Raw genomic sequence first — 56,431 nt, forward strand, 5'->3', positions numbered from 1 at the left:
GAGGACGTCGAACCATCCTCGGCCGGCTTGAGCGCGTCCCATTGCTATGGTCATATCAAATCCTCTTAATATGGCATCAAGTCCTGTTTAGCTCTGGATCTTTCCTTTCTAGAACGAAAGGGCTAAGAGAGCCAGAACGATCCATAAGCTCAGCGTGTAAAGCTGTGTGAAAATCTGGGTTTAACCCTAACCTTCAACAGGCTCATGAATCAACATTGGGTAGCTATGGGAAACTACCTGAAGGATTCAAGATTTCTACTTATGATAAGTAGAGATTCAAAATTTTACAATCTGACATGTGAATTCTCAGAAAGGAGTGAGGGCTTTCACTGCCTAAGCTGAAAGAATTTTGCCAGCCTCAAAGCTAACGCTCCCAAAAAGTCTTACTCAATCTTAAGCTTTTTCATAGCTGCTAATATGAGTTTCCTTGCAGCTTTGTGATTAACTCAGTTTGCGCGTCTGGTGCCTACACTGGAAAGAAGGCAAACCCGCTTGGCGATCGCTTCTAGCTTGAGGCAGATTTTAGCAATCCTCAGTTAGCTCAGTGGGCGATCGCGCTTGCCTGTCTTATTGCGATGGGTCAGGCTAGCCCTTTAAAAGGGGTCGTCAACTCAACCAAACTTTAGAAAACTCAAACACAATCATGTCTATGTCTACGGCTTCTGCTGAGGAAACTCGTCTCCGTCGGAGCGTTTTGGGCGCTAGACGGCTTAGCAACTATTGGTGGGCTACCGTCATTACCATTGGTGGGGTCGGCTTTTTTTTGGCGAGCGTGTCTAGTTATCTCAAAGTTAACCTGCTGCCTTTTGCCAACCCGACAGAGCTGGTTTTTGTGCCTCAGGGTCTGGTAATGGGCTTTTACGGCACAGCGGCCTTGCTACTAGCCACCTATCTTTGGCTGATCATTAGCTGGGATGTCGGCGGGGGCTATAACGAGTTCAACAAGCAAACGGGCCAGTTCACAATTTTTCGCTGGGGCTTTCCAGGAGAAAACCGCAAAATTGAGATGAAGCAGGCATTAGCAGACATTCAGGCTGTCAAGGTTGCCATCAAAGAAGGACTCAATCCTAAGCGGGCTTTGTATTTGCGGGTTAAAGGCAAAGGAGAAATTCCGCTCACACGGGTAGGTCAGCCTTTAGCCCTGTCCACGCTGGAAAATGAAGGGGCTGAACTCGCCCGCTTTTTACAGGTTCCTTTAGAAGGACTTTAGAAACCACAAATGGTTATTTGAATGACCGAAATCGTGGGAGAATTGTGCTCTTGAGCTGTTGGAAGGCAAATTTAGCAATGATCAAAACAGCGAAATTTGGGTGGATTACCCTTGTACTCGTCACTGTTCTGTTTTTAAGCAGTTGTACCGGAACCCAGACTGCTGACTCTGAAGTGGCTTCCTCACCGACTGAGTCAACCCCAGCAGACACAACTAGCCAAACAGAAAGCACCAACACCGATTTGCCGATTTTGGAGGGGAGAGCGACAGTTGAGCTAAGCGTCAATGGTTCTGCCGTTGTGATTGAAGTCAACGGTGAACAGGCTCCCATCACAGCCGGAAATTTTGTAGACCTGGTTCAGCGGGGGGTTTACGATGGCACAGTTTTTCATCGAGTTGTACGGCAGCCAGAACCCTTTGTCGTACAAGGTGGCGATCCCCTGAGCAAAGACCCCAATATTCCGACTCAGCAGTTAGGAACAGGGAGCTTTACCGATCCAGAAACGGGTGAAGCCCGGTATATTCCGTTAGAAATTAAGCCCGCCAACGCTGAGCAGCCTGTCTATAGTCAAACCTTTGAAGAAGCTGGCATTACGGATGCACCTGAGTTGACCCATACGCGAGGGGCAGTGGCGATGGCGCGATCGCAGTTTCCAGATTCTGCTTCGGCTCAGTTTTATATCGCTCTGGCAGATTTGCCTTTTCTAGACGGTAACTATGCTGTTTTTGGCCAGGTGATTGAAGGCATGGAAGTCGTAGACAGCATTCAACAAGGCGATGTGATTGAATCTGCCGAAGTAACTGAGGGATTAGACAATCTCAAGACAGGGAATTAAAGCCTTTACGCTGTGGACGTTGTCGTAACTGGCCTGGGGCTAACGACGGCTCTAGGTACAAGCAGCGAAATCACCTGGAAAAGGTTGTTAGCAGGTGATAGTGCGATCGCGCTGCGCCAGCCCTTCGTTGACTTGCCGCCTCGACCCATGGCTTTGATAGGGGCGATCCCAGGCTGCTTAAACTCTATTTTGGGGAAGACGGTGGCGGCAGCGATCGCCGATGCTAAGCTGCAGTTGCCTTTACCGGAGTGTGGGGTGGTCATTGGTTCGAGCAGAAGCCATCAAAGCCTTTGGGAACAGTTAGCCTGTCAGTCACTGCTAGCAGCACCTACCCAAGTAGCACCGCGCAACTGGTTAGAGACGCTGCCCAACAATCCCGCAGCCGCCGTTGCTCAGCAACTCGGCACTCAAGCACCTGTGCTAGCGCCGATGGCGGCCTGCGCCACCGGGTTGTGGAGTGTTATTCAAGGCGCTGGGTTGATTCAGAGCGGTCACTGCGATCGCGTCGTTGTCGGAGCCGTAGATACACCGATAACCCCCCTGACCCTAGCTGGCTTTGAGCAAATGGGTGCTTTGGCTAAAACAGGCTGTTACCCCTTCGACTGCCAGCGACAGGGTTTAGTGCTAGGCGAAGGAGCGGCGGTGCTAGTCCTTGAATCTTTACAAACGGCACAGCGGCGTCAAGCTAGAATTTACGGTCGAGTTTTAGGGTTTGGTGCAACAGCCGATGGCTATCACATCACCACCCCCGACCCTCAGCTTAAATTAGGGTTGGCTGCGGTTGAGGCTTGTTTTCAGCAGGCTCAGCTTCACCCACCCGCAATTGACTACATCCATGCCCACGGCACCAGCACGCGGCTGAACGACGCCAAGGAAGCTCAGCTAATTCAGGCTCTATTCCCCCCATCTGTCGCTATCAGTTCTACCAAAGGAGCCACAGGTCATACCTTAGGCGCTTCTGGCGCAATGGGCTTGGTCTTTAGCTTGCTGGCACTCCACTATCAAATCTTGCCGCCTTGTACAGGCTTAAAAACGGCTGACTTTGAACTTAATTTGGTGACTCAAGCCACGCCTCAAACACTCCATAACGCCCTCTGTTTTAGCTTCGGCTTTGGTGGTCAAAACGTTGCGATCGCCGTTGGCAGGTGTTGCTAAAGTAAAGGGCTGAGAGCTAAGGGCAGACGGAAAGCTTTTCTGCCAGAAGCTTACAGCTATTTGAATGTCTCAACTTTAGTGGCTACGCCTCTAACCCGTTAGATCTCGACGGATATCCCCTCAGCTATTGGTTTTCTCCGGTCTATTTCCTTAGCCTCTATGCTGGCCCAATCGCTTCAACCGCTGCTTCAAGAGCGATCGCGACATGAGTCCAATGCGTCCCCCCTTGGCAGTAAACAATATAGGGAGGTCGTAGCGGCCCATCTGCTGACAACTCTGAGGTGCTACCGTCAATAAACGTTCCCCCCGCCATAACTAACTCGCTTTCATATCCCGGCATAGCGGCAGGCACAGGGCTGAGGTAAGCGCCTATTGGAGAATGCTGCTGAATCGCCCGACAAAAGGCTATTAGCTTTTCAGGGGAACCCAGTTGAATCGCCTGAATCACCTCTCGCTGCCTCACCTCAGGCCCCGGATTCACCGGATAGCCCAACTGGTCAAAGGTTTGAGCCATCAAGTAATTACCCTTGAGCGCTTCGCCTACCATTTGCGGCGCTAAAAAAAGACCTTGAAAGAGCAAGCGATTTTGCTCAAGGGTAGCCCCACCGCTGCTGCCAATGCCGGGAGCCGTCAGACGACAGGCAGCCGCTTCAACCAAATCAGCCCGACCCGCTACGTATCCGCCAGTCGGGGCAATCGTCCCTCCCGGATTTTTAATTAGAGAGCCAGCCATTAAGTCAGCGCCAACGGCAGTTGGTTCGCGATCTTCGACAAACTCTCCGTAGCAGTTGTCAACGAAACAGATTGTTTCGGGGTTTTGCTGCTTCACAATCTGGACAATGCGGCTGATATCCGTAATTGACAAACTCGATCGCCAGCTATAACCACACGATCGCTGAATCAAGACGAGGCGAGTATGGGGTCTAACGGCGGTGGCTAGCGCTTTCCAGTCAATCGAACCCGTATCAGCTAGAGGCAAATATCTATAATCAACCTCGAATTCTTTCAATGATCCCTGGCCATTTCCACGCACGCCTAAGACTTCTTCCAAGGTGTCGTAAGGAGGCCCCACAACCGCTAAAAGCTCATCTCCAGGTCGCAAAACGCCAAACAGCGCACAGGCGATCGCGTGCGTTCCTGAAACGAATTGCACTCGCACAATTGCAGCTTCTGCGTCTACAATCGAGGCGAATGTCTGATCAAGCACCTGCCGCCCTAAATCGTCGTGCCCATAGCCAGAAACACTGGCAAAATGATGAGGCCCGACTCGATTTTCGCGAAAAGCTGTCAGCACTCGTGACAGATTTTTCTTGACCTGAGCGTCAATTCCATAAAAAATCTGAGATAGTGTTTGTTCTGACAGCTGCAGCTTTTCCAAGCTTTTCATTAATCCTATATTCTTTGCGATTTAGAGTGACGTGGACTCTATTGTCGCCTGCAAGGGAAATAAATTGTTCGTAATCTGAGATTTTTCATGACTGTCGCTAAACCTATTCAACTTTCTCTCAATTGGCCCACCATCGTGTTTATGGTGTTGGTTCATATCGGTGCCCTCTTCGCCCTGCTGCCCAGTAACTTTAGCTGGGCTGCTGTGGGTATTGCCCTGTTTTTACACTGGTTTACAGGTTGCCTGGGAATTACACTGGGCTGGCACCGACTGATTGCGCATCGTAGTTTCCAGGTGCCTAAGTGGCTAGAGTATTTCTTTGTATTCTGTGGCAGCTTGGCTTGTCAACACGGGCCAATTGAGTGGATAGGTCTACATCGGCACCATCACGCTTATTCCGATCAAGAAGCTGACCACCACAATTCTGGACGGGGTTTTTGGTGGAGCCACATGGGCTGGATCTTCTATGAGGTTCCGGCGGAAAAGGATACCCCCCGTTTCACCCGTGACATTGTTAACGACCCGGTTTATCTCTTTTTTGAAAATTATTTTTTAGCCTTACAAATTGCTCTAGGCGCTTTGCTGTATGCGTTAGGCGGCTGGCCCTTTGTGGTTTGGGGTATTTGCGTTCGTCTTGTGGCTGTTTATCACTGTACCTGGCTGGTTAACAGTGCGACTCACAAGTTTGGCTATCGCACTTACGAAACAGAAGATTTTTCGACCAATTGCTGGTGGGTGGCGCTCTTGACCTACGGTGAAGGATGGCACAACAATCACCATGCTTTCCAATATTCAGCTCGCCACGGCCTGAAATGGTGGGAAATCGATATGACTTGGATGACCATTCGTTTTCTGCAAACGTTGGGTCTAGCCAGCAAAGTGAAACTGGTGGGCGATCGCAACTAGGTTGCTAGTTATTTGCCCCTGTCAATAGCGCTAGGTTTAGTTGCCCTGAACAATCTGTTTGATGGTTGTCAGGGCTTCTAGGCCGATAATGCCACCGCAGCGCCCTTCTTGACTGGACATTCCTAAGGCAATGCCCGTTCCTTGCTTGGGATTTCGAGAAAATCGGGACGACGCGTTGATGTACACAGACGTACTACTTACGTTCAGGGCAAACTGCCTGCCTTCAGCGTACGATTCAGTCACCAAACAATCGGCATGGCCGCTGCTGTAGCGATTAATCCAGGCGATCGCCGTCCCTAAGCTTTCCACACGCTTAAAGGCAATTTTGGGGCTGAGATAGGGTTGTTGCCAGTCTGGCGCATCCGCCAAAACCAGTTCTGGAAATTCGGCCACCATTGGCTCATCTCCCCGCAGTTCAAAGCCTTGCTCCCGAAGGCGTTGCCACAATCGCGTTAGCATTGAACTAGCATGGCTGGTATGGACGAGTACTTTTTCGATTGCATTTACCGCATCGGGTTCGCCGCGATGGCTATCCATAATCAGGTCGTAGACTAAATCTGAACTACTTGAAGTAGACCAGTAAAGATAACAGTTCCCCATCGTTGAAGCTAAGACAGGGACAGTGGCTTGTCGCTTAATTTGTTGAATCAGACTAGGCCGACCATAGGGAATCACCAGGCTAATATCGGGCAGTTGAACAAGCTGATTGCGCAGGGCATCCCCTTGTTCAGGCGAAAGAAATAACAAGCTGGTTTCAGGTAGTCCAGCGATCGCAATGGCTTCCTGTAGCACCTGAACAATTATCTGGTTTGTCTGGCTAGCTTCACTGCCGCCTTTTAGCACCAGACCATTACCCACTCGGCAGCAAAGTCCAGCCGCGATCGCACCTAGCTCAGGAAACGCCTCATAGACCAGCGCAATCACCCCTAAAGGTTGTAGCTGGTAATAAGCAGTCGCGGCATCATGGGCATAGGGCAGCCTAGACATCTGGGGCGAAGGCACCCCCAAAGCAGATAAGCGCCGCAAAATCTTGATGGCAACCTGTAGCCGTTCTGGGGTCAGCCTGAGCCAATCTAAGACCAGATCCGGCACCGCCATTTCCCGGCTGGCTTCAAGGTCGAGGGTATTGGCTTCTAAAATCTGATCTTGATTTCTTTCCAGCGCTTGCGCCATCAGCTCTAGCGCATGGCTTTTTGTTTCAGCGCCTAAAGAAGCCAACTTCTGAGCAGATTGGGCAACTTGACGAACCGTTGAGACTAGCGGAGAAGAAAGAGAAGCCGAGGTCATTGGTGCTAACGCCTGCAGGCTAACCAAAACATAAAAACTAGCAGCATTGAAATGAGTAAGGCTGCTACCACACGCACCGTCAGACCAGTCGTTGCTGGCGGTTGAAGCGTTGTCAACAGCAAAACAAAAATAGCAATACCAAAAACAAGAAAAAACAAAAAAGGGAGGTAGTTACGACCTAACCCAGCTCGATCAAGTGTCCACTGCTGGCCAACCCAGCGCCAAGCCCGTTTGTACGGATAATGGGTAGACAGTTGCTCAATCACATACCCGTCTTCGCGCAAAACGAAAATTTGCTGACAGCGATCGCAGCCAAACGCTTCAGTTAGCGCAATAGGAACAATACGCCCTCGACGACGGCAGGGACAAGGATAGTCTGCTGTCAGGTCAACCTTTTGACTTTTTTTAGAACGCACAGGCAGCAGCAGGCAAGTACAGAAAGATTGCTTCAGTCTACAAATCGGCTAAATTCACATTAGCTAAAGCCTAGCTAATAAAACAAGTCTGTTCAAAGAGGCTTTACGGACTTTCTGACATTTTAGGGGCAAACCTTCTTATTCGACCCCCATTCAAGCAAGTTAGATCCATACAAGCGGAAAAACTTCTATAGCTGTGGCTGCCCCCGTCAAGACACTTCAATGGCTGAAAGCCACTGACAGAAAAGCTTTTCTTCTGCCCTCAGCCTTCTACTTTTAGCTATACAACTACCCTTGAGCTTTACAAGCAACTGCAAAAGTTACGGCTCACCCCAAAAACCAGCAGTCAGCAACCAAATCACCGCTGTCCTCGGCCATAGCCAACCAAGTGTACCGAAAGCACAGGTCAACCAAATAGACTCAAAAGCATATTTGCTTTCGGCTGTAAATATTTTTTATAGAAAAAGCGGGTAACGCGATTCGAACGCGCGACATTCACCTTGGCAAGGTGACGCTCTACCACTGAGCTATACCCGCATTGTTTTTCAGACCTTAACTAGAATCTCAGATTAGTAGGGCTTTGTCAACTCCTTTGTCAAAATCTTTTTCCCTAACTTAGCTGTCTTCTTGAGCCAACCTTTGGGCAGGCCCTGCTGCCAGTTTTTGCGGCTCTCCGCCTGCCAACCCATTGAGCGAATCATTCGGTGGCAAAGCGCGAATTTGGCGCATCAAACTAGCCATCTCTAAAGCGCTCATGGCATAATTCCAGCCCAAATTGCTTTTGATGCCAGCCCGCTCAAGCGCTTGCTGCATAGAATCAGTAGTTAACACCCCAAAAACAATAGGTACGCCTGTTTGCAAACTAGTCGTAGCGATACCTTTAGACACTTCAGCCGCTACGTAGTCAAAATGGGGAGTTTGCCCACGAATGACGGCTCCTAAACAAATAATGGCATCGTAGCGACCCGTTAGCGCTAGCTGACGAGCCACCAATGGCACTTCAAAACTTCCAGGTACCCAGGCATAATCAACCTGAGTACCTTCAGGATGAACATCCACCCCATGGCGCTTGAGACAATCTTGACAGCCTTCCAAAAGCTTGCCGGTCACCAAATCGTTGAAGCGACCGATTACAAATGCGAATCGGAGCGAACTGCTATCTGTAAAACTACCTTCGAAAACTGTCATATTTCCCTAGCTGGCTAAACAACTAAATAATTCAGACCACCCACGACAACAACTAAGACTCCCCAAAGAATAGAGCCTAGGAGAATCAACCGTTTTGACTGATCCCAGTTTTGCGGCGAAGCATAGGCAACCGGAACACCAACTACCATGACAAAAGACCAAACGACCAAAGCCAAGAGGGCAATTTGAAACAGAATTGATACCATTTTTCTCTCCCAGTACAGCAAATGTTATGAAAATGCTCACAGCAGCGCAGTCTCCCTAACTTAGGGCACTGCTCTCTAGGCAGCCTTGTTAGTACGCTATCAGAAATTAGACCCCTTGCAAAAGTTCCTAATCGATCGCTGGCATAAATCTTTCGCTTCTTTTTCGCTATGGCTGTGGGATCCTCTATGGACTTAGTTCTCTGTCATACAACGGCTGATTTTGATGCGCTAGGTGCGGCTGTGGGGGTATCGCGTCTGCAAGCGGGTACTCGCATTGTTTTAGCGGGTGGTTGTCACCCAACCGTACAAAACTTTTTAGCGCTCCACCGAGACGAGTATCCCCTGCTTGAGCGACGAGCCGTTGACCCAGAAAAGATTCGATCGCTGGTTTTCGTCGATGCTCAGCAACGCCAGCGTTTTTTACCTGTCTTGGATTGGATTGAACTCGCAGAGCGGCAACACTTAGACATCACCATCTATGACCACCACCTCACAGCCGCAGCAGATATTGCCGCTCAAACGCTTGTCATTGAGCCAGTTGGGGCAACAACAACCCTCATCGCTGAAGTGCTACAGCAGCGAGGAATTCAGCTTTCTTTGGCGGAAGCGACGGTTATGGCTTTGGGGATCCATGTCGATACAGGCTCCCTGACGTATGAGCAATCTACCGCACGAGATGCCAAAGCGCTGGCTTGGCTGATGGAACAAGGGGCTAGCCTGAGTGCCATTGCCGAGTTTGTAGAGCCGGGGCTATCACCACGGCTGCAGGATCTATTGCCGCAAGCGCTGAAACAGCTTCAGAGCCAAAGCCTTCAGGGCTATCAGCTTGCTTGGGTACTCTTGCCGTTAGATGGTTATTTACCCGGTTTGTCAAGTCTGGCGAGTCGGCTCATTTCGGTCACCCACAGTGACGTTTTGCTATTAGGCGCTCATTATGGGCTAAAAGAAAGCAAAACCGAAAAGCTGATCGTCATTGGCCGATCGCGCGATCGCCATCAGTTCGATGACGGCGTCAATCTTGCCCAACTCTTAGAGCCAATAGGGGGGGGCGGCCATGCCGCCGCTGCTGCGGCTATTGTTCGTAGCCAAAATCCGCAACAGACCTTTGCACAGCTAGTTGAACAACTTCAGCAGCAATTGCCTCATCCGCCGACCGCGCGTGAATTAATGTCCTCGCCTGTACGCACTATTCGGCCACAAACCTCAATTGCCGAAGCCCAACGCATTTTGCTGCGTTATGGTCATTCAGGACTCTCTGTCGTCAATTCGGCAGGAGATTTGGTAGGTATTATCTCGCGTCGAGATATAGACTTAGCGCTCCATCATGGCTTTAGTCACGCTCCCGTCAAAGGGTACATGAGCACGCGCCTCAAAACCATCACCCCCGACACGTTGCTGCCAGAAATCGAAACGCTCATGGTGACTTACGATATTGGCCGCCTACCAGTTTTGAGTCAAAACCAACTGGTTGGAATTGTCACCCGCACTGACGTCCTCAGGCAAAGGCAGCAAGGTCGCCTAGGCAAACAGCTAGCGCCAGATTCTACAGCGTCTGTGGCTCCCACTGCTAAGACAGTGCAACAGAGGTTGACCCAGCGATTGCCGCTTCACCTCCAAGATATTTTGCAGATTATGGCCAACGCCGCTACCAAACGGGGATGGCATCTCTATCTGGTAGGGGGGGCTGTACGTGATTTTTTCCTTACTGAGGCCAAAACGTTAGCGCTGCAAGATGTTGATCTCGTTGTAGACGGGTTTTACCAAAATGCGCAAGCGGGAGCGGGGGTAGAACTGGCACAGCTCGTACAACAGCAGTATCCAGCCGTTGAGCTGCAAGTTTATGGCCGTTTTCAAACGGCTGCTTTGATTTGGCACAGCCAGGAAGATCAACAACCCCTGATGATTGACATTGCCACGGCTCGTACTGAGTTTTATCCTTATCCCGCCGCCAATCCTGAAGTGGAAGCCAGTTCGATTCGCCAAGATTTGTACCGTCGTGACTTTACAATCAACGCCATGGCAGTTTGCCTGACACCGCCTCAGCCAGGTGTCTTGCTTGATTACTTTGGTGGCCTGATTGATCTTCAAGAGCGGCAGGTACGGGTTCTACATGCCAACAGTTTTATCGAAGATCCGACGCGCATCTATCGGGCTGTCCGCTTTGCCGTGCGGCTAGAGTTTCGCATTGAGTCACAAACAGAAAGTTATATTCGCTATGCCCTTAGCAGCGGTATCTACAGCAAAATGCAGGAGCAAGTCGCTAAAGTACCTGCTCTACAAACTCGGCTCAAACGAGAGCTGCAGTACATTCTGGAGGCTCCCTACTGGCAATCGGCGCTTGGATTGCTCGATAAGCTAGGCGCGCTTAAGTGCCTGCACAGTTCTCTGGAGATGAGCGATCGCCTGTGGCACCAGTTAAGACGAGTCTCTCGTTGGTTAGAGCGCTTTCAGTTTCACTCAGCGATCGCCCCCTGGCAACTCCGTCTAGAAGTTCTTATCGCTCAGCTTCAGCCCCGCTTTCGCCACACAGTCGCCACCAACCTCCAGTTGCCCAGCGAGACAATTTACCGACTCAAACAGCTAGAAGCCGTTGAAGCTGAGCTAGCGCAAAATCTACCGACTGCTCAGCAGCCCAGTCAAATTGTGCGGCAGCTACGGCGCTACGACTTACCTTTGTTATTGTTAATCAGTGCTCGTCAACCTCGGCCAACGGGTCAAAAAATTTGGCAATATTTGACTCAGTGGTCTCAGGTTAAAGCCCCCTTAGACGGCAACGATCTCAAAGCGCTCGGTTACCAGCCAGGCCCCCAATTTAAAGCCATCTTGGATGATGTCTTGGCAGCAACCCTGGATCAGCAATTGCAAACTCGACAAGAGGCGATCGCCTTTGTCACCGAGCATTATGCTATAACCGGGGCTTCCCGCCAGCGATCATAGGGTGCTAGCATCAGCGGCGATCGCCATTTATCCCTCAAACCCCCAAATTGCTCTCCCAACCAAACTGCTGACGATGAAGCATTATCCTCGACTGCTCTTGAGTGTTTGTGCTGTTGCGGGCCTAGCAGGACTAGGAGCTGGCAGCTTCGTGCGTTTTTCCCATGTTGCCGGAGCTGATAAACTGCGCCTCGATCCAGACCAAGCTTTTCCAGCCCAGGCAGACTGGCCAGTTACGGCTTCTGAGGCTGAGTTTGATCAGCCTTTCCTGTCACCCGATCAAACCTATACGAACCGCGAGTCACGCGAAGCTCCGTTTGAATTTCAGCAAGAAGATAATTTCTCAGGAGAAACAGCCCCCTGGATTGAGCGATCGCCGACAGAAGAGGCGGTTGAGCCAGCAGCCACCTTTCGCCCCGCCGATCGTTCATTCTCCCCTTCTGACTCAGAAACTATTAACGAAACTTTTGATCAAGCTCCTGTTGATGACAGCACCATGGGCGATCCCCTGCAAAACACCTCACCAGAGCCTTGGCTAGAGCCAGCAATTCCTGAGCCGACTCGGCAAACGCCAGTGATTCCAAGCGAAAGCAATAACCGTACCAGCCTGCCTGAAAAGACGGCTCCCATGCCCCCTAGCTCAGATCTGCCAACTTCAGAGCTGCCAGCTTCAGCTGAAACCGACAGGTAACGAATGAAATGCAGACATCTCGCAGCAGCGAATGAGAGCAATTTAGTTATAATTTGTTGCAGATGTATAACTAAATTTTTTCATGAACAATCCTGTCGTTCATGCCTTTTTTATCGGTAGAGTTCTAGCAGAGACGCTCAGTGAACGGGCTGAGCAATTGGTTTCTGAAGGACTCAGTAATCTCGGTCGATTTGATGCCGAGCAGCGCGAAAATTTACGGAATTTCACAGAAGAAGTTTTAGTCAAAGCTCAGCAAGCCGAAGCCGAAGCCCTTAGCCAGCCACCAACCGCGGCTAGCGGGGGTAGCGAAGTTCCCACCCAAGATTTGCAAGCGACGATTGACAACCTCAGAGCAGAAATTGCTCAGGTCAGAGCGACTCTACAGCAGTATCGTACTACGGCCAATTAAAGCGGTTTCCGCTTGTATATCTTTCAATTCTTTCTCAACTAACCGCATTGACCTAGTCGCCAGGAGCCTGAGTGTCTGCCCTCTCTAGAGATCCAGAATCATCTTCAGCTGCCGCTGCCAAACCGGACGAATTGACTGCACTTGAAGCCACTGCCTCCTCCAACCCGGCAGCAGCCGCCAGCGCAGCCAATGCTCACGTATTGGATCATTCCGCTGCGTCAAATTTGGAAGTCAACCCCCTTTCTTCGTCTCTGTCTGGTGCTGGCTTATCGCCTCAGTCTTCAACTAGCAACAAACGCCCGCAGTACTACACTGAAAAAGCCTATCGGTGGAACCGTAGCCATTATTCTGCCACGCGTCGCTTTGTAGACATTTGGTCATTTGTGCTCAGGCTGATCTCAGCCCGCTGGCTTTATAACAAAGCCTGGAGCTATACCAGTCAAACCATCACCCCTGACAAGCAAGCCATTCGGCGACGACGGCAAGCTATTTGGGTGCGTGAAACGTTACTGGATTTAGGCCCTACTTTCATCAAGGTGGGTCAGTTCTTTTCGACTCGCGCTGACTTATTTCCAGTTGAGTACGTTGAGGAACTTTCCAAGCTGCAGGATCGTGTGCCTGCTTTTAGCTATGACCAAACCCGTCAGATTATCGAAGAGGATCTGGGTAAACCGATTCAATCGCTATACCGCAGCTTTGACCCCATTCCTCTAGCTGCAGCCAGTTTGGGGCAGGTTCACCGAGCCCAACTGCATTCTGCGGAAGAAGTGGTTGTCAAAGTGCAACGGCCTGGTTTAAAGAAGCTTTTTAGCATTGACCTAAAAATCTTAAAAGGCATTGCTCATTACTTTCAAAGCCATCCAGAGTGGGGACGAGGGCGAGACTGGTTAGGTATTTACGAAGAATGCTGCCGCATTTTGTGGGAAGAGATTGATTACTTAACCGAAGGTCGTAATGCGGATACCTTCCGTCGTAATTTTGCTGAGGAAAATTGGGTCAAGGTTCCTCGGGTTTACTGGCGATATGCCTCCCCTAGAGTCTTGACGCTGGAATATTTGCCAGGGATCAAGATCAGCCATTACGAAGCCTTGGAAGCGGCAGGCTTAGATCGCAAACGGCTTGCTTATTTAGGCGCTAGAGCTTATCTTCAGCAACTCTTAAACGATGGCTTTTTCCACGCCGATCCTCATCCTGGTAATATTGCGGTGAGTCCAGAAGGGGAACTGATCTTTTACGACTTCGGCATGATGGGCCAAGTTCAACCCCTGACTCGCGATCGCCTGATGCGTACCTTTCTGGGCATTGCTCAACGAGACGCGGATCGGGTAATGGCTTCTCTAATTGAGTTAGGGGCTTTAGCTGAGATCGACGATATGGGGCCAGTCCGACGATCTATCCAGTATATTCTGGATAACTTCATGGATCAGCCCTTTGAAGAGCAGTCTATCGGCGCGATTAGTGATGATCTCTATGCAGTCGCTTACGATCAACCTTTTCGTTTTCCAGCTACTTTTACTTTCGTCATGCGCGCCTTCTCAACCTTAGAAGGTGTTGGCAAAGGGCTAGACCCTGACTTTAACTTTATGGAAGCTGCTAAACCTTTTGCAACACAGCTTATGGCCAACGGCAACTCGACAGACCCCAATAACAGTTTACTCGGTGAGCTAGGCCGCCAAGCAGCTCAGGTTAGCAGTACCGCATTAGGTCTGCCTCGGCGAATTGAAGATACGCTAGAAAAGCTAGAGAGAGGCGATATCCGAGTTCGAGTTCGCTCTATTGAAACTGACCGCATTTTGCGGCGGGTAAGCGGTGTTAACATGGCCACTAACTACTGCTTGCTGATTGGGGCGTTTACGCTTTCAGCCACTATTCTGCTGGTCTATGATTTCTTTTGGTTAGCCGGAATAGCTGCTGCGATCGCCGCCTTAACGGGATTTGCCCTAGTGCGACTTTTAATGCGGCTTAGTCGTGCTGAACGCCTACCTTAACCCCGGAGGTGCCGAACTCGATGAAACTCTTCTTTGCAGGCTTAACCGATCCGGGTCTGCTGCGCGCCAACAATCAAGACGCTTACTATCTAGATCCAGAAGGCCGTTTTTTTATCGTGGCAGACGGTATGGGTGGGCATGCCGGGGGGCAAGAAGCGAGTCGGTTGGCCACCGATGTAATGAGCGCCTACCTCAATCAGCATTGGTGCTTAGCCCAGTCATCCAAAGAATTGCTTCATAGCGCCTTTCTAAGCGCTAACGAGGCCATTTTGAAAGACCAAAACCATCATCCGGAACGCTCCGATATGGGCACAACGGCCGTTGTCCTCATGTTTCGAGATGAAGAGGTTTGGAGTGCCCATGTAGGCGATTCTCGTCTCTACCGGCTTAGAGGTGCCAAGCTAGAACAGTTAACCGAGGATCACACCTGGGTAGCCCGTGCCATTCGTGAGGGTGAATTGACCCCAGAACAGTCTAAAAGCCATCCTTGGCGACATGTTCTCTCTCAGTGCCTTGGCCGTGAGGATTTATTGCAAATCAGCCTGCAAATGGTAACAGCTCAAGCAGGCGATCGCTTTTTGCTATGCAGTGACGGCCTGACAGAAGAATTATCCGACCAAGTCATTGCAGGCCAGCTCAAATCGATTCGAGCCTGTGAAGCTGCCGTTAGCACCCTTGTAGAAGCCGCTAAAGAGCGAGGTGGCCGCGACAACATTACGGTTGTTGTTCTCTATCTGCAGGGCGAACTCTCTTCAGCCAGCTAAATCTTTGCAGATCGCCACAGATCGCCAACTTTGCTCAAATTTAAAGGCGTAAAGGTTATTTTATGGTAGCCATTTATACCGCTACCACCGAATTGTTTGCGCTGAGCATTTTTACCTATGGGCAAATGTTAGATCTGCTGCGAGGAGTATTCCTCTATGTGACAAGGAAAAGTACTCCTCTGTGTAATGGCAGACCTTGAAGCAGTTATTAAAATTTGAACTTAAGTCTCTAGACCGATAGCCATTTTGTCAAACAGTTGTTATATTTTGTAAACAACTAGAGATTTAGGGAATTTCTCCCAGTTCCTACTCAGAATTTCTGGTTGCCGGGGGATAGATTCTCCCTAGCTAACGTTATCTCTCAGCCTATGGAGGTTGCTATGCACGAATCTAACAAGCTCTCTCTCGAACAAGAGTTCAGCCTGCGGTCTTTTGAAACTCAGGTACAACGCATGAGCCGTGAGCAAGCCCAGCAGTTTTTAGTCAAACTGTATGAGCAGATGATGATGCGTGAAACTTTGTACAAAAGTTTCTTAAAACAAGAGTGGGGCATTGAGCCTAGCCCTGAGTTTTAAGGCATCCGTCGTTAGTCAGGTATGGCGACCTCCCTCTCTTGCTCCAGTCCGGTGGAAGGGAGCCAGGGATAACGGGGCGTCTATTCTCTTCTACTCGACTCGTTTCGTTTCTAGCGTTCGAACTCCTCACATCTCTTTTTAATTTTTGTATTTTTACTCTCTAAAATCATCTCTATTCAGCTTCTGCGGTAGGGTATAAGCATTGTTCTTCACGGGATAGGTACGCCAGAGTGGTACCTTAAGCAAAGAAGCCCTTTATCGAGTCGCTGCTCCGTTCAATAGAGCCAAAATGTACCAGCGTATTCTTATTTGTACAGATTTTTCTGACGGTCTTTATCGCTTTGTCGACTTTGTTCCTGACCTAGTAGCGGGCGGGGCGCAGTATATTGTCTTTTTTCACAACGTCCCCTTAGAAACAGATCGAGAAATTCCGCGAGTTGACACAGACAAAATTGAAGCGGCAAAAGCGCGGCTTGCGATCGCCTTGAGTGCCGTCCCTGACGATGTAACAGTTAAGGTTGAAGTGCAGTCAGGCCGTGCAATTGACAACATCTTAAAGCAGGCAGAAGTCCACGACGCAGATGTGATTTTGCTGGGGATGCCAACGCGATCGCTGCTAAGTGAAAAGATTTTTGGTAGCACTACGGTTGAGCTATCTGAGCGAACATCTGTACCCTTACTAATTTTACGTCCTCAGCTAATCTCTGCTTATACGACAGAAGAATTAGCCTTGCGCTGTCAGCACTTGTTTCGCTACTTTTTAATTCCTTACGATGGCAGCGATGGAGCCGATTATCTGGTTGATCAAATTAAACAGCAGGCTCAAGCCAGGCCCAATCGGGCTTTAGAAACCTGTCGTCTCTGCTGGGTGGTTGACGATAGCACCCGTCGGGAGCTACAGGTGGAAGATCCCGTGGCGGCAGCAGAAGAAAAGCTAGCGTCGGTTAAAGCCAGTCTCGACAGTTTAGAGATGCAAGTTAAAACCGAAGTTCGCCAAGGTATTCCTATTGAGGAAATTCTCAAGGCCGCCGAAATTCACGACATCAGCGCGATCGCAGTTTGCCCAGGGAGCAAAGGACGATTTTTTAAGTGGTCAGTCCCCAGCATGACCCAAGACATTTTACGTCGCAGTTGGCATCCGGTTATTTACTTTCCACCCAAACAACGCTAATCACGACGCTGAGCAACCATTTAAGCTGGATATACAAGGGATAGAAAGCCTTAACTCAGGTGTACCCTTCACTTCGAGTTTTATACTGAGTAACCCTTAAGCTTAAAAGTAGGTACTAGATAGCGTCGTTTCTATCGTTTTTTGAATTTTGGGTTTGAGGGCGTTGTTTAGCTCGTTTCTCAGCAAGTCTTTGCTCTGTTGCGGACTACCAACCGACATTTGCACTCGGCCAAAAGTGACCCATTCTTTCAGCAGCTTACACTGGGGTAAAGTGATGCTAGCAGTTAGTATTTGCGCACACTTTTGAGGTTCATCCGAGCTAAACAGCAGTAGTTTATAACGTCCCGTTTGTCCCAGCAGACCAGTCAGTTCTTGTCCGGCTGATTGCTTTAAGTCTAAATAGCAGGGCAACCAGCGCAAACCTTGTTCTTTAGCGTAAAGCACCGTTAGCCAGAGTACCATCGGATGAGGACTCATGGTACAGATGCAGTTGTTGTAGGGAACGCGAAAGCCACCCGATTCAAACGCTGTCGGCGGTAGCATCATCCAGATGGAAGGAATCTGGCGATCGCTCATCCGCAAAACCTGAGGAAACACAATCTCGGCTATGGGCTTATCTTTCGGCCAAGATACCAGCCGACAAAACTGATCTTCAGAACCTTGGCGTTTCCCTTCTCGCTTTGTTTTGGTGACGGGAACCCGTGATAAAGCATGACCAATTTGCCGACTAATACGCAATCCGGCCCCAAAGCGCTCTTCTAAGGGGGCTAGCTCTTCCAGAATAGCCTTCACACTTTTGGGTCGATTGTCTGGATCTTTTTCCAGACAGCTCATAATTAAAGCTTCTAGCCGTTTTGGAACTTTGAGGGTGGGATCGACCAAGGCAAAAGACCGGGGCGTTTGATTATGGTGTGCCCGATACCACCCCCCGAAAGAATTGGTTTCAGCCCGAACTGGCAAACGCCCAGTCAGCATTTGAAACATCATAATGCCTAAGCTATAAATATCCGAGCGACTATCTAGCTCATGGCCTTCCATTTGCTCCGGTGAGGCATACGCCAGGGTGCCCATAAAACAATTTGTTTGATCAGCGCCCGATTGCATCAGCTTGGCAATTCCAAAATCTAGGATCTTGGCCAGTTCTCCCAAGGTAGGATCTTGAACTATCAAGATATTGCTGGGTTTGATATCTCGGTGAATAATGGGAAACTGCTGGCCTTTAATAACAATCCCTTCGTGGGCAGCCATTAAACCTAAGCAAATCTGCCGACAAATAGCCAGAAAACGAGGAATTGTCAGGGGCTGGGCACTCACAATTTCTCCCAGACTTTTGCCTTTGAGATACTCCATAACATAGAAGGGCACTTCATCTTCACTGACCCCGTAGTCCGTCACTCGAACCACATGGATACTTTTTTGCCCTAGCTGAGCACACGTAGTTGCTTCCTGTACAAACCGCTCCCGCAATCGCTCAGTTAACAAAGTTTGCGCCAGAAATTTAATAGCGACCTTAACATCCCCCAGCAGCATATCTTCCGCCAGGTAGACTCGGCCCATTGAACCTTGTCCAATTTGCTCAATTAGCCTGTAGCGATTGTCTAGCTTGCGTTGGTCGTTGGAATCTGACATCAGCACTGATATGCTTTAGCAAAGCAATTTGAAAAATAGCAAGAAATTATAGTTAGCTACTTGAGTTAACTGCTAGAATGCCCAATTTGTTGATGAATTGCAATTTTATGAAACAGTTGGAGGCATGAGCCAAACCGGAGACGAGGTTAACTCGTCTGTTTGAGCGCCTGCGAGTCAACAGGAGGTCAAGTTTCAAAACCAGCAATTCAAACAATGGGTTTGCAGTCAAACAATCCCTGGCAGTTAGAATCTGGAGCTTCTCCGGCGCAAAGGCCAGTGCCCCTAAAAGATTTTGGCAAAAAAGCGATCGCAGTTAAAGTTGACAGCCTTAAAAAGGCCGATCTTCAAACCCCAGTCAACGAATCCTGGCTATGACTGCGACTTCGGCTACACCCCAATGTTTTTGAGCATTTCTCCAGTTTGGTTCGCTCCTCTCAGTTACACCTGAGACGCTAATGTGGTTTATCTGCGTTGAGCTAACACCCTTGGGAACCTAGACTATGTTCCATAGGGTTGTCTAGGGTCTTTATCAACTTTACTCGATTACTCTAGGTAACGGGGTAAAGCGCTATCAGATTGAAAATTTAGCGCCGGAAATCAGGCTCCTCTTCAGAGCCTTCAATCCGCTTATCAAACTGAAATTCAATCAACCCTGTCGCTCTAGCGTTGCCTCCATGGCACTGGTTAAGTAATGGCCAGCCATGATGCCGCTAGAGAGATGGTACTTGTTGTCGCCCACACAATAGAGCGTTTCAAACCCTGTGCGTCGCTGGCGATCGCCTAATACCCAATAGCGTTGCACAATCGATTCAGGCGCGATCCAGCCTTCGCCTTCAACGCGACCTAACAAGCTATGCTGCAAAACAAAGGTATACTGCCGCTCACCCCCTGTCAGCCGCCCTCGATACTGTTGCGCAATTTCATCAAGGGCTGTGTTGGGGAAGCTCAGCTTGGTGACCATAGTGAACCAGTCATCATGCCCCCAAACTATCAGCGTTTTTCCTCTGACGCCGATGGGCATCGAATCTCGCTCTAGCCAGTTGCCCTGAATTGTCCAACGCCCCGGTTCGATTAAAAAGCTGTGCCCCACGAATTCACTACCCAAAAAGCTTGCGGTTTTCTCCCTCTAATACCAAGTCTATGTGCAGCGACTCACTCATCTCCTTTTTTGCTCAGGCAGACAAACCGTAACAGCAAAGAAAGCAAATGTGCTCACGCTTCAATTTGTTTGGTATTACCTTTCAGGATAAAGTCTAACTGCGGCAAGCGGACAAGACTTTACTTCAGGTTGCTAGGGGTTCACGATCTTTTTACTCAAAATTGGGGGGCTTCCTAAGCGCTAGGGCCTATACAACTCACCTAACACCAGCCGTCGTCTGGCTCCGGTGACGCTTGGTAAATTGCTGGGAACACCGTGATAGCGCCAGAAACCAAGCACTGCAAAAGCGATCGCTTCTTTCGCTTCAGCACACAAACCCACCTCATCGGTCGTCAACACCGAAATAGGAGCCAAACATTGCTGCAACTGTTGGCGCAGATAGTGGTTACGGCTGCCGCCGCCGCACAGTAAAACCTCATCAGGAAGCTGCGGCAAAAAGTCAGTATAGTTTTGTACGATGCTCATCACCGTTAGCTGGCTCAGCGTGGCCAAACTATCGGCAGGGGAAAGCGCGTAGGCTTGTAGGTCTATCAGGCATTGCTGCCAGTAGTCCCAGCCAAACAGTTCTCGCCCGGTTGATTTAGGCGGTGGCTGATGAAAGTAAGGGTGACGCAGCCACTGATGCAGTAAAGGCTGGCAGGGTGTTCCCTGCGCTGCCCAAAGGCCGTCACGATCATAATGCTGTTGCCCCTGAGAAAAATGGTGGACTGCTAAATCTATTAAGCTATTGGCTGGCCCTGTATCCCAACCAAAAACGCCCAACATTTCGCCTTCTACACCTTGAGACTGAAGGCTAGGCAAGTAGGTGACGTTGCCAATTCCGCCCAAATTTTGGACACAGCGGACGTGTTTGGGATGGCTCAATAAACACGCATCAATGGCTGAAACCAGGGGTGCCCCTTGCCCACCAGCCGCAATATCTGCAGATCGAAAGTTGCTCACAGTTGGCAGTTGAGTCAGGTGAGCGATCGCAGCGCCTCGTCCAAGCTGCACACTATAGGCTAAAGCTTGCACAGTCGCTTGCTCGCCTTGAGGGGGGCGGTGAAAAACAGTTTGCCCGTGGGAGGCAATCAAATCAGCCGACAATGTGTTGGCTTGAAGTGTCTGAGCAGCCTGAGCAAAGGCAGTAGCGATCGCATCATCTAGCTGAGCGAAACCAGCCATTGACAGCGGTTCCCCAGCGCTAGCCGCTAAAATTTGCTGACGCAAATCCGGCTCATAAGCATAGGTTTCACTAGCTAAAAGCTGTGCCGAAATTTCAAAGCCACTGCCTTTAATCTCAACTAGAGCCGCGTCAATGCCATCTACTGAAGTGCCGCTAATCAAACCAATAACGTTCACCCATTGACCCCGCTGCTATGGGTCATAGGTAAGCGATCAATGCCTTTGTTTGAGCCAATGACCACCATAACGGTGCCCGCCCGCAAACGCGTTACCGGGCTGGGATTGACCTCGAACTTGTCAGGTGACTCTTCTTTGCTAATCGCCATCAAGGTCAAACCATAGCGTTTACGCAGATCTAACTCCACAATGGTTTTTTGATCAAAAGCTTCTGGAACAATAACCTCAACAATGCTGTGATCAGGGTCTAGCTCAAAGCGATCGAGAACACCAGGGCGGGTGAGCGATCGCGCTAGCTCACAACCCATCTCATGTTCGGGAAAAACCACGCGATCGGCTCCTACGCGATCGAGTAATTTGCCGTGAATTTCGGTTGAAGCTTTGGCAATCACATGAGGTACCCCAGCCTCTTTAACATTGAGCGTTGTGATAATACTTTCCTGAATATAATTACCGATCGCAATGATAACGGTATCCATATCCGCAATACCCGCCTCTTTCAAAGCAGAAGGTTCCGTTGAATCAAGCTGAATGGCGTGCGTAGCAAGTTGATCCGTCAGAATTTGCGCTACCCGCCGCTCGTCAACATCAACTCCTAGTACCTCATATCCAAGCTGGTGCAGCGTAGAACAGACAGCCCGACCAAAACGCCCCAATCCAATAACAGCAAACTGGCGATTCCCCGAACGCAGATGATGAAAAAAGCTTAAAGAGGATAGATTCACTGCAGACTGCTCCAGACTTTTTTTCGATATGAATCGGTTTGAGCTAACAGAAAGAGGGCCAAGTAGCCGCACACTTAATTCGGTAAATTTTAGTCTATCGAGATTTGGGCCTGCTTTGCGATCGCAGCGTACCGAAGAAGTCCCTCAACCACCTTGCTGAAGGGACAGTCTGCCCTATATCCTTAATCTTTATTTGCTAGGCTATCTAGATGGTCTTGGCACAAGGGGGGAACGTGAATATACAAATTGGTCGTAACAAGGAAGTTCGCAGAGCTTACGGAATTGACGAAATTGCACTCGTGCCTGGTCGTCGCACACTCGATCCCCAGCTAGCCGATACCCGGTGGCACATTGGCGGTATTGAACGAGAAATTCCGATCATTGCCAGCGCCATGGATGGGGTGGTCGATGTCAAAATGGCAGTTTTGCTTAGTCAACTGGGGGCTTTAGGCGTCCTTAACTTGGAAGGGATCCAAACCCGCTACGAAGATCACAATCCGATTCTCGATCAAATTGCGTCAGTCGGCAAAGACGAATTTGTCACGCTGATGCAAAAGCTCTACGCAGAACCTGTTAAGCCCGAACTGATTCAAAAACGAATTGCCGAAATTAAAGCGCAAGGCGGTATTGCTGCCGTTAGTTTAACCCCGGCTGGCGCAGCTCAGTACGGCAGGCAAGTTGCTGAAGCTGGTGCAGATTTAGTCTTTGTGCAGGCTACAGTTGTCTCTACTGCTCACCTCTCACCTGAATCTATCGCCCCCTTAGATCTGAGCAAATTCTGCCAAGAAATGCCTATTCCTGTTGTTCTTGGCAACTGTGTGACCTACGAAGTTGCGCTGAATCTAATGAAAGCGGGAGCCGCAGCCGTTTTAGTTGGCATTGGCCCCGGAGCCGCTTGTACTTCTCGCGGCGTTTTAGGTATTGGGGTGCCGCAAGCGACGGCAGTGGCGGATTGTGCTGCTGCTAGAGACGACTATTACCAAGAGACGGGACGGTACGTGTCTATTGTTGCCGATGGCGGTCTGGTGACGGGTGGAGACATCTGCAAGTGTATCGCCTGTGGTGCAGACGGGGTAATGATTGGCTCTCCGTTTGCGAGAGCGAAAGAAGCACCCGGACGAGGCTTTCACTGGGGTATGGCCACACCTAGCCCAGTTCTCCCCCGTGGCACTCGCATCCGAGTAGGTACTACAGGCACGCTAGAGCAAATTTTACGCGGCCCAGCCCAGCTAGATGATGGTACCCATAATTTCTTAGGCGCTTTGCAAACCAGCATGGGCACCTTGGGTGCTAAAGATCTCAAAGAAATGCAGCAGGTTGAAGTGGTCATTGCTCCGTCTTTGCTGACGGAGGGTAAAGTGTATCAAAAAGCTCAGCAGTTGGGTATGGGTAAGTAAAGTTGGCCTTGCCATACGGCCAAACCAACTTATTAACAGACGCAGGGGGCTTTGTAAAAGTTTAAAACTTTTCAAGCAGGCCGCTGAGATGGGTGGCAAATTCTAACCCGTCGCTTAGAATGGGAAATAGCGGAGACGGAAGTTTCCGTTCACTCCTCACACCACACTCCGCCTAAGCTTTTAGTTTAGGCGGTTCCTCTTTATAGACAAGCTGTTTGCGTCAATTCCGGAAAATTAAAGAACGTTTAGAGTAGTCTTTAATTAAGGTTGTAATCTTGGTCTAGCAAACGGGCGATCGCGTAGTTCTCATCCATTATGGTCAACTAGAATACCCAGCAATTAGGTGGTTCTAAGATGCCTTACTCAGTTACTTATGATTCTGAGAATTGCTTTATTTTGACTACACTTTGGGGAGCAATCGATCAATCCATTGTGGATGATAGTCGCTTCGACGTAGCGCGTCTGGCCAAACAGCACAATTGCTTTGCTGTTATTGCCGACTTGCGTGAAGCAACCTCAGCCGTTTCTACAATGGAGATTTACAAGCTGCCACAGACAACATCAGCGCAAATCTCCGCTGCAGGAATGCCCATTCGTCGATTCAAACGCGCCCTAGTTGTTGCCCAAGACTTATTAGACGATCCCGTTTTCTTTGAAACCGTCTCGCAAAACCACGGTCAAAATGTGAGAATATTCCACACGCTAGAGGAAGCTAAAAAGTGGTTATCTGTTGCATAGCGCTATTTCCCATGACGAAAACGCTATCAGCAAGCGCTATCCATCCCCTAACTTTTACTCAATCTTTCTGCCTAGAGGCAAGCGCTTTAATTTAACGGCATCAGTTCTCTTCAACCAAGATAAACAATGACGCTCAATCCTGGTGATTCCGCTCCGGACTTTAGCTTGCCCGATGCGGCAGGTAAGCTGGTTAGCCTGTCAGATTTTGCAGGGCAGCGCCTGGTTTTGTACTTTTACCCACGCGACAACACCCCAGGCTGCACCAAAGAAGCCTGCGGGTTTCGAGATGTTTATCCCCGCTATCAAGAGCAGTCAGTAGCCGTGTTGGGCATTAGCACTGACGATGCCAAGTCACATACAAAATTTGCTACCAAATATGAGTTGCCTTTTCCGCTGTTGTCTGACGCAGAAGGTCAGGTGGCTAGTGCTTATGGCAGCTACGGTCTGAAAAAGTTTATGGGCAAAGCGTACATGGGGATTAGTCGCAGCACTTTCATCATTGGCCCAGATGGTAGGATTGAAAAGATCTACCGCAAGGTCAAGCCAGCGTCCCACGCAACCGAAGTGCTTGAAGATTTGGCGGCTCTATCTACTTAAGCAATTTTTCATGAGCCTGATTTGGCGTCCTGTGCGCGTTTTGCTAGGTCTACTGCTGAGAAGGCCAATTTTAGGAACTAGCGTCATTCCAGTGCTACCAACCGGGCAAATTGTGCTAATTCGGCGCACTGATAATGGTCTTTGGGGGCTACCAGGCGGAATTATAGATTGGGGAGAAGACATTCTCACCGCCGCCCGCCGAGAACTTGCTGAAGAAACCGGCCTGGATTTGCTGCATGTGGGCCGTTTAGTGGGGATTTATTCCAAACCCCAGCGAGATCCTCGCTTTCATTCTGTTTGTGTGGCTTTAGAAGCTCATGTTGCGGGTCAGCCGATGGTAGCTGATCCGGCTGAAGTCATAGAAATTTCAGCTTTTGATCCGCAGCGGCTGCCTATGCGTAACCTTTCCCATGATCATGCCCAGCAGTTGCAAGACTATTTGGCGGGAAAGACCGTTTTAGCATAAGTGTTATAGCAACAAGGCTTAAAAGCAGGGATGAATCTACCCGTTCGGAATGCTCGAATTCAACTTTCGCAAAGCAATTTGTTCTGGCACGAGGTGGGGCAGGGGCCTACTGTGGTGTTTCTGCACGGGAGCTGGGCTGATAGCAGCCAGTGGATAGCGGTAATGCAGGCAATGAGTCATCAATATCATTGTCTGGCACCTGACTTGCCAGGTTTTGGCGAGTCCAGTCTGTCATCTGCACCGATCTCAATTGCCCTGATGACAGAGTGCTTAGCAGAGTATTTACAAGCACTGCGATCGCCTGTTGTTTACCTGGTAGGGCATTCATTGGGAGGTTGGGTGGCGGCAAACTATGCCCTACGCTACCCTGAAGGCGTCAAAGGACTGATTTTAATCGAACCTGAAGGCATTGAATCGCGACGTTTAGCCAAACGCTGGCGCTGGTATCGGTTGCTCAGTGGGCCGTTCTCAATTTTGCTGAAGGGGTTGAGTCTCCTGACGCCCTTTGCGGCTTATCTGGGTTTAAAGGATTTTTTCCATCGCTTGTATCCGGTGCGACAGCGATTAAAAACGTTTCCGACCGCCTGTCGCCTGCTGTTTCAGCGTCGCCCTGCCGAAATTCGAGCCGAGCAGCTACAAGAACAACTGCCTCAGTTACAGCCTCCATTGTTGCTTTTAGAGAGCAGCCAGACTTCCGACTTGACCCAACCCTTAAACGAGGACTACCAGCATCTCGTTCCCCACGCCCAAGTCGTTGTCATAGGCGATTGCCAATCACCCCTAGAGTCACCCCAACAGGCAGCGCAGTTGATAGGGCAGTTTATCCAGTCTGCAAACGCTACCGAGTAACGGGACGGGAGCGCACTTTAACTTTACTGGGTTGAATTAAAGTAGTTGCCTCAGCTAAACTCCGCTTGCGAAGAACGTGGTCAAACACGTTGAGCTGATAGACCTGCTCGTTGTCAAAGTCTACCCCTGTTAGCCAACCGCTCTTGGGATGGTAAGCCCCTGTATCAATGTCAATCCAACCTTGCCCTTGGGCGAGTTGTCCAGGAGATACCTGAGGTAGCGTGAAAGTGATGGTGTGTCCGGTGACAATTAGCTTGTCAGCAAAATAAGGGTTAGCGCTGGTGTGGAAAGTGTCACGAATCCAGCACAGTTCATGGTAGGTTTGCTGAGAGAGGGACAATTTTGGGTTGACCCCCGCATGTACTAGCCAAAGGTTGTCGAGATCGATAAAAAGCGGTAGCGATCGAATCCACTGCACATCTTCCAAAAGCTGATCGATACTGGCTCCGTAGCTTGATAAGGTACTATGCCCGCCGCTGTACAGCCAACCTTGCAGGGCAGGTACATGGGTTTTACCTTTGGGAAAAGCATCTAAAAGCAGTTGCTCATGATTGCCCAGCACGCAACCATCCGCGTGATCACGTACAAATTTGACGACCTGGGCACTTTTTGGCCCTCGATCGATCAGATCACCGACGAAGTAAAGCTGATCGGACGCGTCTAGGGCGATCGCTTCTAGCAGTCTCATCAGCCCGTCATAATGTCCGTGGACATCACCAATAAAAATGCGACGGGTAGGATTGCTCATGAGGCTACTCGTATCAACCAACAATAATTTTCTATAGCTAGGTTGCCCTCTAGACAAGATTTAAAGGCCAACTGTAACCACTATTATGCGCTGCTATCTCTCAGATCGTGACAAGTTTTCTCAAGACACTGTTTAATGGCTTGAAGATTCAGTATGTTTTGGGCTTTATGTGGGTATGGAAGTTGTCAATTGAGGCATGGCTTCAGGCACAGGGGTTAGCGGTGAACCATCCGCTGTTTCTAGTACAAACCCGGCATCTTCAATCATTTCCAAGTCACGATGGGCGGCTTGTCCAGGGGTAGTTAAATAGTCACCAATAAAGATGGAGTTAGCCGGATACAGACCTAGCGGCTGCAGCGATCGCAAATGGACTTCGCGCCCGCCAGCAATGCGAATTTCTTGAGTAGGTAGCAAGAAGCGATAAAGGCACAAGATGCGCAAACAGCGGCGGGGGTCGAGCTGATTTTGGTTGGCTAGGGGCGTTCCAGTAATGGGAATCAAGAAATTGACCGGAACGCTTGTAACGTTGAGCTGCCGCAGAGACAGAGCTAAATCAATGACGTCTTCGTCTGATTCGCCCATGCCTAAAATACCGCCAGAGCAGGTGGTGATACCAGCAGACTGAACGGCTTTCAGCGTACTGATGCGATCGCCAAAGGTATGCGTAGTACAAATATGGCTGTGAAACTTTTCTGAAGTGTTCAGGTTGTGATTGACCCGGTCTACCCCGGCTTCAGCAAGCTGTTGAGTTTGCCTTTGATCCAGCAGCCCCAAACAAGCGCAGACTTTGAGGGGGTATTGGGCTTTGACGGTTCGGACTGCAGCTAATACGCGCTGAAAGACTGACTCAGAAGGCGATCGCCCCGAAATCACAAAGCAAAAAGTCCCGGCTTTGAGTTGATCAGCACGCGCCGCCGCGGCCAAAATCTTTTCTTGGGCGAGCAAAGGATATTTCTCAATGTCAGCCGCCGAAATCTTAGACTGAGCGCAATAATTACAGTCTTCTGGACAAAGACCACTCTGAGCATTCAGCAAAAAGTGCAGTCGGACTCGATTGCCCCAGTAATGGTGGCGTACCCGGTAAGCGGCGGCTAGCTGAGCCAATAGTTCAGTATCAGCAGCTTGTAAAACAGCAAGCGCTTGCTCTCGACTAAGCAGTTCTCCGGCTAACGATCGATCCGCGAGAGCGTTCCAGTCGGGGCTGAGTCCAGAGTGTGTCATTAGCATCCATTGAGTAAGCCATGTGCGACAGATTATAGATGAAAATGTTACCGAGCCGAACGTTCGAATAGGCTCAGCAGTAGCGCTGTCGCTACTAGCCCCCCGGCCACACAAAAAGCCAGGGCAATTCCCAGCGGCAACTCCACTGAACGCAAAGCCAAAAACTGTAAAGAAACAGGGGTACCATTCTGAGCAGCAATGATCGCGATCGCGCTGATCCAAACAGCTAAAATAACGGCGGTAAGTAGCCTGATCATGGCCTTAGGACAAATAGATCTGGTTTGATCCTATCAGGGTAGACTCGTTGCTGACAGCAGCGGGCGATCGCCGCTGCTGAGCCTGCGTTATTTCAATATAAATATGTTCTAGCTTGACGGGTTGTCGCGAAACTGAATCAATGGCAATACCAGCAAAGCAATCTAAAATCTGGCGTAAATCCAAAGTTTCGGGTATCCAAAAAGCTAAGTCTGAGCCGTAGCGACGCGGCGTAAACCCCTGTTGTTGCCCTCGCTCAATGGCCGCCGCTTCATCCGCAGTTTCTAACACAACAATTTCTTTGGCGGGGATTCGCTGTCGGAGTTGGGATAACGTGCCCTCTGCCAAAAGCTGCCCCTGCTTCAAAATTCCCAACCGCTGACACAGCCGTTCGGCTTCTTCAAGCAAATGAGTGGTGAGTAAGATAGTCATTCCCTGGCGCTGCAAGGAGCGAATTAGCTGCCAGACTTCATAGCGAGCTTCGATATCGAGTCCGGTCGTCGGTTCGTCTAAAATCACCAGTTGAGGTTGATGAACCAGCGCAACCGCCAAGCTTAAACGCCGCTGCATGCCGCCGCTCAGGGACTCTACAGGGCTATGGGCGCGATCGCTCAAGTTAACAGCCTCTAGGCAAGCCTGAATCCGCTGACGCCGAATGGATCGCGGTAGCCCATAAATCTGGGCAAAAAAAGCCAGATTTTCGGCACAGGTCAAGCTGCGATATAGCAAATTTTCTTGGGGAACGACCCCAATCCAGCGCTTTGTCGCTGCCGCTACAGGCTGCCCCTGGATCAAAATGCGGCCTGCATCAGCATTGAGTAAACCGCAGATCAAATTAATCGTGGTGGTTTTGCCTGCTCCGTTTGGCCCCAAGAGTCCATAAATTTCTCCCGCTAAAATTTCAAAGCTCAAGGTCTGTAGCAGTGGGCGATCGCCGTAAGCTTTACACAGCCCTGCAATCTGAAGCATAAAACTCCTCACCAACGGCAAATGTTGGCCTAAAACGGGAAAGCTTAAAGTAGCTTAGCCTAGAAATGCCACTGCCAAAAAGTTTCCAGTTTCTAAGATAGAGAAAGAGCCTGTCATCTCCCAGTTGGTTAGACCTTTAAGACCGCAGGCTCTGTTGCCCTCTTGGTGGAGTTAGTGATGATAAACGAGCGCGAGACCGTTCTGGCCGCCAACGATGCTTTTTATCGAGCCTTTGAGAAGAAAAACCTTGAAGCAATGGAAGCGGTCTGGTCCCAAGGAATTGGTAGCCTTTGCATTCATCCTGGCCGCGATGCTCTCAAGGGGTGGACGAGCATTCGCGACACTTGGGAGCAAATTTTCAAGCACACCCATTACATAGAAGTTGACATCGATATTATTTCGGTTGAAGTCAGCGGCGATTTAGCCTATGTCGTCCTGATTGAAAATATCCTGCAAATTAGCAGTGGCCGCCGTATTGAAGCACAGTCAATGGCCACCAATGTCTTCGAGCGCATGGCCGACCGCTGGTATATGGTTCACCATCACGGCAGTCCGCTAGTCAAATGAGCTACAGCCGTTGTCCAGATTCTAATATTCGATGCCCGCTTGGGCTTTAATTCCTTGCTCTTTAAACGGATGCTTCACCAACGTCATTTCGGTAACCAGATCAGCGCGGTCAATCAGGGGGGAGGGAGCGCCACGGCCAGTCAAAATCACATGGGAATCGGCAGGCTTTTGATCCAGTCCTGCTAAAACCTGCTCGACTGAAAGATAGCCTAACTTGAGCGCGATATTGATTTCATCTAGCAAAACGGTTTTATAGGCCGGGTTTTGAATGTAGGCTAGCGCTTGATCCCAAGCTAATTGAGCCGTTTGGATGTCGCGATCGCGATCTTGGGTTTCCCAGGTGAAACCTTCACCCATCGCATGAAAGTCAAGCTGATCCGACCATTGATTGAGCGCTGCCTTTTCAGCCGGCTCCCAACCACCTTTAATAAATTGAACGATGGCGACTTTGAATCCGTGTCCAAGCGATCGCAGCACCATCCCTAAAGCTGCCGTCGTTTTACCTTTGCCGTTGCCTGTGTGAACGATGATCAGCCCTTTTTGCTGGCTCCGCTCAGCGAGGCGTTTTGCCTGTACCGTTTTGCGTTGCTGCATTTTGCGCTTATACTGCTCTGCGCTCAAACTGCTTTGAGTGGATTCGTTATTCAAGGCTTCAGCCGTTTGATCAAGCATCTGAGGGGCGTTTCCATCGGGATCAGAAGCAGACATGGCAATTCAAAATTAAGTTTAAGCTTGGGTTCATAAATCCTACCCCAGCGGCGACCTTCCAGTGTTACAATCCAGAAGGTTAAGGGCATGTAGCTCAGTGGATAGAGCATCAGATTCCGGTTCTGAGGGTCGGGGGTTCGAATCCCTCCATGCTCGTTGATTGAACAAAGTTGTCAAAAAAGCTCTAAAGGGCGATCGCCCTCCTTCAGCAGCCGACAAAGCAAGGTTTGGGCTTTTGACTCCAACGAATTCTAAGCCTTGCCAAGCGAATCTCCCTGAACGCCTTTCACAATCCGTGAGAGTTCACTCTTTTCATCTACGGCAATTCGAGTAGGTGAGCCGCTGATGATGCGCTCTAAATTGCGGAAAGAATCTTTAATTTCAGGCCCTTTCTCGCTGATGGTATATTCGCGAATACCTTTGTCGTGCCATGATCCCCGCATCTTAAAAACGTTGATCGCCCGCGACATTTGACCGCGAATTTCAACGTACTGCAACATCAAAATCGTGTCTGTAATCGTCGAAATGTGGGAATCGGTAACCGAGTGGGAACCCATAAATTGCTCGGTCGTATTGGTAAAAAATCCGGTAATTTCTTCCTGCTTGGCGTATCCCGTAACGCCAATAACAAACTGCCGAAATGAATTATTATTAACACCGCGATCGAGGGCAGAAAGAGAATCAATCGCCATGCGAGATGGCTTAAAGTGAGTAATTTCAGACTTAATGATTTGTAGATGATCTTCTAGACCTGCCGATTCTGGATAGGCACAGATAATTTTAAGTAAGCCTTGTTGCTCTAGATCTTCAAAGTCAATTCCCCAAGAGTAAGCATTGCGAAAAAGCTGCGCCCGTGACTCTTCATAAGCAAACAAAACCGCTCGTTCACCCGCTCGACAACCATTTTCCAAAAACTTGCTGACTAACAGCGTCTTGCCGGTTCCGGTTGCCCCTGTGGCCAAAATAATCGAGTCCTTAAAGAAGCCACCCCCACACATTTCATCCAGCGTTTGCACCCCAGACGAAACCCGCACATTTGAAGATCGTTGAGTGAGTCGCATCGCCCCCAACGGAAAGATATTAATTCCCTGATCGGTAATGGTAAACGGGTATTCGCCTTTCATGTGGGTTGTGCCTCGTAGCTTCAAAATCTCAATCGTGCGACGGCGGCGTTCCCCTTCAAGCACATTGCGCACAATCACGACATTGTCAGAGACAAATTCTTCGACCCCATAACGAGCAACAGGCCCATATTCTTCCACCCGCTCAGTCGTCATAATAGAGGTGACAGCCATCTGCTTGAGACGGGCAACTAAGCGAAAGATCTCACGCCGAACCACCGAAGCCGCGTCGTACTGTTGAAAAACGGCTGTAACAGAATCAATCGATACCCGCTTAGCCTGATATTTGCGAATGGCATACTGAATGCGCTCAATTAAAGCCGAAAGGTCAAAATTACCGACGACATCTTGACCTTCGGGATCAGGTGAAGCATCCAAAATAAACAGCCGACCATCATCAATCAACTGCTGTAAATCCCAGCCGAAGCTTTGAGCATTTTTAATAATATCTTCAGGCGATTCCTCAAAAGTGACAAAGACCCCTGGCTCATCAAAGTGAACAATACCGTTATAGAGAAACTGGACGGCCATCAGTGTTTTGCCCGTACCAGAGGTACCGCTAGTCAATGTCGTTCGACCAACCGGAAGACCGCCATGACTAATATCGTCAAAACCTTCGATCATGGTGCGAATTTTCTGCACACCCATGAGTTTTTTGGAGGATGTTTTTTTATCTTGAGAAGATTGATTCATGGGGATATCACAACAAAGTTATTAACAGAAGTCGCAAAAATTACGTAAAATTAGCTAAAAAGCTTTGAAAATGAAGTATCAAAATCGTTATTTTCATTATCCCCGTAGAAGCCATTTAACTTAGTTAAAGCGCTCTTCTTCCTGCAACTCGTCGTATAAAAGATCTAGGCCAATTAAAACTCGCTCTCGATCAGAAAGATCGCCAATAATTTTACGAACTGGGGGGGGCAAAATCTTAGCCAAGGTTGGCGTTGCCAAGATTTTATCTTCCTCAGCTAACTGAGGATTTTTTAGCACATCAATTACTTTAAGCGCATAAACTCCCTGAAACTCTTGTTCGAGAATGTTATTTAAGGTTTTAAGGGCCCGAATTGAGTTAGGTGTATTGCCTGCAACGTAAAGCTTTAGGATATAAGTTTTTTTGAGCGGACTCATAGAAATTTTGCAGATTAGCTTAAAGAGTTTGTCAACCGGAAAACAAAAGTTAATTTTTTAGAGTTCTCTTGGAATTGAGCGACGATACATTTCACACAGATGGGCAATGACATCGATCAAGGTAAGGCGGTAGTCTAGCAAAATCTCTTCGCTACGCCCTTCAATCTGCAACTGCTTGGAAAACTCATCCATCAAGTCCATATGAATCTCAACAATTTGGGAAACCGGAATGTCAGCAAAAAAAGCAACATTAACATAGTCATCAATTTTTTGATTCAGGGTGGCATCCTTAGAAAAATAGCTAAGGATAATTCTGCGGTAATCGTTGCTGAGTTTCTCTAGCAGTTCTTGGCGCTCTGCGCGGGTCATATTACGAAAAAAGTTTTGGGCATTGCGCTTGTAATAAACTCCAAGATAACCTAGACGCTCTTTGAGTTTTTTGGCAAGCATCTGTTGCTTGGTTGTCAGAACGCTCAGAGAACTATCGGCTACAGCGGGTGGGCTATTGGTGTCGCGATCGCCAATTGAGAGCGTTAAAAACCGATCAATTGCTTGGTGAATGCAGTCTTCCAAATCGCTGAGATTTTCTTGATGGAGATACGTCACAACGGCCTGTAAAGACGACGACACTAGCTGTTCGTCCAGCGCAGCGGTGTTTTCAGCAGCAGGCGCAGGACTCGCAGGGTCGTCTATTAAAATAATGGGTAAAAGCGCTTTTTGAGCTTCTAGCTGCTCTAGCAGTTGCTCAATATTCACACTACGCTGCAAAATTAAACAATCAATTTGATGGTGATGGGTAGTTGCCCAACTCAGCAGTGTAGCCTCATCTGGCACCTGTTTAAGCACATAGGAATCCTGGCTGAGGTTTTGCCTGAGCGTCTCAGCAAGTTCAGGAGCAGGAGCAAAAATACCAACGAGAAATTGAGAGGGCAAAATGCGTTAGAAATAGAGAGCGTTAACTGCCACTTCAAGCTGACACCCCGATCAAGGAGTCGTAGGCAGACTTTTCAGCACGCCGAACAGCTTGCATCGCAAGATTCTTAACAATTATTGTAAAGTCAAAGGTGGCTGAAAGAGAAAGCTGCCCCATAATTGAGATAGGTTATGCCCTGCCGCCCACAGACTCTAGCGTTCAAGCCCGGTTCGAGTGGGCTTTATAAGGTTGGGACATAAGTGTAAGTCATAATAGTTTGCCTGCCGAATTCAGCCATTTTTACGGTGAGGGCTTGGCGTTAATCTAATTGAACCTGGCTAACCTAAAACTAGCCTATCATTCTCCGAGCGCTTAACCGCGACACTGCAACAGCTTCAGCACTTTCAGGAGGCGACTCTCCTCCCTAGTTCATGGTTACACTTACCATTGCTCAATTTTTGAGCCAAGTTCCTAGCTGCAAGCAGTCAAGCACGATCGCTCTAGCCTGGCAATGCTGCTGCCGTTCTCAGCAAGACTACCTGGTTTTAGTCAATCTTGATTATCATCCGGTGGGTCTGTTAAAAACAGCCCAGATTGCTGTGTATCTGTCTCAAACGGGAGGGTTGCCAGCCGCCGATTCTCTGGTGGAACATTTTGCTGCTGAGATCGAGCCGCTCAGGGTGATCTCAGCAGACACGTTACTATCCGTTTTTTGGCAGCAGCTAGCTGCGCAGCCCGCTCATTGGGCTATTGTCGATGCCCAATCACGCTATCTGGGCTTACTGGATAGCGCTAAGCTGCTGCAGTTTGTAGCGGCTCATCCCGCTATTATGGCATCCCTTGCCCAGCCAGCCGTATCCTGGTCTGGAGGAAGCGTTTTATTGGGGAAAAATCAGCTCCTTCAGCGGCTCAGTGCTGAGACTAGCTTATCGACCCTCTGTCAGCAAATTTTGATCGAAACTTTTGAGCAACTGCCCCTACCGCTACAGTTGCAGTCTGGCTCAGGGCAAGTTTTGGGGCAAACGCCTACCTGGCAAGATCGATTTGCAGAGCTAGCTGAAGTGGCTCAGGTGCCAGCGACCCCAACTCAGTCATTTCAAACTATTGCAAGGACGATAGACCCGGTTGGAGGCGCTGGGCCAGCAACAGCCAGCCAGCCTCGCCTCAAAGCGATTACGGCCACATTGACCACGGCGGCTGCGCCTGAGATGACCAATAGCGAGCGATCGCAGCAGTGGCAGGTTTGGCGAGTACCCATTGTCATCAACTTAGCCGAGTTAACCCACCAAGCGCGTTTTGTTTCAGATTGGGTACTGAATTCTGAAGCGGTTGGGATTGAACAGCTTTGTGCCATGCCCGATTTGAGTTTGGCAACACCGCCGTTGCAGTTTTGGCTGCTGATTGTACAGCCTGTTTTGGGTGAATGGCAGCAAATGCAAGCCTTAAGCGATCGCAATGCAGACTTAGAACACACTAATTTGCTCAAGGCAGAACTGCTGGGCTGTCTCAGCCATGAACTCAAAACCCCGCTCACCTCACTGCTAGGCTTGTCGAAGCTGCTGCAAGATCATCGTTTGGGATCGCTAAACGAGCGTCAAAATCGTTATGCAGCGCTCATTTATCAAAACGCTCGTAGCCTCAAGGCCACTGTGAACGAGATTTTAGATCTCACCCGCATTGAGTCGGGTCAAATGACGATTACCTCAGAACCCGTCAACCTGGCCGAGCTTTGTCGTCAAGCCCTATTGCAAGCCGAAGACTACAATCGAGCCCGAGGTGAAGGAGAAGCCCGGACGCATCCGCTGACGCTGAACCAGTTTCACCTCAAAATTGAACCGGGTTTAGAGCAACTGGTGGTGGACGAACTGCGGTTACAGCAAATTCTCATTCACCTCCTCAGCAACGCCCTGAAATGTACCCCCGAAACCGGAGAGATAGGACTCACGGTTCAGCGGTGGGGCAATTGGATCTTGATCAGCGTTTGGGATACAGGCGTTGGCATTCCGATAGGGCAGCAGCGCTTTATTTTTCATCGTTTACAGCGCATTGAAAACCCTCTGACCCAGCGTTTTACTGGCCCAGGGTTGGGTTTGGTTTTGGTGCGGCAGCTAGCCCGCTTGCAGGGGGGAGAAATTAGCTTTGTTTCTCAACCCGCTCAGGGCAGCCAGTTTACGCTGATGTTGCCGACTACGGCAACGCTACCCGAGCAAAGCGTTCCGGCTGAAGCGCTACTGCCTACTGCCGAACAAATGCTAGTGGTTATTTTGGAGACTGACCCGGTACAGCTTGCTGCCCTCAGCCAATCACTCAAGTCGATGGGTTGTTGGCCTGCGATCGCCCGTTCTCAACAAGAACTGATTGAAAAGGTGCGGCAGCTACGTCCACGCGCCGCCTTGCTGAACCTAGCCACCGCTGATCTCAACGTTGAGTGGTTAATGAAGCAACTGCGCACCGAAGCCGAAAAAGAACCGCTAGCCCTGATTGCGATCGCAACGGAGTCTGCACCTGTAAGCCCTGACCTCGTCGATCATGTCCTAAATTTGCCAATCGATGCGGCTACGTTTGAGCCGCTTTTTGCCCAGTTTCAGCCGAAAAAACCAACCCTGGCAAAGTCTACAGTGCTACTGCTGAAGCAAACCGACATGCTAGGCGGAGCAGCTAGCCCGGTTGACCAGATCTTGCAGCAATATCAGTGTCGGGTTTTAGAAGTAGACGATATTGATCAAGCGAGGCTGTTAGCCCAAATTTGGCGACCCCAGGTTATTTTGCTCGATCCAGAAATTGCAGATCCAGGGATTTATCTGCAGCGTCTAAGCCAGCAGCCTTCGTTAGCTCACTTGCCGATTGTGACCCTCACCAGTGAAGCGACCCAGTTAGCCAATCAGCTTCCCCCCCTCAAAGTTTTTCCTTGCTTGGCTGCTTTGAGTGATCCCACGTCGGGGACGCTAACAGGTTCACCCTTGCTAGAAGCGATTCAGGTAGCCATCCAAACCTCGCAACCGCTTTAGTCCAGCTTTTCGCCACTAAAAATAAAGATGGGATCTACGGCTGCGAATACCTGATGATAGCCGCGCATTTCAAGCCGATTGACGGCGGGTTGTACCACCTCAATATTGCGAACCTGCAGTTTTGAAAAGCTTTCTGAAACCTGGTATAGATTTTCTAAGTTGCTGACCGTAACCACAAAGCGTCCACCAGTTGCCAAAAACCTCCACGCGGTTTCTAAAGTAGCTTGGAGAGGACGGCCACCTTCAATCAAAATGCAGTCAGGCTGATAGGGCAACTGGGCTAAACACTCAGGAGCGCTCCCTTCAATCACCTCAACGTTGCTCACCTGAAAGCGATCGCAGTTGTGACGAATTAAAGTGGCGACTTCTTGATCGCGCTCCACCGCAACAATTTGCCCTGTGGCACACAGCAGCGCCGCCTCGATGGTAATCGTGCCTGTGCCAGCCCCAATATCCCAAAGGACGGCGTTTTTCTGCAGCCGCAGGTAGCCTAATACTAAAAGTCTTACCTCTCGCTTGCTCATCGGAATACCCGGAAGTTGCTCAAATAAGCTGTCAGGAATACCGGGGGTTGTGTAGGGCCACAGAGAAGCCATTGCATCTTTAGTCATGGGTTAACAATCTTGATCGTCTGTAAGCTTGCATCGCTGCAACCCGTCAGTTGCCCCCCCGCCTGACGAATAGCTTGCAAATAGGCGATCGCGGCTGATTCAATCCGTTCGCCCGGAAAAATGAGTGGAATACCGGGGGGATAAGGACAAATTAACTCGGCACTTATCTGGCCGATAGCTGCCGCTACGGTTACAGTTTTTGCAGGCGAGAAAAACGCTTGCCGGGGAGAAAGGGAGGGGACAGCCGCATCGGCAGGCGGCGTCAGGTCGGGCGGCGTCAGCCGTTTAGCAAGGGGTTGCTGGGTTACGAGTTGCTTAAAAGCCAAGACTAGCTGATCAACATCAGCCACCGTATTGCCCAAGCTGATGATAAAGGTCAGGTGGCTCAAGCTAGGGAGTTCAGCCGTGACCCCTAGCTGAGTGTGTAACCATTCATCTACGGCAAAACCCGTTAACCCTAACCCAGCCACCTCAACGGTTAAACGGGTCAAATCTAGACGCGCTGGGGCAACATCGGCAGGTGCCAAAATCCGTAGCCCCGCTAAGCGGCTAAGTTGCGATCGCGCGGTCTGCGCTAGTTTTAGGGTTTGGGTGATCAAAGCGGTTCCCGCTGTCGCCATTTGCTGACGAGCAGCATCTAAAGAAGCCAGCAGTAAATAGTTGGGGCTGCTTGACTGGGTTATCTGTAGGGCTTGCCGCAGGCGATCGCGATTAACTTTTTGCCCTTGTACATGCAGCATTGACGCTTGAGTCAGCGCTGCTAGCACCTTGTGAGTAGATTGGACGACAATATCAGCCCCCGCTGACAAGGCTGACTGTGGCAGTTCAGTATGAAAACCAAAGTGGGCACCGTGAGCCTCATCTACAATCAGGGGGCAGTTCAGCAGGTGCAGGCGTTCAGCGATCGCCGCCACCTCTGAGCAAACGCCTAAATAGGTCGGTGATACCAATAAAACAGCCTTCAAGTCTGGATGCTGGGCGATCGCTTGGTCAACCTGTGCCAAAGTTGTTCCCTGCACCACATCCCAGGTAGCATCATAAGGGGGCTGTAGCCAGACCGGAATCGCCCCCGACAGCACTAAAGCCGCAAAAACTGAACGATGAGCATGGCGCGGCACAAGCACCTGATCGCCAGGGCTGCAAACCGCTAGCAAAGCCGCTTGCAGCCCACAGGTTGAGCCATTGGCTAAAAAGAAAGTTTCTTCTGCCCCAAAAGCCTTGGCCGCTAACGTTTGGGCGGTTTGAATTGGCCCAGTAGGCGCAAATAGATTGTCTAATTCTGGCAGTTCGGGTAAGTCAGCCCGCAGAGCCTCGACCCCGATCAACTGCCGCAGATCGATCGCCGCCCCTTGTCCCCGTTTGTGGCCAGGGGTGTAAAAAGCTGCTTGGGCTTTCTGCGCACACTGCTGCAAAGCTGAAACCAGGGGAGCCTGATTTTGATCAGTTACCGAGTGCTGAGAGCAGGCATTGTCAGAGGTCATACTCTCAAGCTGGATCACAGCGAATTTCTACCAAAAAGCCGTCTGGGTCATAGCAGTAAATGCCGCGCCCAGTTGGGCGGCTGACCGGGCCGTGATCAATGGGTACCTGGTTTTGCTGTAAAACTGCGATCGCTAGATCAAATAGCTCAGGTGCAATCTCAAAAGCCAAGTGGTTGGCTCGGGTGAATTGCTGCTGAGGATCGGCATGGGGTGGCAGCAAATCTGGCTCCCAAAACAGATCCAAAATAGTCCCATCTGGCAATTTAAAGTTAGCAACCTGGCCAGCCGCAACCAGATCTTTCAAGGTTTCTGGTACTTCTGTTCCGGTTAACTCATGTAGCCCTAAAATCTCACCGTAAAACTGACGAGAGGCCGCCATGTTTTGAACATTGAGGGCTATGTGATGAATTCCTTTGAGGGTATGTTTAGGCAATTGCATGGTGATAGAAGGCAATGTGAGGCAACTTAGCAAAAGGAAGATGCTGCCTTTGATGATATCTAAGTAAAAACCTCAAACATCCTGACAATCAGCTTTTTCGCTAGAAAAGCGTATCTGTGAGCCTAGTAGGCGTGTATGGGCTAGAGGGAGCAAGATGACGAACAAGGCATTGCTTGTTGGTGTTGATAAAACCGGAGTATGGTTACCATCCAATCCGTTAGGGGCTGCAACTGAAACGATCCAAGCACTGCGTGAGGTCATAACTTCAGAAAAAGGGCCTTTTCAAACGACTGAGGTTGAAACTTTAATCAATCCAGATGCACAGCAAACTCGTCAGGCGATCGCCCGTTTGTGTACCAATGCCGAAGTAGACGATCTCAGATTGCTCTATTTCTTCGGTGCTGGTTTGATGGAAGCGGAAACCAGAAAAGTTTATTTAGCGGCGGCCAATACCGACCCCCACTATTTACAGACAACAGCCGTCTCGGCAGACTTTCTTAAGGGTTCGCTTGATAGCAGCTTATCCCAAAGGCAAATGGTAATTTTAGACTGTGGCTGGTATGGCACGCTGAGCGAAAACTCATCCATTTTGGGTTCTGTCAATTTGGCTCACCTGGCTAGCGAACATCGCGTGGTTTTAACCTGTGGTGGTCAGTCGCTAACGATGACGGCTAAAGGCCCGCTGCCGCTCTATACGCAGATTTTAATCGAAGGCATTCGGACGGAACTGGCAGATATCAATGGCGACAGTGCTATTTCTGCGGCTGAGCTGCATCATTACATTTACCGTGAAATTCATGAAACTGATCTAGAGATTTACCCTTTTCTCTATGCGCTGGGCAATAGCGCCCAGCTAACGCTGATGCAGTTACCAACCTATGCGCCAGAGCAAGAATACCGCCGCAGCGTAGAAGAGTACATAGCTGCCGACTACGGCACGCTGACCCCGCAAAGCCGCAAAGTTCTAGACTTTTTGCGCCAAAACTTGGACTTGCCGACTCAGGTGGCCGAGGCGATTGAAGCTCAGGTCTATCTGCCTCATCAGGAAAAGCGCCAAAAACTGGATCAGTATCAGCAAGTTTATTTAGAAGCCATTCAGTTGGAAAATCCGCCGCGCCAGATTATCCGTCGTCGCCTGCGATCGCTCCAGCGTCGGCTCGAATTAACCGATGACGAAATTAGATTTGTAGAAGAACAAGCCCAGCTCAACCGCGAACCTGCGGTTTTAGCGGCTGAAACCGAATCCCGCGATCGCGAAATCGAAGTTTTAGGTGGCAAACGGGCAATCGCCGCGCTTTCAGAACATCCGATTGATCGAGAAACCGTAGCCTGATCCAAAAGCTGTCACCCCCTCTCAGCTGCGCTGATAGGCAATATAGCTAAAGGCTGAAAGAAAGTTTTTGGGCAGAGGCTTTCAGCGATTGAAGTATCTTAGCTCTGGTGGTTACAGCGATACAGCCTTTATGGGCAAACACGCTTGACTAAAAAGGGACGTTGGTTAACGTCCCTTTGGATCAAAACTCAATTCAGTAGACTAAAACGACGGCAGATTTAGCCCAGCACGGCCTTAGCACGAGCAATCACGTTATCAACCGTGTAGCCAAACTTCTCCATGACCAAATCGCCAGGTGCAGAAGCCCCAAAGCGCTCAATGCTGATCATGTCGCCCTCAGATCCCATGTAGCGGCACCAGCCAAAGCTAGAAGCTGCTTCAACCACCAACCGCTTAGTAACAGATTTGGGCAGCACCGACTCTTTATAAGCCTGATCTTGAGCTTCAAACAACTCCCAAGAAGGCATAGAGACCACCCGCACCTTTTTGCCATCGGCTCGCAGTTGCTCCGCTGCATCTACACAGAGAGAAACCTCACTCCCCGTCCCAATCAAGATAATATCGGGCGTTTCTTCAGCACCAGAGAGTACATAAGCTCCCTTAGCCGTATTTTCAATGGAAGAACCGTCCAGGTTGGGGACGTTTTGCCGGGTAAAAGCAATTAGAGTTGGCGCTTTGCGATTTTCAACCGCAATCTTATAGGCACCCGAAACTTCATTACCATCTGCCGGACGAATGACCGTCAAATTGGGAATTGCGCGTAAAGAAGCCACCGTCTCTACCGGCTGGTGGGTAGGGCCGTCTTCACCTAAACCAACAGAATCGTGAGTCATGACGTAAATCACGCCAGCCTCAGAAAGCGCTGAAAGCCGAATAGCAGCCCGCATGTAGTCAGCAAAAACCAGGAACGTGGCACAGTAGGGAATCAAACCAGAATTGTGCAGCGCAATTCCGTTGCAAATAGCGCCCATGCCATGTTCGCGCACACCAAAGCGCAGATTGCGATTTTCGTACTGGCCTAGCTGGAAATCGCCAGAGACTTTAATTTCTGTCAGGTTGGAGTGGGTTAAATCAGCAGAACCACCAATTAATTCAGGTAAAGCTGGGGCTAGGGCGTTCAGCGTTGCCTGCGAGTGTTTACGTGTGGCCGTGCCTTTGTCAGCCGGGGTAAAGGTGGGTAGACCATCAGCCCAGCCTTCAGGCAATTTGCCTGACAACATCCGCTCAAACTCAGCAGCGGCTTCGGCATACTGGGTGCGATAGGTGGCCAGGGTTTCTTCCCATTCAGCTTCGTAGCTAGCCCCCCGCTCAACCGCTTTGCGCATGTGGTTGAGCGCATCTTCGGGAACTTCAAAGTCACCATAGCTCCAGCCAAGGTTTTCGCGGGTGGCAATAATTTCATCTGTGCCCAAAGCTGCTCCATGCACGCCGGGAGTGTTGGCTTTGTTAGGAGAGCCGTAGCCAATGGTGGTGGTTACTTTGATTAGCGAAGGCTTGTCAGTAACGGCTTTGGCATTTTCGATCGCTTTGGCGATCGCATCTAGATCAGTATTGCCATCCTCAACGTGCTGCACATGCCAGCCATAAGCTTCAAAACGCTTGGCTACATCTTCGGTAAAAGAGATATCTGTAGAGCCGTCAATCGAGATGTGGTTGTCGTCATAAAGCGCGATGAGTTTGCCCAAGCCAAGGTGCCCGGCTAAAGAGCAAGCTTCGCCGGAGACGCCCTCCATGTTACAGCCATCGCCCAAGATGACGTAGGTGTAATGGTCAACCAGGGTGCAGTCAGACTGGTTAAAACGTGCAGCCAAATGCGCTTCCGCCATCGCTAAGCCCACGGCATTGGCAATGCCCTGACCGAGGGGTCCGGTGGTCACCTCAACCCCTGGTGTTTCAAAGTTTTCGGGGTGGCCGGGAGTACGAGAACCCCACTGCCGAAACTGTTTAATGTCATCTAAACCAACGCTGTCGTACCCCGTCAGGTAAAGCAAGGCATACTGCAACATGCAACCATGACCCGCTGAAAGCACAAAGCGATCGCGGTTAAACCAGTTGGGATTTTTGGGATTGAACCGCATAAATTTGTCCCACAAGACAAACGCCATGGGGGCAGCCCCCATCGGCAGACCAGGGTGACCCGACTTCGCCTTTTCAACGGCATCAATGGCTAGAAATCGGATGGAATTAATACAAAGTGCTTCCAGAGATTGGGTTGCGACAGCCATAGTCCTAATGATTGAGTAACGGTACAAGGAGCCTGGGTCATCAGTATTAACGCCCTGAAGCCCTTAAGATGTGAGGCGCTTTCCCCATCATCCCATCCTGAGGGAGCGAGGATCAAGCAATTGTCATAGGTTATTTGAGGACACGTACCGAGTGGTCTGCCCTGATAAACCCCAAGCCAGCGTCCGCTAGCTTACCCGTAAGGCTAGCCCTCTTGATAGGTCATTATACCTATGGACTGTAGCCTTAGCGACTGAATTTTTGGAAAGCTAGGGTAACGTTATGCCCCCCAAAGCCAAATGAATTAGACAAAGCAACGTCCACTTTTAGGGCACGGCTTTGATTGGGTACATAGTCCAAATCACAGCCAGAATCAGGATTTTCCAGGTTGATCGTAGGCGGTACCTGATCATTGGCAACAGCCATGACTGTTGCAACGCCTTCAATCCCCCCTGAACCTCCCAACAGGTGCCCAGTCATAGATTTAGTAGAGCTAACAGCGATTTCATAAGCGCGATCGCCCAAGGCTCGTTTGATGGCTTCAGTTTCTGTCGGATCGTTGGCTGGTGTACTGGTGCCGTGGGCATTGATGTAGTTAATGTCTTGCGGCTGTAGCCCCGCATCTTTGAGAGCTAGCTGAATTGAGCGGGCAGCCCCTTCACCACCGGGTACAGGTGCGGTCATGTGGTAGGCATCACACGTCATGCCATAGCCAACGATTTCAGCGTAAATTTTGGCTCCTCGGCTAAGGGCATGTTCCAGTTCTTCGAGCAGCAAAACGCCGCAGCCTTCACCCATGACAAAGCCATCGCGATCGCGATCGAAAGGGCGACTGGCATGAGCCGGATCATCATTGCGGGTAGATAGCGCTCTGGCTGAAGCAAACCCGGCCACTGCCAGCGGCGTAATGGCAGCTTCAGTGCCGCCAGCAACCATCGCTTGCGCATAGCCTTGTTGAACTAGACGAAAGGCATCACCAATGGCGTTAGAGCCTGCTGCACAAGCGGTAACCGGGCAAGAATTAGGGCCTTTTGCTCCTAAATGAATAGCAGTCAACCCTGCCGCCATATTGGCAATCATCATGGGCACCATAAACGGGCTACACCGACTGGGGCCACGGCTTAAATAAATTTCTTGCTGGTCTTCTAAAACTTTGATGCCGCCGACGCCGGTGCCAATCATGACACCGACTTGCTCGGCGTTTAGATCAGTAATCTGAAACTGGGCATCTTCGATAGCTTGCTGGCTTGCCGCTACCGCAAACTGAGCAAAGCGATCCATACGCTTAGCATCTTTGCGATCGACATAGTCGAGCGGGTCAAATCCTTTGACTTCACCTGCAATCCGACAAGCATGTTTAGAGGCATCAAAGGCAGTAATAACATCAATACCGTTGCGACCGCTGATCAACCCCTCCCAATAGTCAGAGAGCGTATTTCCTAACGGCGTAACAGCGCCTAGTCCCGTAATAACAACACGCTTTTTATTAAAATCTGCCATGACTTACTTACAAACTAATCGATGTCTACCCAGAGTGCAGATAGCCTGATCTTCTTGAGGCGTATTTGCCCTCTAAACAGCGGATTTTTCTTTGATGAAGTCTACAGCAGCTTGAACGGTGCCGATATTTTCAGCCGCTTCATCAGGAATTTCAATATCAAACTCTTCTTCTAGGGCCATTACCAATTCAACGGTATCTAGGGAATCGGCCCCTAAGTCATTAGCGAAGCTAGCTTCGGGCTTAACTTCCGACTCTTCCACACCCAGTTGCTCAGCAACAATCTTTTGAACCTTTTCAAAAACTGCGTCCTGGCTCATGTTCCTCTTCTCTTAGCGACCGTAATAAACCAAATACATTCCGCATACCTAAACTACGATACACGCAACTAAATCAAGCGAACAGCCCTTGAACTAGCTCTTTTCTCGGGTTTAAGCATTCCTACATCTTAATCTGAAAGCGTACCTCTCTTCGCCACGAATGCAGCAATCAATGCTGAAACCGCAGTGGCATGACGATCCAAAGCGATCGCTTTTAACCAAGGATATTACGTTCCATAAAGTTTTGTGGTTAAGCGTTCAATCTGGAAAATCCCTCGCTATAGACTATTCATTGATTGGAGAACCCTTACCTGATGGTCGATTCCAGAGGTCATTCTTGATGCTCTGGCTTTGTACTATTGAAAATCTTTAACATTGGAGTCTTAATTCAATGTCTCATTCAGTCAAAATCTACGATACTTGTATCGGCTGTACGCAGTGCGTCCGGGCTTGTCCTACGGACGTTTTGGAGATGGTGCCCTGGGATGGCTGTAAAGCTGGCCAGATTGCCTCTTCGCCTCGAACTCAAGACTGTGTGGGCTGCAAGCGGTGTGAAACGGCTTGCCCTACTGACTTTTTGAGTATTCGAGTTTATCTAGGAGCTGAAACCACGCGTAGCATGGGCTTAGCTTACTAGGGCATACGCCGACCTTGATTATCCTGTCGTCCTTAAATTTAAGGATGCTAAGCTGCGGGGGAACGTTTCCCCCTTTTTTTGTGGCAGCTTTTATTTAAGACTTGGTACATAAGATTGGTTTTGCTCGGTGGGGGTGAGATCGGCTAAGGCCAGATCGCGGCGGATCAAGCGTCCATTTGGCCCAATAATCTGACGGGGTAAATCGGCTAAGTTAATCAGGCTGCGATCGCCCATGTTATAGCCTGTATAGGTTGTCGTATCCGTCTGCCAAAAGATATCCATCACTGTAAGCGTTTGCATCGGCGCATCAATTCGTCCGAGCCAGGTGCGAGGCCCGCTACCTAAGGCACCGCAATGAAGAAACTCCAAGTTACCTAAGCGAGCCGGGTAATAGGCGTGATGGTGCCCACAGATATAGGTATGAACGTTGTGACGCTCTAATAGGGCACGCAGCTCATCCGCCCGCTCTAGAATTTCGCCAGCGCGATCGCGACCTTGCGATACCGCGTAAAACGGCAAATGTCCTATCACAATGCGGCGCTTGGCGCTTTGTGCTTCAGCGCTAGCCAAACTGCGATCGGCCCAGGCCACCTCATCTGCGGCCACCGTCGCTGAAGAGGCATCCCAAACTAGATAAAAAATGTCATTGTGCAGAGCGCTGTAGTAGAAGGGGTATCCGGCGCGATCGACAAAGTTGAGGCCAACGTCTCGCTGCGAGTCTTGCCAGTAAGCCTGAGCCAAATCTCGTTCCAGCCCATAGAGAAAATTGCCGTTGACTTTGACGCTAGAAGCATCGTGATTGCCCAAAGTAAAAATGAACGGCAGTCCCGTTTGTCGAATGGGCTGCAGCACTTTTTGGTCAAACCCAGCCCACATCGCCCGAATTTCAGACTCCGTGAGTGAAAGCTTTTGCCCAGCTACCATATCGCCTGCGCACACAACTAGATCGGGCTGCCAGTCCGCTACCATCTGAGCCGCTTCTTCAACTTCAGCGCGATAATCGGTCGAACCATAGGGGCTGTTAATGTCGCTAAAGACCACTAGCCGCACATCCCCCCGTTGCGGCCCATACATCCCAGCAGGACTGGGGTTGCTCGGCATTACCGTTTTTGCCCCCGCTTTAAACGATTCGCCAGCCGCCGCGATCGCTTGCGTGTCGGCCAACGCCGGGGTCAAACTGGTACGACTAAAGACTCGATGGCTCACCCAACTGGTACTCGCACCGAGGGTCAGCCCCCCCAAAACTAAAAAATGGCGACGGCTAAGGCTCATAGCAGTTAAACAGCAGCAGATCACCCAAACTTTAGCATTGAGCGATTGAATTGCGGTTAAGAACTTGAGATCGGTTCTTTCCTCTGTCAGATGTCAGATCGATCAAATTAGATTCCAATGTGGGGCAATATTGCCGCTAGTTTTACTGCTTATGAGCGCTGCCCCCTTGAATGTCACCCAAAAGCTAATTCAGTCTCACCTGGTTTCAGGCCAGCTAGAACCGGGGGCGGAAATTGGTTTGCGCATTGACCAATCACTCACGCAAGATGCCACCGGGACGATGGTGATGTTAGAGCTAGAGGCAATGGGACTTGATCGGGTCAAAACCGAGCTATCAGCTCAGTATGTCGATCACAATCTATTGCAAACCGACTATAAAAATGCAGACGATCACGCCTTTTTGCGTTCTGCCTGTCAACGCTTTGGCATCTGGTATAGCCGTCCGGGCAATGGCATTTCTCATGTTGTCCATATGGAGCGCTTTGGGGTTCCTGGGAAAACCCTGATCGGCTCAGATAGCCATACCCCTGCTGCTGGCGCGATGGCAATGCTCGCTTTTGGGGCGGGCGGCCTTGATGTGGCTTTGGCAATGGCCGGAAAGCCCATGTTTATTAAAATGCCACGGGTTTTGGGAGTTAAACTCACGGGTGAATTACCAGACTGGGTTAGCGCGAAAGATGTGATTCTAGAGATGCTGCGCCGCTACGACGTTGATGGTGGTCGAGGGCTAATTGTGGAGTATTACGGGCCAGGGCTTGCCAGCCTTAGCGCCATGGATCGCCACGTAATCGCCAACATGGGTACCGAGCTAGGAGCGACGTCGACGGTATTTCCCGCCGATCAAGAAGTTCAACGGTTTTTGACGGAGCAGCAGCGAGGAGAAGTCTGGACAGAAATTATTGCCGACGCTGGCGCTAGCTACGATCTCCAAACCGAAATCAATTTGTCAGAACTGGTACCGCTGATTGCCTGCCCGAGCAGTCCGGGGAATGTGGTAACAGTGCGGCAAGTGGAGGGGCGCGACGTGGGTCAGGTGGTAATCGGGTCTTCGGCCAATCCAGGACTGCGGGATTTTTGGATAGTCAGCGCGATCGCGAAAGGAAAAGTCGCCTGCGATCGCGTTTCTTTTGATATCAACCCCACCTCGCGGCAGGTGATTGAAAATTTAGCAGTGATGGATGATAGCCCTTTTCTCGATTTAATCCAGGCTGGGGCTAGGTTTCATCAGGCAGGCTGTCTCGGCTGCATTGGTATGGGGCAAGCGCCCGCTTCAAAACAAATTTCACTGCGAACGATGCCGCGTAACTTTCCGGGGCGATCGGGTACAGCCGATGATCAAGTTTATTTGTGCAGTCCGGAAACAGCCGTAGCCGCTGCCCTGACCGGAAAAATTACCGATCCGCGCGACTTAGCCAGCTTATACGACCTGATCTATCCCCCCTACCAGCCGCCAGAACAGACCATTATCAACACCGATATGTTAGTGGCTCCCCCCAAAGAGGGTAGCCCGGTCAAGATTGAAAAAGGCCCCAACATTAAATCGTTTCCTGACTTTGAAGCCCTGCCCGATACCGCAACCGTACCCGTGCTGCTGAAGGTAGGCGACAACATTTCCACCGACGAGATTTTGCCGGCTGGAGCACGGGTTTTGCCATTTCGCAGCAATATTCCTGGCATCAGTCAGTTTGTTTACTACCTCAACGACCCCACCTTTGCCGAACGGGCTGAAGCCAGCAAAGCTCAATTTGGCGGTCATGTGCTGGTAGCGGGTCATAACTATGCCCAAGGATCTAGCCGGGAACATGCCGCGATCGCTCCACGTTATTTAGGTCAAATTGCCGTCTTAGCTAAATCCTATGCCCGCATTGGCTGGCAAAACCTGGTGAACTTTGGCATCTTGCCCTTAGAGTTTGTCAACCCAGACGACTACGCCACCGTCAACGCCGCCGATGAAATCGAACTGGTCAACCTGCGAACCGTTGTCTACTCCAAAGAACCGTTTCAGGCCAAAAATTTGACCCAAGGTTTAACCTATGAGCTGACCCATCAACTCAGCGATCGCCAACGACAGGTCATCCTGTTAGGCGGCCTAATCAACGAATACAAAGCCAAACTGAAAGAAGACGGCAACTGCTAAAAAATTCAGAAAGACCCAAAGCCCGCAAAGCTTGGCATAATTCTGCGGTCAGTTACAAGTCAGTAAACACTGTAAAGGACTGAAGCTTTAGCTAGATCAAAAATCAACTATTCCTCAAGGAAGTTGACAACAGATAACAACGGTTTAAAGACTGAATTGCAGTCACCCCAAAGTCTGAAAAGGCAGACGTTTATCAAGATATTTATACAGAATTGTATAGGGCTTGATGCAAAGGCGTTGGTTTTGGCTATGGTAAGATTCTGAATGGATAGCAGAAGCAAGGATTTCTAGGCATGTCAGCCGCACAAGTTACAGATTCTACGTTTAAGCAAGAGGTACTTGAGAGCGACGTTCCGGTCTTAGTCGATTTTTGGGCCCCTTGGTGCGGCCCTTGCCGGATGGTTGCTCCCGTTGTTGATGAAATTGCCGAGCAGTATGCTGGGCAAGTCAAAGTTGTCAAAGTTAATACTGACGAAAACCCTAGCGTGGCCAGTCAGTATGGCATTCGGAGTATTCCGACACTGATGATTTTCAAAGGTGGGCAACGAGTAGACATGGTTGTTGGGGCCGTTCCCAAAACGACCTTGGCTAACACGCTAGAGAAGTATCTCTAGTGATCTTGCTTTAGCGGCAACATAGCTGAGCAGTCATTAGATTCCTCAATCATCTAAAGTAAAGATCTTCAAAGTACAGCCCTAGTCTTTGCGACTGGGGCTGATTTTGTTGACGCTTATAGCCAAAGGCAGAGAGATAACTGCTGCAAAAAAACCTTTGCGTCTGGCATCTTTAGCCTTCTGGCTTTGGCTATAAATCTCGCTAGAATAAAGTGCTAGCCGTTAATTCGAAGGTTATGGTTGCTTCTCCATCCGATTTGCCGACTTCGATTCAATCAGATATGGCCAGCTTTATGGCGCAAGTTTCTAGCCTGCAACATGGGCAACTAATCCAGCAGGTGTTAGAAACGATTCTACGGATGGTTGGCCGCGAGGCGGATCGACTGGACTGGAAGATCCTAAACTATGCCCTGCAAGATATGGAAAAGGGCTTTCAGTTGTTTTATCCCCATCGGCACATTCGCAAAGTAACTATTTTTGGCTCGGCTCGTCTGTCAGCCGACAGTCCCGAGTATCAAATGGCTCTAGAATTTGCTCAGCGTATCACTCAGCAAGGGTTCATGGTAATGACCGGGGCGGGTGGCGGCATTATGGAAGCGGGTAATAAAGGCGCTGGGCCTGATCAGTCCTTTGGCCTTAATATCCAGTTGCCGTTTGAGCAAGGGGCGAATCCAGCCATTGAAAACGACCCCAAGCTGCTGAATTTTAAGTACTTTTTTACCCGCAAGCTTTTTTTCCTCCGAGAGAGTGACGCATTAGCGCTTTTCCCAGGTGGATTTGGGACTCAAGACGAAGCTTTCGAAGCTTTAACGTTAGTGCAAACCGGAAAAGCAGGGCCTTTGCCTTTGGTTTTAGTCGATCGCCCAGGGGGTGACTACTGGCTCAGTTGGGATAGCTATATTCGTAGTCATTTGCTTGAGCGGGGTCTGATCAGTTTAGACGACCCCAGCTTGTATACAATTACTCATAACCTAGATGAAGCTTGTGAAGCTATTTCTAGCTTTTACCGAGTTTTTCACTCTACACGTTATGTCGGAGAGCAACTAGTTATTCGCTTGAAGCAGCCGATCTCTGAAACGGCGATCGCCCAGCTTAATCAAGACTTTAGCGACATTCTCAAATCTGGCAAAATTCAGGCCAGCCAGGTTTTAGCTGCCGAACAGGGTGACGAAACCGAACATTTGCCTCGCTTAGTCCTGCACTTTAACCATCGTGATTTTGGCCGCCTTTACCAGCTCATTGGTACCCTCAATCAATTAGGCGACGACCATTCACCCGCCTCTGAGCATCCTGAACAAAAGTAGAAACCGGGCGTTGAAGTATAGGCTGTAGCGACAAGCGTTGAGACACCTCAGCCTTCTGCCCCCTGCTATCGAGCATGAGGCAGAAGGCAAAAAGAAAGCCATTCCGCCAAAGCAAAGACTGAAAAACTGGGCTATCTCTTAGCTACGCTCCATCACATCAACCGCTTTAGGAACGCCTGCCGTCAGCACCTCATGCCCCGTTTCAGTTACCAGCAAATCGTCTTCAATTCGAATGCCAATACCCCGCCAGCAATTGTCAACTTCCGGCTGTCCCTCGGCGGGTTCGTAATAAGGGGAGATATAAATTCCGGGTTCTACCGTCACCACATTTCCAGGTTCAAAAGGCTTCCAGGTTTTGTCGGCATTGCGTAAGATGCCAACATCGTGAACATCCAAACCCAAAAAATGGCCAGTCCCATGCATGAAGAAGGCTTTATACTGCTTATTTTCAATTAGCTCATCCACAGTTCCCCGCAGTAAACCCAACGCCACTAAGCCATCTGTAATTGTTCGAGTCGCAGCATCATGAAAGGCATTGAAGGGTTTTCCAGGCTGAACCTCAGCGATCGCCTGTTGCTGTGCTTCCAGCACCAACTCGTACAAAACGCGTTGTTCGGGAGAAAATCGTCCTCCAACTGGAAAAGTTCGGGTAATGTCTGCGTTGTAGTAATCGTAAGCACAGCCAGCATCAATCAACAGGAGATCGTCGGCCTGTAGCTGACGTCGGTTTTCAATATAGTGAAGAATACAGGCATTCTCACCAGAAGCCACAATAGAAGGATAAGCAGGCCCCATTCCCCCTTGGCGTCGAAAACGCTGCTCTAATTCGGCTTGAATTTCATACTCGTAAATACCCGGTCGAGCCATTTCGCGAGCAGCGTTATGAGCTTCAACGGTAATCGCGATCGCTTTTCGCATCAGCACCAGTTCTTCCGACTGCTTAACCCGTCGCATCGCCTGTAGCAGTAACTTAGCATCCTCAATGGCGACTGGCCCAGTACCTCGCTTTGTATAAGTCGCTAATAGTCGTTGCCATAGCTGCAAAATCTTTTGATTAAACGCTGAATCCAGGCCAAAATGATAGTACAAACGATCGGCATTTTCTACATAGTCCGGCAGCTTCTCCTCAAGCTCCTCAATAGAATAAACCTCATCCGCCTCATACAGTTCCTTAGCGCGATCGACGCCCAAACGGTAACCCGTCCAGGTTTCTTTAGCCAAATCTTTGGGCTGAACAAACAGTACAAATCTATGCTTGTCATGGTGAGGCGCTAATACCGCTACCGCCTCTGGTTCGTTGAACCCCGTCAAATAATAAAAGTCGCTGTCCTGCCGAAAAGGATACTCGACATCGTTGTGCATGACAGCCATCGGCGCACTACGAAAAATAGCCGTCGCTGTGCCCAACTGAGCCATCAGCTCAGCCCGCCGCTGAGAATAGTTAATTTGCATGCTGCTTAAAAACGATATCTGAACACCTGAACCTTCATCCCTGTAGCAGGCAACGTATTGGTTCTAACCGTCAAAGCATCTCCTGTCCCTTGACTAACCTGAGCTGCAGGTAGCGTTTGCTGCACAAGCGATAGAAACTCATCTATCGGTGCCAGCGGGCATTCCGCTGCCGCAACCCCCTCTGCAGCAGCAGTTTGGTACTGCGTAGGAATCACCAGCTTAGGATTTAAAACCTGCATAACCCCAACCGCTTCCTGAGCGTTATAAGCTTTAGGGCCACCCCCTACTGGCAGCAGCAAAACGTCAGGCCGTCCGATTAAAATTTGTTCTTCTACGCTAATCGGGGCAGCAGCTCCTCCCATGTGTACAATCGTGATGCCCGCTTGGTTCCAGCGCCAAATAACGTTATTGCCAAAGCGACGGCCTCCTTCGCGATCGTGATCGGTGAGAATCCCCTGAATGCGAAGTGGATCTAGCTCATAAATACCGGGTTCAGCCAGTAAACGGGGATTGCCGGGTAAGTCATCTACCCAACCTTCATCGAAAAGACGGCTACTAATTAGTACCAAATCAGCAGCTGCTTGCACAGGACGATAGCCCGCCGTACACCCCACAGGCCGAAACGGATTAACCAGTATCCGCTGCCCCCCACCCGTGAACAGAAAAGCACTATGGCCAAGCCACTGTAGCATCACTGAGCCGCTCGTTTGGGCTGGCAATTTCTGCCAATGCGAAGTTAACCCCAGTCCAAAAGTCGCTAAAAAGGTCGCTCCAGCATAGCGAACCAACTGTCGCCGTTTCATAACTCTTTCTCCAACATTACGTAGGCTATCAATCACAGAAACGCTCTGCAAATTTTCGCACGATACTTGCTGAGTTAGGGGCTCACGGTAGATAAGCGCTCCGCTAACGAAGGCTCTGCTGGAGCAGATAGTGACGTTAGAAAATTGCGCAGTAGCAGCTTTCCGGGTTCTGTGAGAACGCTTTCTGGATGAAACTGCACGCCTTGAATATGAGGATATTGACGGTGACGAACCCCCATAATGGTGCCATCTTCAACCCAGGCTGTAATTTCCAAATCTGCCGGACAACTTTGCCGATCAATCACCAAACTGTGATAGCGCGTAGCCGTAAACGGATTTGCTAGCCCTGCAAAAACGCCCACTCCTGAATGGTGAACCTGAGAGGTTTTGCCATGCATGAGAACGGGGGCAGACACCACCTGTCCACCAAACACTTGACCAATTCCTTGATGGCCTAAGCAAACGCCCAAAAGCGGTACCGTTTTACCCAAAACTCGAATGACCTCCATTGAGATGCCCGCATCCTCTGGTCTACCGGGGCCAGGAGAAATGACAATAGCTGCTGGGTTTAGGCGTTCAATATCTTGGAGCGAAATCTGATCATTTCTAAAGACTTGAATCGATTGAGCAACTGGAAACTCAGCACTCAACTCACCTAAATACTGGACAAGGTTGTAGGTAAAGCTATCGTAATTATCGATGACCAAAAGCATGTTTTCTTACCTGGCTGAAACTGATTACAAACGAGCAAACAAAGGAGGGACTAAAAGACAGCCCGCCACTAAGACAGAGGCTAGCGCCGAAATGAGGACGGCAGCGGCGGCACAATCTTTGGCAATTTTGGCCAGTTCGTGATAAGCCTGCTGAACCGTCAAGTCGACGACAGACTCAATAGCCGTGTTAATCAGTTCCATTGTTAAAACAGCGCCACTGGTCAAACCCAAAATGGCAATGCTAGTCGCATCTAAATGCAACCATAGCCCTAAGCTAAGGGCAAAAGCGCCGACCACTACATGAATTCGAAAGTTCCGCTGGGTTTGAAAAGCGTAAGCTACCCCATTCCATGCAAATCGAAAGCTGGCTAGAAGATTAGAAGCGACTTGCCAAGCCATATCCCGATTGGGCTGGGCTAGCTTGGGCGTAGCGTCTGAAGCTTGTTCTAGAGATTTTTGAGAAAGCGGCATGGGCATAGCGTCTTAGGAAAACGTCTTCAGATCTAGCAAAGAGTTACAGCATTTACATCTATCTAGGCAGCAAAATTGAACCAGATTTGCTAGATAGAGTAGCCGATCGAATCCTGATGCACTTACGTTACAGTATGTAACTCAATCACTCGCTGTAACAACTCTAACCTGAAGTCTTCATTAAGTGACGACGCCGACTGTCTGTAAGAGCCGTCGTTGCTCAACTAACATTTGTTCTAGCTGATCTTCATCGGGATGATCCCAACCTAAAAGATGTAAAAAGCCATGAGCAGCCAGCCAAGCTAGCTCTTGTTGCAGGCTGTGTTGCTGCTCAGTAGCTTGGGTAGCTGCCGTTTCCAGGGAGATGACAATGTCTCCTAGATAAAGTGGCTGAGTTTCTAGCATTTCTAGAGCAACTGGCGCTGTAGCTTCAAGGGTGGCAAAAGCTAAAACATCGGTTGGCACATTCTTAGCGCGGTACTGCGCGTTGAGTTGCTGAATTTGGCGATCGCTGGTCAGTCGCAAACTCACCTCATAGGTTCCGATTGGCGATGGCGGCGGCTGTAGGTGCCTCAGCCAAGTTTGTAGCCAATCTTGCCAAGGCAAATCTGGAATGGCCGTCTCCCCTAAATCTTCAATTTGAATAGCTACTTCAAGGTGTATTAATGACAAGTTTGTCCCAGAAGACTCCATATAGATGATGCATCTCCGGTTAGCTAGCGGGTGAGATAAGCCAGCCCTACTAGCAAAGACAGCAGACCAACTGTCGTTAGGGTGAAGTGATAGAGAGACTTGCCGCCCTTCTTCACCATGTTTCTCATCGCTAGTTTGACGTAACTTGGAGGAGCACTAGCCTCAGCAGGCAAAGCCGTTGAAGGTTGAGAATCAGGCGTCGGTTTTTTCATAATCAAGGTGAGGGATTAGTTGTTATAGCTTGCGGGTTAAAAGCCTCAGTCGCGCTACAGCACACCTAGAAAGCTTTAAGCGGCGATCGCTAGGGAAATACAAGCCCTACAGCGTTCTTTAGCCAAACCATTGAACAAACAACAAATTCAGGCGCACAGGCCAACACAACCCAGGGTCAGCTTTTCAACGCTAAGCTTCAGGCGCAGTGCTTTCGACTAGCTGATTATCCTGACGGAGACTAGCCTGAATAAAGTCATCCAGTTCGCCAGCCATCACATCATCAACAGCGGTGGTTTCAACTCCCGTACGCAGGTCTTTCACCATTTGGTACGGATGAAACACGTAGTTGCGAATTTGATTGCCCCAAGCAGCTTCTACAATATCGCCACGAATATCAGCGATCGCCTTGGCTCGTTGCTCTTGAGCAATAATAAGCAGCTTAGCCTTTAGCAAAGCCATTGCCTTTTCTCGATTTTGTAGCTGCGATCGCTCTTGCGTACAGCGTACCGATATTCCAGTGGGTAAATGCGTAATGCGTACGGCAGTTTCAACTTTGTTGACGTTTTGTCCCCCGGCACCGCCAGAACGAGAAGTTTTAATCTCTAGATCTTTTTCAGGAATTTCAACTTCAAGATCATCTTCTAAAATGGGCATTACTTCCACACCAGCAAAGCTGGTTTGGCGCTTACCGTTGGCATTAAATGGCGAAATTCTTACTAATCGATGAGTACCTTTCTCGCCCTTAAGATAGCCATAAGCATAGCGGCCAGACAACTCTAGTGTGGCTGACTTCAGCCCCGCTTCATCCCCTTCAGAAATTTCAACCAGGCTGACTTTATAACCGTGCTGTTCTCCCCAACGGGTATACATGCGTAATAACATTTCTGCCCAGTCTTGGGCATCTGTACCCCCGGCACCAGCATTAATGGTTAAAACAGCACCGCTTTTATCATAAGGCTCTGACAAAAGCTGCTGTAGCTCCCACTGGTCAAGCGCACGGGTAAGCTGCACAATATTTTCCTGAGCTTCAGCCAAGAGCGCTGCATCGCTATCTTGCTCTAGCAATTCTAAAATTGCTTGTGTGTCTGCAAGGCTGGTTTGCCACTGTTCTAACTGCTCTAGATGAAACTTGCAGTCATTTAGCGCTTGTAAAATCTGCTGAGCCCGACTTTGATCGTCCCATAGCTCAGGCTGAGCAGCGGCTTGTTCTAAATCCCGAATTTTAGCTTTTAGCGCAGGCAGGTCAAAGATACTCCTGAGTTTTACTCAGGCGCTCATTTAACAAATCAACGTCTTTTTTAATCTCTAAGGTTTCGAGCATAGGGTTTGCACAACTCAATCAACAACAATCAGGCGGTAGGCTAGCAACCTAAGTATCAGGAAGCCTTTTACTTTAGCAGGCTTGCCCACCTACCCCCTTAAACGCTTGAAAAACTACTTGCCATCTCGAAAGAGGCAGGTATGTTCAGCGTGCTTAGTCCCGGTTGATAGCAATCAACAAACGCAAAATAAAGATAAACAAGTTGATGTAGGTTAGATACATCGACAGGGCAGC

General features: G+C 49.6%; 55 protein-coding genes and 2 tRNA genes (1 of these 57 cut by a window edge). 24 read left to right on the forward strand and 33 right to left on the reverse strand.

All coding sequences use genetic code 11. From position 1 onward, the window contains the following. Window positions 1–643: 643 nt before the first annotated feature. The 3 genes from ACTS3T_RS17725 to ACTS3T_RS17735 all read left to right on the forward strand — a co-directional run bounded on the left by ACTS3T_RS17725 (window position 644) and on the right by ACTS3T_RS17735 (window position 3,201). The gene (locus ACTS3T_RS17725) at window positions 644–1,210 is read left to right on the forward strand and encodes a photosystem I assembly protein Ycf4 (RefSeq protein WP_377966225.1); all 567 of its coding nucleotides are present in this window, start codon (window positions 644–646) and stop codon (window positions 1,208–1,210) included. 77 nt (window positions 1,211–1,287) lie between these two features. Beyond that, on the forward strand, window positions 1,288–2,046 hold the full coding sequence (locus tag ACTS3T_RS17730) for a peptidylprolyl isomerase (RefSeq protein ID WP_377966227.1): 759 nt from the start codon (window positions 1,288–1,290) through the stop codon (window positions 2,044–2,046). Between the two features lie 12 nt (window positions 2,047–2,058). Beyond that, window positions 2,059–3,201 carry a beta-ketoacyl-ACP synthase gene (locus ACTS3T_RS17735; protein ID WP_377966229.1) on the forward strand — a complete coding sequence of 381 codons (1,143 nt, stop codon included), beginning with the start codon at window positions 2,059–2,061 and terminating at the stop codon, window positions 3,199–3,201. Window positions 3,202–3,358: 157 nt separating this feature from the next. Here the strand turns inward: ACTS3T_RS17735 and ACTS3T_RS17740 are convergent, their stop codons facing one another. Next, window positions 3,359–4,588, reverse strand: a complete 1,230-nt coding sequence (locus ACTS3T_RS17740) for a methionine gamma-lyase family protein (protein ID WP_377966231.1) — start codon at window positions 4,586–4,588, stop codon at window positions 3,359–3,361. Between the two features lie 87 nt (window positions 4,589–4,675). On the opposite strand from ACTS3T_RS17740, the gene ACTS3T_RS17745 reads away from it, so the two are divergent. Beyond that, on the forward strand, window positions 4,676–5,494 hold the full coding sequence (locus tag ACTS3T_RS17745; RefSeq protein WP_377966233.1) for an acyl-CoA desaturase: 819 nt from the start codon (window positions 4,676–4,678) through the stop codon (window positions 5,492–5,494). A gap of 36 nt (window positions 5,495–5,530) precedes the next feature. On the opposite strand, the gene ACTS3T_RS17750 is transcribed toward ACTS3T_RS17745, so the two are convergent. The 5 genes from ACTS3T_RS17750 to psbZ form a co-directional block, all read right to left on the reverse strand. Further along, complete coding sequence (locus ACTS3T_RS17750) at window positions 5,531–6,781, reverse strand: glutamate-5-semialdehyde dehydrogenase (protein WP_377966235.1); 1,251 nt, start codon at window positions 6,779–6,781, stop codon at window positions 5,531–5,533. A 5-nt stretch (window positions 6,782–6,786) separates the two neighbouring features. Further along, window positions 6,787–7,197: a hypothetical protein gene (locus ACTS3T_RS17755; protein WP_377966237.1), complete on the reverse strand. Its 411-nt coding sequence runs from the start codon at window positions 7,195–7,197 to the stop codon at window positions 6,787–6,789. A gap of 465 nt (window positions 7,198–7,662) precedes the next feature. Further along, window positions 7,663–7,734, reverse strand: a tRNA-Gly gene (locus ACTS3T_RS17760). A gap of 78 nt (window positions 7,735–7,812) precedes the next feature. Next, entirely contained in the window at window positions 7,813–8,385 is a 573-nt protein-coding gene (gene ribH, locus ACTS3T_RS17765) for a 6,7-dimethyl-8-ribityllumazine synthase (protein WP_377966239.1), read from the reverse strand. Window positions 8,386–8,399: 14 nt separating this feature from the next. After that, the gene (gene psbZ / locus ACTS3T_RS17770; RefSeq protein ID WP_377966241.1) at window positions 8,400–8,591 is read right to left on the reverse strand and encodes a photosystem II reaction center protein PsbZ; all 192 of its coding nucleotides are present in this window, start codon (window positions 8,589–8,591) and stop codon (window positions 8,400–8,402) included. A 186-nt stretch (window positions 8,592–8,777) separates the two neighbouring features. On the opposite strand from psbZ, the gene ACTS3T_RS17775 reads away from it, so the two are divergent. The 7 genes from ACTS3T_RS17775 (at window position 8,778) to ACTS3T_RS17805 (ending at window position 17,123) form a co-directional block, all read left to right on the forward strand. Continuing rightward, entirely contained in the window at window positions 8,778–11,528 is a 2,751-nt protein-coding gene (locus ACTS3T_RS17775) for a CBS domain-containing protein (RefSeq protein WP_377966243.1), read from the forward strand. A gap of 1 nt (window position 11,529) precedes the next feature. Further along, window positions 11,530–12,216, forward strand: coding sequence for a hypothetical protein (locus tag ACTS3T_RS17780; protein ID WP_377966245.1), 687 nt, complete (start codon window positions 11,530–11,532; stop codon window positions 12,214–12,216). Between the two features lie 82 nt (window positions 12,217–12,298). Next, window positions 12,299–12,625 (forward strand): DUF6825 family protein, encoded by a 327-nt coding sequence (locus ACTS3T_RS17785; protein ID WP_377966247.1) that lies wholly within the window; start codon window positions 12,299–12,301, stop codon window positions 12,623–12,625. Between the two features lie 251 nt (window positions 12,626–12,876). Then, window positions 12,877–14,613, forward strand: coding sequence for an ABC1 kinase family protein (locus ACTS3T_RS17790; RefSeq protein WP_377966373.1), 1,737 nt, complete (start codon window positions 12,877–12,879; stop codon window positions 14,611–14,613). Window positions 14,614–14,633: 20 nt separating this feature from the next. Beyond that, window positions 14,634–15,377, forward strand: coding sequence for a Stp1/IreP family PP2C-type Ser/Thr phosphatase (locus ACTS3T_RS17795; RefSeq protein WP_377966249.1), 744 nt, complete (start codon window positions 14,634–14,636; stop codon window positions 15,375–15,377). Window positions 15,378–15,757: 380 nt separating this feature from the next. Further along, a complete protein-coding gene (locus tag ACTS3T_RS17800; RefSeq protein ID WP_377966251.1) occupies window positions 15,758–15,952 on the forward strand; it encodes an NblA/ycf18 family protein in 195 nt (64 codons plus the stop codon). Window positions 15,953–16,241: 289 nt separating this feature from the next. Beyond that, window positions 16,242–17,123, forward strand: a complete 882-nt coding sequence (locus tag ACTS3T_RS17805; RefSeq protein ID WP_462935305.1) for a universal stress protein — start codon at window positions 16,242–16,244, stop codon at window positions 17,121–17,123. Window positions 17,124–17,225: 102 nt separating this feature from the next. On the opposite strand, the gene ACTS3T_RS17810 is transcribed toward ACTS3T_RS17805, so the two are convergent. From ACTS3T_RS17810 to ACTS3T_RS17825, 4 genes are all read right to left on the reverse strand, one after another. Beyond that, window positions 17,226–18,752, reverse strand: a complete 1,527-nt coding sequence (locus tag ACTS3T_RS17810; protein ID WP_377966254.1) for a serine/threonine protein kinase — start codon at window positions 18,750–18,752, stop codon at window positions 17,226–17,228. A 646-nt stretch (window positions 18,753–19,398) separates the two neighbouring features. Then, window positions 19,399–19,842, reverse strand: a complete 444-nt coding sequence (locus tag ACTS3T_RS17815) for a hypothetical protein (protein ID WP_377966375.1) — start codon at window positions 19,840–19,842, stop codon at window positions 19,399–19,401. 249 nt (window positions 19,843–20,091) lie between these two features. Continuing rightward, window positions 20,092–21,252 carry an anhydro-N-acetylmuramic acid kinase gene (locus ACTS3T_RS17820; RefSeq protein ID WP_377966258.1) on the reverse strand — a complete coding sequence of 387 codons (1,161 nt, stop codon included), beginning with the start codon at window positions 21,250–21,252 and terminating at the stop codon, window positions 20,092–20,094. Further along, a complete protein-coding gene (locus tag ACTS3T_RS17825; protein ID WP_377966260.1) occupies window positions 21,249–21,977 on the reverse strand; it encodes a potassium channel family protein in 729 nt (242 codons plus the stop codon). The genes ACTS3T_RS17820 and ACTS3T_RS17825 overlap by 4 nt, the downstream gene beginning before the upstream one ends. Before the next feature lie 233 nt (window positions 21,978–22,210). Between ACTS3T_RS17825 and ACTS3T_RS17830 the strand changes: the two genes are divergently transcribed. The 5 genes from ACTS3T_RS17830 to ACTS3T_RS17850 all read left to right on the forward strand — a co-directional run bounded on the left by ACTS3T_RS17830 (window position 22,211) and on the right by ACTS3T_RS17850 (window position 26,024). Continuing rightward, entirely contained in the window at window positions 22,211–23,374 is a 1,164-nt protein-coding gene (locus tag ACTS3T_RS17830) for a GuaB3 family IMP dehydrogenase-related protein (RefSeq protein WP_377966262.1), read from the forward strand. 354 nt (window positions 23,375–23,728) lie between these two features. Continuing rightward, complete coding sequence (locus ACTS3T_RS17835) at window positions 23,729–24,112, forward strand: hypothetical protein (RefSeq protein WP_377966264.1); 384 nt, start codon at window positions 23,729–23,731, stop codon at window positions 24,110–24,112. A gap of 126 nt (window positions 24,113–24,238) precedes the next feature. Continuing rightward, window positions 24,239–24,709, forward strand: a complete 471-nt coding sequence (bcp, locus tag ACTS3T_RS17840) for a thioredoxin-dependent thiol peroxidase (RefSeq protein ID WP_377966266.1) — start codon at window positions 24,239–24,241, stop codon at window positions 24,707–24,709. A gap of 10 nt (window positions 24,710–24,719) precedes the next feature. Beyond that, complete coding sequence (locus ACTS3T_RS17845) at window positions 24,720–25,175, forward strand: NUDIX domain-containing protein (protein WP_377966268.1); 456 nt, start codon at window positions 24,720–24,722, stop codon at window positions 25,173–25,175. A 30-nt stretch (window positions 25,176–25,205) separates the two neighbouring features. After that, the gene (locus tag ACTS3T_RS17850) at window positions 25,206–26,024 is read left to right on the forward strand and encodes an alpha/beta fold hydrolase (protein ID WP_377966270.1); all 819 of its coding nucleotides are present in this window, start codon (window positions 25,206–25,208) and stop codon (window positions 26,022–26,024) included. On the opposite strand, the gene ACTS3T_RS17855 is transcribed toward ACTS3T_RS17850, so the two are convergent. The 4 genes from ACTS3T_RS17855 to ACTS3T_RS17870 all read right to left on the reverse strand — a co-directional run bounded on the left by ACTS3T_RS17855 (window position 26,014) and on the right by ACTS3T_RS17870 (window position 29,217). Then, window positions 26,014–26,772 (reverse strand): metallophosphoesterase, encoded by a 759-nt coding sequence (locus tag ACTS3T_RS17855; protein ID WP_377966272.1) that lies wholly within the window; start codon window positions 26,770–26,772, stop codon window positions 26,014–26,016. The genes ACTS3T_RS17850 and ACTS3T_RS17855 overlap by 11 nt on opposite strands. A 165-nt stretch (window positions 26,773–26,937) precedes the next feature. Further along, entirely contained in the window at window positions 26,938–27,993 is a 1,056-nt protein-coding gene (bioB, locus tag ACTS3T_RS17860; protein WP_377966274.1) for a biotin synthase BioB, read from the reverse strand. A 47-nt stretch (window positions 27,994–28,040) separates the two neighbouring features. Next, window positions 28,041–28,250: a DUF1049 domain-containing protein gene (locus ACTS3T_RS17865; protein ID WP_377966276.1), complete on the reverse strand. Its 210-nt coding sequence runs from the start codon at window positions 28,248–28,250 to the stop codon at window positions 28,041–28,043. Between the two features lie 4 nt (window positions 28,251–28,254). After that, window positions 28,255–29,217, reverse strand: coding sequence for an ABC transporter ATP-binding protein (locus ACTS3T_RS17870; protein ID WP_377966278.1), 963 nt, complete (start codon window positions 29,215–29,217; stop codon window positions 28,255–28,257). 177 nt (window positions 29,218–29,394) lie between these two features. Here ACTS3T_RS17870 and ACTS3T_RS17875 point away from each other — a divergent pair, with 177 nt between their 5' ends. After that, window positions 29,395–29,784, forward strand: a complete 390-nt coding sequence (locus ACTS3T_RS17875; protein ID WP_377966280.1) for a nuclear transport factor 2 family protein — start codon at window positions 29,395–29,397, stop codon at window positions 29,782–29,784. Window positions 29,785–29,805: 21 nt separating this feature from the next. On the opposite strand, the gene cobO is transcribed toward ACTS3T_RS17875, so the two are convergent. Continuing rightward, window positions 29,806–30,456 carry a cob(I)yrinic acid a,c-diamide adenosyltransferase gene (gene cobO / locus ACTS3T_RS17880; RefSeq protein WP_377966377.1) on the reverse strand — a complete coding sequence of 217 codons (651 nt, stop codon included), beginning with the start codon at window positions 30,454–30,456 and terminating at the stop codon, window positions 29,806–29,808. Window positions 30,457–30,575: 119 nt separating this feature from the next. Between cobO and ACTS3T_RS17885 the strand changes: the two genes are divergently transcribed. Continuing rightward, a tRNA-Arg gene (locus ACTS3T_RS17885) sits at window positions 30,576–30,648 on the forward strand. A gap of 95 nt (window positions 30,649–30,743) precedes the next feature. On the opposite strand, the gene kaiC is transcribed toward ACTS3T_RS17885, so the two are convergent. From kaiC to ACTS3T_RS17900, 3 genes are all read right to left on the reverse strand, one after another. Continuing rightward, window positions 30,744–32,306 carry a circadian clock protein KaiC gene (kaiC, locus tag ACTS3T_RS17890; protein WP_377966282.1) on the reverse strand — a complete coding sequence of 521 codons (1,563 nt, stop codon included), beginning with the start codon at window positions 32,304–32,306 and terminating at the stop codon, window positions 30,744–30,746. A 120-nt stretch (window positions 32,307–32,426) separates the two neighbouring features. Beyond that, window positions 32,427–32,741, reverse strand: coding sequence for a circadian clock protein KaiB (gene kaiB / locus ACTS3T_RS17895; protein ID WP_377966284.1), 315 nt, complete (start codon window positions 32,739–32,741; stop codon window positions 32,427–32,429). A 57-nt stretch (window positions 32,742–32,798) separates the two neighbouring features. Next, a complete protein-coding gene (locus ACTS3T_RS17900) occupies window positions 32,799–33,674 on the reverse strand; it encodes a circadian clock protein KaiA (RefSeq protein WP_377966286.1) in 876 nt (291 codons plus the stop codon). Between the two features lie 411 nt (window positions 33,675–34,085). Between ACTS3T_RS17900 and ACTS3T_RS17905 the strand changes: the two genes are divergently transcribed. Beyond that, window positions 34,086–36,662, forward strand: a complete 2,577-nt coding sequence (locus ACTS3T_RS17905; RefSeq protein WP_462935306.1) for an ATP-binding protein — start codon at window positions 34,086–34,088, stop codon at window positions 36,660–36,662. Here ACTS3T_RS17905 and cbiT read toward each other — a convergent pair. From cbiT to ACTS3T_RS17920, 3 genes are read right to left on the reverse strand one after another with little or no spacing between them, the layout of a single operon-like run. After that, complete coding sequence (cbiT, locus tag ACTS3T_RS17910) at window positions 36,659–37,273, reverse strand: precorrin-6Y C5,15-methyltransferase subunit CbiT (protein ID WP_377966290.1); 615 nt, start codon at window positions 37,271–37,273, stop codon at window positions 36,659–36,661. The two genes, ACTS3T_RS17905 and cbiT, sit on opposite strands and share 4 nt — an antisense overlap. After that, a complete protein-coding gene (locus ACTS3T_RS17915; protein WP_377966292.1) occupies window positions 37,270–38,754 on the reverse strand; it encodes an aminotransferase class I/II-fold pyridoxal phosphate-dependent enzyme in 1,485 nt (494 codons plus the stop codon). Before ACTS3T_RS17915 ends, cbiT begins: the two co-directional genes overlap by 4 nt. A 4-nt stretch (window positions 38,755–38,758) precedes the next feature. After that, window positions 38,759–39,193, reverse strand: coding sequence for a VOC family protein (locus ACTS3T_RS17920; protein ID WP_377966295.1), 435 nt, complete (start codon window positions 39,191–39,193; stop codon window positions 38,759–38,761). Between the two features lie 154 nt (window positions 39,194–39,347). Here ACTS3T_RS17920 and ACTS3T_RS17925 point away from each other — a divergent pair, with 154 nt between their 5' ends. Beyond that, on the forward strand, window positions 39,348–40,526 hold the full coding sequence (locus tag ACTS3T_RS17925) for a caspase family protein (RefSeq protein ID WP_377966297.1): 1,179 nt from the start codon (window positions 39,348–39,350) through the stop codon (window positions 40,524–40,526). A gap of 218 nt (window positions 40,527–40,744) precedes the next feature. On the opposite strand, the gene tkt is transcribed toward ACTS3T_RS17925, so the two are convergent. From tkt to acpP, 3 genes are all read right to left on the reverse strand, one after another. Beyond that, a complete protein-coding gene (gene tkt, locus ACTS3T_RS17930) occupies window positions 40,745–42,751 on the reverse strand; it encodes a transketolase (RefSeq protein WP_377966299.1) in 2,007 nt (668 codons plus the stop codon). Window positions 42,752–42,995: 244 nt separating this feature from the next. Next, entirely contained in the window at window positions 42,996–44,249 is a 1,254-nt protein-coding gene (gene fabF / locus ACTS3T_RS17935; RefSeq protein ID WP_377966301.1) for a beta-ketoacyl-ACP synthase II, read from the reverse strand. A gap of 72 nt (window positions 44,250–44,321) precedes the next feature. Further along, entirely contained in the window at window positions 44,322–44,567 is a 246-nt protein-coding gene (gene acpP, locus ACTS3T_RS17940) for an acyl carrier protein (protein WP_377966303.1), read from the reverse strand. A gap of 391 nt (window positions 44,568–44,958) precedes the next feature. Here acpP and psaC point away from each other — a divergent pair, with 391 nt between their 5' ends. Then, window positions 44,959–45,204 carry a photosystem I iron-sulfur center protein PsaC gene (gene psaC / locus ACTS3T_RS17945; protein ID WP_106455634.1) on the forward strand — a complete coding sequence of 82 codons (246 nt, stop codon included), beginning with the start codon at window positions 44,959–44,961 and terminating at the stop codon, window positions 45,202–45,204. Window positions 45,205–45,294: 90 nt separating this feature from the next. Here the strand turns inward: psaC and ACTS3T_RS17950 are convergent, their stop codons facing one another. Further along, window positions 45,295–46,476: a metallophosphoesterase family protein gene (locus ACTS3T_RS17950; RefSeq protein ID WP_377966305.1), complete on the reverse strand. Its 1,182-nt coding sequence runs from the start codon at window positions 46,474–46,476 to the stop codon at window positions 45,295–45,297. A gap of 151 nt (window positions 46,477–46,627) precedes the next feature. Between ACTS3T_RS17950 and ACTS3T_RS17955 the strand changes: the two genes are divergently transcribed. From ACTS3T_RS17955 to ACTS3T_RS17965, 3 genes are all read left to right on the forward strand, one after another. After that, window positions 46,628–48,613 (forward strand): aconitate hydratase, encoded by a 1,986-nt coding sequence (locus tag ACTS3T_RS17955; RefSeq protein ID WP_377966307.1) that lies wholly within the window; start codon window positions 46,628–46,630, stop codon window positions 48,611–48,613. A gap of 293 nt (window positions 48,614–48,906) precedes the next feature. Continuing rightward, window positions 48,907–49,227 (forward strand): thioredoxin, encoded by a 321-nt coding sequence (trxA, locus tag ACTS3T_RS17960; protein ID WP_346289280.1) that lies wholly within the window; start codon window positions 48,907–48,909, stop codon window positions 49,225–49,227. 236 nt (window positions 49,228–49,463) lie between these two features. Further along, on the forward strand, window positions 49,464–50,531 hold the full coding sequence (locus tag ACTS3T_RS17965; protein ID WP_377966309.1) for an LOG family protein: 1,068 nt from the start codon (window positions 49,464–49,466) through the stop codon (window positions 50,529–50,531). A 138-nt stretch (window positions 50,532–50,669) separates the two neighbouring features. Here ACTS3T_RS17965 and ACTS3T_RS17970 read toward each other — a convergent pair whose 3' ends face one another. From ACTS3T_RS17970 to ACTS3T_RS18005, 8 genes are all read right to left on the reverse strand, one after another. Beyond that, the gene (locus ACTS3T_RS17970; protein ID WP_377966311.1) at window positions 50,670–51,983 is read right to left on the reverse strand and encodes an aminopeptidase P N-terminal domain-containing protein; all 1,314 of its coding nucleotides are present in this window, start codon (window positions 51,981–51,983) and stop codon (window positions 50,670–50,672) included. A 5-nt stretch (window positions 51,984–51,988) separates the two neighbouring features. Further along, window positions 51,989–52,786 (reverse strand): MBL fold metallo-hydrolase, encoded by a 798-nt coding sequence (locus ACTS3T_RS17975; RefSeq protein ID WP_377966313.1) that lies wholly within the window; start codon window positions 52,784–52,786, stop codon window positions 51,989–51,991. Window positions 52,787–52,860: 74 nt separating this feature from the next. Then, window positions 52,861–53,499: an anthranilate synthase component II gene (locus ACTS3T_RS17980; RefSeq protein WP_377966315.1), complete on the reverse strand. Its 639-nt coding sequence runs from the start codon at window positions 53,497–53,499 to the stop codon at window positions 52,861–52,863. Window positions 53,500–53,523: 24 nt separating this feature from the next. Beyond that, the gene (locus ACTS3T_RS17985) at window positions 53,524–53,970 is read right to left on the reverse strand and encodes a diacylglycerol kinase family protein (protein ID WP_377966317.1); all 447 of its coding nucleotides are present in this window, start codon (window positions 53,968–53,970) and stop codon (window positions 53,524–53,526) included. A gap of 180 nt (window positions 53,971–54,150) precedes the next feature. Then, window positions 54,151–54,663, reverse strand: a complete 513-nt coding sequence (gene ybeY, locus ACTS3T_RS17990) for an rRNA maturation RNase YbeY (protein WP_377966319.1) — start codon at window positions 54,661–54,663, stop codon at window positions 54,151–54,153. A 23-nt stretch (window positions 54,664–54,686) separates the two neighbouring features. Continuing rightward, window positions 54,687–54,875, reverse strand: coding sequence for a DUF3285 domain-containing protein (locus ACTS3T_RS17995; protein ID WP_377966321.1), 189 nt, complete (start codon window positions 54,873–54,875; stop codon window positions 54,687–54,689). A gap of 190 nt (window positions 54,876–55,065) precedes the next feature. Continuing rightward, window positions 55,066–56,197 (reverse strand): peptide chain release factor 2 gene (gene prfB, locus ACTS3T_RS18000; protein WP_377966323.1). Its coding sequence is split into 2 segments (ribosomal slippage): window positions 55,066–56,121 and window positions 56,123–56,197, totalling 1,131 coding nucleotides; the frame shifts between segments, so codons are not numbered across the junction. A 153-nt stretch (window positions 56,198–56,350) separates the two neighbouring features. After that, window positions 56,351–56,431, reverse strand: the 3' end of a protein-coding gene (locus ACTS3T_RS18005) for a Bax inhibitor-1/YccA family protein (protein WP_377966325.1). Its footprint extends 645 nt past the window's final position; only the last 81 of its 726 coding nucleotides appear in the window; the start codon falls outside the window, past its right edge — the gene reads right to left on this strand; the stop codon is at window positions 56,351–56,353.

The organism is Almyronema sp. (assembly GCF_052168255.1).
Taxonomy (GTDB): Bacteria; Cyanobacteriota; Cyanobacteriia; order Phormidesmidales; family Phormidesmidaceae; genus Sphaerothrix; species Sphaerothrix epifaneia.

What these genes read in the sequence shown, in the direction of transcription:
- ACTS3T_RS17725 (WP_377966225.1), top strand. Translation starts at nt 644, where the DNA reads ATGTCTATGTCTACGGCTTCTGCTGAGGAAACTCGTCTCCGTCGGAGC.
- ACTS3T_RS17730 (WP_377966227.1), top strand. Translation starts at nt 1,288, where the DNA reads ATGATCAAAACAGCGAAATTTGGGTGGATTACCCTTGTACTCGTCACT.
- ACTS3T_RS17740 (WP_377966231.1), bottom strand. Translation starts at nt 4,588, where the DNA reads ATGAAAAGCTTGGAAAAGCTGCAGCTGTCAGAACAAACACTATCTCAG.
- ACTS3T_RS17745 (WP_377966233.1), top strand. Translation starts at nt 4,676, where the DNA reads ATGACTGTCGCTAAACCTATTCAACTTTCTCTCAATTGGCCCACCATC.
- ACTS3T_RS17750 (WP_377966235.1), bottom strand. Translation starts at nt 6,781, where the DNA reads ATGACCTCGGCTTCTCTTTCTTCTCCGCTAGTCTCAACGGTTCGTCAA.
- ribH (WP_377966239.1), bottom strand. Translation starts at nt 8,385, where the DNA reads ATGACAGTTTTCGAAGGTAGTTTTACAGATAGCAGTTCGCTCCGATTC.
- psbZ (WP_377966241.1), bottom strand. Translation starts at nt 8,591, where the DNA reads ATGGTATCAATTCTGTTTCAAATTGCCCTCTTGGCTTTGGTCGTTTGG.
- ACTS3T_RS17775 (WP_377966243.1), top strand. Translation starts at nt 8,778, where the DNA reads ATGGACTTAGTTCTCTGTCATACAACGGCTGATTTTGATGCGCTAGGT.
- ACTS3T_RS17785 (WP_377966247.1), top strand. Translation starts at nt 12,299, where the DNA reads ATGAACAATCCTGTCGTTCATGCCTTTTTTATCGGTAGAGTTCTAGCA.
- ACTS3T_RS17795 (WP_377966249.1), top strand. Translation starts at nt 14,634, where the DNA reads ATGAAACTCTTCTTTGCAGGCTTAACCGATCCGGGTCTGCTGCGCGCC.
- ACTS3T_RS17800 (WP_377966251.1), top strand. Translation starts at nt 15,758, where the DNA reads ATGCACGAATCTAACAAGCTCTCTCTCGAACAAGAGTTCAGCCTGCGG.
- ACTS3T_RS17805 (WP_462935305.1), top strand. Translation starts at nt 16,242, where the DNA reads ATGTACCAGCGTATTCTTATTTGTACAGATTTTTCTGACGGTCTTTAT.
- ACTS3T_RS17810 (WP_377966254.1), bottom strand. Translation starts at nt 18,752, where the DNA reads ATGTCAGATTCCAACGACCAACGCAAGCTAGACAATCGCTACAGGCTA.
- ACTS3T_RS17835 (WP_377966264.1), top strand. Translation starts at nt 23,729, where the DNA reads ATGCCTTACTCAGTTACTTATGATTCTGAGAATTGCTTTATTTTGACT.
- bcp (WP_377966266.1), top strand. Translation starts at nt 24,239, where the DNA reads ATGACGCTCAATCCTGGTGATTCCGCTCCGGACTTTAGCTTGCCCGAT.
- ACTS3T_RS17845 (WP_377966268.1), top strand. Translation starts at nt 24,720, where the DNA reads ATGAGCCTGATTTGGCGTCCTGTGCGCGTTTTGCTAGGTCTACTGCTG.
- ACTS3T_RS17850 (WP_377966270.1), top strand. Translation starts at nt 25,206, where the DNA reads ATGAATCTACCCGTTCGGAATGCTCGAATTCAACTTTCGCAAAGCAAT.
- ACTS3T_RS17855 (WP_377966272.1), bottom strand. Translation starts at nt 26,772, where the DNA reads ATGAGCAATCCTACCCGTCGCATTTTTATTGGTGATGTCCACGGACAT.
- bioB (WP_377966274.1), bottom strand. Translation starts at nt 27,993, where the DNA reads ATGACACACTCTGGACTCAGCCCCGACTGGAACGCTCTCGCGGATCGA.
- ACTS3T_RS17865 (WP_377966276.1), bottom strand. Translation starts at nt 28,250, where the DNA reads ATGATCAGGCTACTTACCGCCGTTATTTTAGCTGTTTGGATCAGCGCG.
- ACTS3T_RS17870 (WP_377966278.1), bottom strand. Translation starts at nt 29,217, where the DNA reads ATGCTTCAGATTGCAGGGCTGTGTAAAGCTTACGGCGATCGCCCACTG.
- ACTS3T_RS17875 (WP_377966280.1), top strand. Translation starts at nt 29,395, where the DNA reads ATGATAAACGAGCGCGAGACCGTTCTGGCCGCCAACGATGCTTTTTAT.
- cobO (WP_377966377.1), bottom strand. Translation starts at nt 30,456, where the DNA reads ATGCTTGATCAAACGGCTGAAGCCTTGAATAACGAATCCACTCAAAGC.
- kaiC (WP_377966282.1), bottom strand. Translation starts at nt 32,306, where the DNA reads ATGAATCAATCTTCTCAAGATAAAAAAACATCCTCCAAAAAACTCATG.
- kaiB (WP_377966284.1), bottom strand. Translation starts at nt 32,741, where the DNA reads ATGAGTCCGCTCAAAAAAACTTATATCCTAAAGCTTTACGTTGCAGGC.
- ACTS3T_RS17905 (WP_462935306.1), top strand. Translation starts at nt 34,086, where the DNA reads ATGGTTACACTTACCATTGCTCAATTTTTGAGCCAAGTTCCTAGCTGC.
- cbiT (WP_377966290.1), bottom strand. Translation starts at nt 37,273, where the DNA reads ATGACTAAAGATGCAATGGCTTCTCTGTGGCCCTACACAACCCCCGGT.
- ACTS3T_RS17915 (WP_377966292.1), bottom strand. Translation starts at nt 38,754, where the DNA reads ATGACCTCTGACAATGCCTGCTCTCAGCACTCGGTAACTGATCAAAAT.
- ACTS3T_RS17920 (WP_377966295.1), bottom strand. Translation starts at nt 39,193, where the DNA reads ATGCAATTGCCTAAACATACCCTCAAAGGAATTCATCACATAGCCCTC.
- ACTS3T_RS17925 (WP_377966297.1), top strand. Translation starts at nt 39,348, where the DNA reads ATGACGAACAAGGCATTGCTTGTTGGTGTTGATAAAACCGGAGTATGG.
- tkt (WP_377966299.1), bottom strand. Translation starts at nt 42,751, where the DNA reads ATGGCTGTCGCAACCCAATCTCTGGAAGCACTTTGTATTAATTCCATC.
- fabF (WP_377966301.1), bottom strand. Translation starts at nt 44,249, where the DNA reads ATGGCAGATTTTAATAAAAAGCGTGTTGTTATTACGGGACTAGGCGCT.
- acpP (WP_377966303.1), bottom strand. Translation starts at nt 44,567, where the DNA reads ATGAGCCAGGACGCAGTTTTTGAAAAGGTTCAAAAGATTGTTGCTGAG.
- psaC (WP_106455634.1), top strand. Translation starts at nt 44,959, where the DNA reads ATGTCTCATTCAGTCAAAATCTACGATACTTGTATCGGCTGTACGCAG.
- ACTS3T_RS17950 (WP_377966305.1), bottom strand. Translation starts at nt 46,476, where the DNA reads ATGAGCCTTAGCCGTCGCCATTTTTTAGTTTTGGGGGGGCTGACCCTC.
- ACTS3T_RS17955 (WP_377966307.1), top strand. Translation starts at nt 46,628, where the DNA reads ATGAGCGCTGCCCCCTTGAATGTCACCCAAAAGCTAATTCAGTCTCAC.
- trxA (WP_346289280.1), top strand. Translation starts at nt 48,907, where the DNA reads ATGTCAGCCGCACAAGTTACAGATTCTACGTTTAAGCAAGAGGTACTT.
- ACTS3T_RS17965 (WP_377966309.1), top strand. Translation starts at nt 49,464, where the DNA reads ATGGTTGCTTCTCCATCCGATTTGCCGACTTCGATTCAATCAGATATG.
- ACTS3T_RS17970 (WP_377966311.1), bottom strand. Translation starts at nt 51,983, where the DNA reads ATGCAAATTAACTATTCTCAGCGGCGGGCTGAGCTGATGGCTCAGTTG.
- ACTS3T_RS17975 (WP_377966313.1), bottom strand. Translation starts at nt 52,786, where the DNA reads ATGAAACGGCGACAGTTGGTTCGCTATGCTGGAGCGACCTTTTTAGCG.
- ACTS3T_RS17980 (WP_377966315.1), bottom strand. Translation starts at nt 53,499, where the DNA reads ATGCTTTTGGTCATCGATAATTACGATAGCTTTACCTACAACCTTGTC.
- ACTS3T_RS17985 (WP_377966317.1), bottom strand. Translation starts at nt 53,970, where the DNA reads ATGCCGCTTTCTCAAAAATCTCTAGAACAAGCTTCAGACGCTACGCCC.
- ybeY (WP_377966319.1), bottom strand. Translation starts at nt 54,663, where the DNA reads ATGGAGTCTTCTGGGACAAACTTGTCATTAATACACCTTGAAGTAGCT.
- ACTS3T_RS17995 (WP_377966321.1), bottom strand. Translation starts at nt 54,875, where the DNA reads ATGAAAAAACCGACGCCTGATTCTCAACCTTCAACGGCTTTGCCTGCT.